This is a genomic window from Lysobacter sp. 2RAF19, from assembly GCF_052115395.1.
Taxonomy (GTDB): domain Bacteria; phylum Pseudomonadota; class Gammaproteobacteria; order Xanthomonadales; family Xanthomonadaceae; genus Noviluteimonas.
In genome coordinates this window covers 222,556-264,277 of sequence record NZ_JBFRGO010000004.1, presented here as the reverse complement: position 1 = coordinate 264,277, position 41,722 = coordinate 222,556, and the positions used below count along the sequence as shown (strand labels likewise).

Annotated in this window: 41 protein-coding genes and 1 riboswitch (1 of these 42 cut by a window edge); of the genes, 16 read left to right on the top strand and 25 right to left on the bottom strand. The window is 67.7% G+C overall.

The features are described 5' to 3' along the window. The first annotated feature begins 416 nt into the window (after positions 1-416). Both AB4059_RS15300 and AB4059_RS15295 read left to right on the top strand, forming a co-directional pair. A complete protein-coding gene (locus tag AB4059_RS15300) occupies positions 417-875 on the top strand; it encodes a DUF192 domain-containing protein (RefSeq protein ID WP_498980054.1) in 459 nt (152 codons plus the stop codon). Between the two features lie 46 nt (positions 876-921). Continuing rightward, positions 922-1,767, top strand: a complete 846-nt coding sequence (locus AB4059_RS15295) for a SirB1 family protein (protein ID WP_498980053.1) — start codon at positions 922-924, stop codon at positions 1,765-1,767. A gap of 28 nt (positions 1,768-1,795) precedes the next feature. On the opposite strand, the gene AB4059_RS15290 is transcribed toward AB4059_RS15295, so the two are convergent. Then, a complete protein-coding gene (locus tag AB4059_RS15290) occupies positions 1,796-1,984 on the bottom strand; it encodes a rubredoxin (RefSeq protein WP_498962516.1) in 189 nt (62 codons plus the stop codon). 84 nt (positions 1,985-2,068) lie between these two features. Here AB4059_RS15290 and thiE point away from each other — a divergent pair, with 84 nt between their 5' ends. From thiE to AB4059_RS15275, 3 genes are read left to right on the top strand one after another with little or no spacing between them, the layout of a single operon-like run. Next, entirely contained in the window at positions 2,069-2,686 is a 618-nt protein-coding gene (thiE, locus tag AB4059_RS15285) for a thiamine phosphate synthase (protein WP_498980052.1), read from the top strand. Beyond that, entirely contained in the window at positions 2,686-3,969 is a 1,284-nt protein-coding gene (gene hemL, locus AB4059_RS15280) for a glutamate-1-semialdehyde 2,1-aminomutase (protein WP_498980051.1), read from the top strand. The genes thiE and hemL overlap by 1 nt, the downstream gene beginning before the upstream one ends. After that, complete coding sequence (locus AB4059_RS15275) at positions 3,966-4,577, top strand: HAD-IA family hydrolase (protein ID WP_498980049.1); 612 nt, start codon at positions 3,966-3,968, stop codon at positions 4,575-4,577. Before hemL ends, AB4059_RS15275 begins: the two co-directional genes overlap by 4 nt. 1 nt (position 4,578) lies before the next feature. On the opposite strand, the gene AB4059_RS15270 is transcribed toward AB4059_RS15275, so the two are convergent. Both AB4059_RS15270 and AB4059_RS15265 read right to left on the bottom strand, forming a co-directional pair. Beyond that, positions 4,579-4,998: a VOC family protein gene (locus tag AB4059_RS15270; RefSeq protein WP_498980047.1), complete on the bottom strand. Its 420-nt coding sequence runs from the start codon at positions 4,996-4,998 to the stop codon at positions 4,579-4,581. Continuing rightward, positions 4,995-5,810 (bottom strand): SDR family oxidoreductase, encoded by an 816-nt coding sequence (locus AB4059_RS15265; RefSeq protein ID WP_498980071.1) that lies wholly within the window; start codon positions 5,808-5,810, stop codon positions 4,995-4,997. The genes AB4059_RS15270 and AB4059_RS15265 overlap by 4 nt, the downstream gene beginning before the upstream one ends. Positions 5,811-5,861: 51 nt before the next feature. On the opposite strand from AB4059_RS15265, the gene AB4059_RS15260 reads away from it, so the two are divergent. Beyond that, complete coding sequence (locus AB4059_RS15260; RefSeq protein ID WP_498980045.1) at positions 5,862-7,835, top strand: bifunctional DedA family/phosphatase PAP2 family protein; 1,974 nt, start codon at positions 5,862-5,864, stop codon at positions 7,833-7,835. Between the two features lie 8 nt (positions 7,836-7,843). Here the strand turns inward: AB4059_RS15260 and AB4059_RS15255 are convergent, their stop codons facing one another. From AB4059_RS15255 to AB4059_RS15245, 3 genes are read right to left on the bottom strand one after another with little or no spacing between them, the layout of a single operon-like run. Then, complete coding sequence (locus tag AB4059_RS15255) at positions 7,844-8,422, bottom strand: LON peptidase substrate-binding domain-containing protein (RefSeq protein ID WP_498962530.1); 579 nt, start codon at positions 8,420-8,422, stop codon at positions 7,844-7,846. A 10-nt stretch (positions 8,423-8,432) separates the two neighbouring features. Then, entirely contained in the window at positions 8,433-9,797 is a 1,365-nt protein-coding gene (mpl, locus tag AB4059_RS15250; protein WP_498980044.1) for a UDP-N-acetylmuramate:L-alanyl-gamma-D-glutamyl-meso-diaminopimelate ligase, read from the bottom strand. A gap of 19 nt (positions 9,798-9,816) precedes the next feature. After that, positions 9,817-10,395, bottom strand: coding sequence for an adenylate kinase (locus AB4059_RS15245; protein WP_498980042.1), 579 nt, complete (start codon positions 10,393-10,395; stop codon positions 9,817-9,819). Positions 10,396-10,535: 140 nt separating this feature from the next. Between AB4059_RS15245 and AB4059_RS15240 the strand changes: the two genes are divergently transcribed. Both AB4059_RS15240 and AB4059_RS15235 read left to right on the top strand, forming a co-directional pair. Continuing rightward, entirely contained in the window at positions 10,536-11,792 is a 1,257-nt protein-coding gene (locus AB4059_RS15240) for a 6-phosphofructokinase (RefSeq protein ID WP_498980041.1), read from the top strand. 123 nt (positions 11,793-11,915) lie between these two features. Continuing rightward, positions 11,916-12,398 (top strand): hypothetical protein, encoded by a 483-nt coding sequence (locus tag AB4059_RS15235; protein ID WP_498980072.1) that lies wholly within the window; start codon positions 11,916-11,918, stop codon positions 12,396-12,398. Between the two features lie 48 nt (positions 12,399-12,446). Here the strand turns inward: AB4059_RS15235 and AB4059_RS15230 are convergent, their stop codons facing one another. After that, a complete protein-coding gene (locus tag AB4059_RS15230; RefSeq protein WP_498980069.1) occupies positions 12,447-13,004 on the bottom strand; it encodes a hypothetical protein in 558 nt (185 codons plus the stop codon). Positions 13,005-13,149: 145 nt separating this feature from the next. Here AB4059_RS15230 and AB4059_RS15225 point away from each other — a divergent pair, with 145 nt between their 5' ends. After that, a complete protein-coding gene (locus AB4059_RS15225; RefSeq protein WP_498980040.1) occupies positions 13,150-15,213 on the top strand; it encodes a sodium-translocating pyrophosphatase in 2,064 nt (687 codons plus the stop codon). Positions 15,214-15,274: 61 nt separating this feature from the next. Here AB4059_RS15225 and AB4059_RS15220 read toward each other — a convergent pair whose 3' ends face one another. Genes AB4059_RS15220 through AB4059_RS15210 form a run of 3 tightly spaced genes read right to left on the bottom strand, consistent with a single transcriptional unit; the run spans position 15,275 to position 16,699 of the window. Next, entirely contained in the window at positions 15,275-15,571 is a 297-nt protein-coding gene (locus AB4059_RS15220; RefSeq protein ID WP_498962542.1) for a putative quinol monooxygenase, read from the bottom strand. A gap of 59 nt (positions 15,572-15,630) precedes the next feature. Beyond that, entirely contained in the window at positions 15,631-15,972 is a 342-nt protein-coding gene (locus AB4059_RS15215) for a hypothetical protein (protein WP_498980039.1), read from the bottom strand. Positions 15,973-15,997: 25 nt separating this feature from the next. Further along, a complete protein-coding gene (locus AB4059_RS15210) occupies positions 15,998-16,699 on the bottom strand; it encodes an RNA polymerase sigma factor (RefSeq protein ID WP_498980037.1) in 702 nt (233 codons plus the stop codon). 145 nt (positions 16,700-16,844) lie between these two features. Here AB4059_RS15210 and ppa point away from each other — a divergent pair, with 145 nt between their 5' ends. Continuing rightward, a complete protein-coding gene (gene ppa, locus AB4059_RS15205; RefSeq protein WP_498962548.1) occupies positions 16,845-17,393 on the top strand; it encodes an inorganic diphosphatase in 549 nt (182 codons plus the stop codon). Between the two features lie 42 nt (positions 17,394-17,435). Here the strand turns inward: ppa and AB4059_RS15200 are convergent, their stop codons facing one another. Both AB4059_RS15200 and thiC read right to left on the bottom strand, forming a co-directional pair. Then, positions 17,436-18,113 carry an ion channel gene (locus AB4059_RS15200; protein WP_498980036.1) on the bottom strand — a complete coding sequence of 226 codons (678 nt, stop codon included), beginning with the start codon at positions 18,111-18,113 and terminating at the stop codon, positions 17,436-17,438. 47 nt (positions 18,114-18,160) lie between these two features. Further along, on the bottom strand, positions 18,161-20,038 hold the full coding sequence (gene thiC, locus AB4059_RS15195) for a phosphomethylpyrimidine synthase ThiC (protein WP_498980035.1): 1,878 nt from the start codon (positions 20,036-20,038) through the stop codon (positions 18,161-18,163). 45 nt (positions 20,039-20,083) lie between these two features. Beyond that, a riboswitch (TPP riboswitch) is annotated at positions 20,084-20,176 on the bottom strand. Positions 20,177-20,250: 74 nt separating this feature from the next. Between thiC and AB4059_RS15190 the strand changes: the two genes are divergently transcribed. Then, positions 20,251-21,177: a homoserine kinase gene (locus AB4059_RS15190; RefSeq protein ID WP_498980034.1), complete on the top strand. Its 927-nt coding sequence runs from the start codon at positions 20,251-20,253 to the stop codon at positions 21,175-21,177. Here the strand turns inward: AB4059_RS15190 and AB4059_RS15185 are convergent. The 3 genes from AB4059_RS15185 to AB4059_RS15175 form a co-directional block, all read right to left on the bottom strand. After that, entirely contained in the window at positions 21,174-21,680 is a 507-nt protein-coding gene (locus tag AB4059_RS15185; RefSeq protein WP_498980033.1) for a JAB domain-containing protein, read from the bottom strand. The two genes, AB4059_RS15190 and AB4059_RS15185, sit on opposite strands and share 4 nt — an antisense overlap. Positions 21,681-21,828: 148 nt before the next feature. After that, on the bottom strand, positions 21,829-24,888 hold the full coding sequence (locus AB4059_RS15180; protein ID WP_498980032.1) for an efflux RND transporter permease subunit: 3,060 nt from the start codon (positions 24,886-24,888) through the stop codon (positions 21,829-21,831). Between the two features lies 1 nt (position 24,889). Then, the gene (locus AB4059_RS15175; protein ID WP_498980030.1) at positions 24,890-26,047 is read right to left on the bottom strand and encodes an efflux RND transporter periplasmic adaptor subunit; all 1,158 of its coding nucleotides are present in this window, start codon (positions 26,045-26,047) and stop codon (positions 24,890-24,892) included. An 88-nt stretch (positions 26,048-26,135) separates the two neighbouring features. Between AB4059_RS15175 and AB4059_RS15170 the strand changes: the two genes are divergently transcribed. From AB4059_RS15170 to AB4059_RS15160, 3 genes are all read left to right on the top strand, one after another. Continuing rightward, a complete protein-coding gene (locus tag AB4059_RS15170; protein ID WP_498980028.1) occupies positions 26,136-26,819 on the top strand; it encodes a TetR/AcrR family transcriptional regulator in 684 nt (227 codons plus the stop codon). Positions 26,820-26,944: 125 nt separating this feature from the next. Further along, positions 26,945-27,601, top strand: a complete 657-nt coding sequence (locus tag AB4059_RS15165; protein ID WP_498980027.1) for a protein-L-isoaspartate O-methyltransferase family protein — start codon at positions 26,945-26,947, stop codon at positions 27,599-27,601. Positions 27,602-27,639: 38 nt separating this feature from the next. Continuing rightward, on the top strand, positions 27,640-29,040 hold the full coding sequence (locus tag AB4059_RS15160; RefSeq protein ID WP_498980025.1) for a TolC family outer membrane protein: 1,401 nt from the start codon (positions 27,640-27,642) through the stop codon (positions 29,038-29,040). 54 nt (positions 29,041-29,094) lie between these two features. Here the strand turns inward: AB4059_RS15160 and waaA are convergent, their stop codons facing one another. Next, positions 29,095-30,405 carry a lipid IV(A) 3-deoxy-D-manno-octulosonic acid transferase gene (waaA, locus tag AB4059_RS15155; protein WP_498980023.1) on the bottom strand — a complete coding sequence of 437 codons (1,311 nt, stop codon included), beginning with the start codon at positions 30,403-30,405 and terminating at the stop codon, positions 29,095-29,097. 454 nt (positions 30,406-30,859) lie between these two features. Between waaA and lpxL the strand changes: the two genes are divergently transcribed. Continuing rightward, positions 30,860-31,768 (top strand): LpxL/LpxP family Kdo(2)-lipid IV(A) lauroyl/palmitoleoyl acyltransferase, encoded by a 909-nt coding sequence (gene lpxL / locus AB4059_RS15150; protein ID WP_498980022.1) that lies wholly within the window; start codon positions 30,860-30,862, stop codon positions 31,766-31,768. Here lpxL and AB4059_RS15145 read toward each other — a convergent pair. Genes AB4059_RS15145 through AB4059_RS15115 form a run of 7 tightly spaced genes read right to left on the bottom strand, consistent with a single transcriptional unit; the run spans position 31,759 to position 37,195 of the window. Beyond that, positions 31,759-32,514, bottom strand: coding sequence for a glycosyltransferase family 2 protein (locus tag AB4059_RS15145; protein ID WP_498980068.1), 756 nt, complete (start codon positions 32,512-32,514; stop codon positions 31,759-31,761). The two genes, lpxL and AB4059_RS15145, sit on opposite strands and share 10 nt — an antisense overlap. A gap of 2 nt (positions 32,515-32,516) precedes the next feature. Further along, a complete protein-coding gene (locus AB4059_RS15140; protein ID WP_498980021.1) occupies positions 32,517-33,857 on the bottom strand; it encodes an O-antigen ligase family protein in 1,341 nt (446 codons plus the stop codon). Continuing rightward, positions 33,835-34,953, bottom strand: coding sequence for a glycosyltransferase (locus tag AB4059_RS15135; protein ID WP_498980020.1), 1,119 nt, complete (start codon positions 34,951-34,953; stop codon positions 33,835-33,837). Before AB4059_RS15135 ends, AB4059_RS15140 begins: the two co-directional genes overlap by 23 nt. A 13-nt stretch (positions 34,954-34,966) precedes the next feature. Then, positions 34,967-35,182 (bottom strand): zinc-finger domain-containing protein, encoded by a 216-nt coding sequence (locus tag AB4059_RS15130; RefSeq protein WP_498980018.1) that lies wholly within the window; start codon positions 35,180-35,182, stop codon positions 34,967-34,969. A 59-nt stretch (positions 35,183-35,241) separates the two neighbouring features. After that, on the bottom strand, positions 35,242-35,952 hold the full coding sequence (locus AB4059_RS15125) for a pirin family protein (RefSeq protein ID WP_498980016.1): 711 nt from the start codon (positions 35,950-35,952) through the stop codon (positions 35,242-35,244). Then, positions 35,949-36,536, bottom strand: coding sequence for a YceI family protein (locus AB4059_RS15120; protein WP_498980014.1), 588 nt, complete (start codon positions 36,534-36,536; stop codon positions 35,949-35,951). Before AB4059_RS15120 ends, AB4059_RS15125 begins: the two co-directional genes overlap by 4 nt. 50 nt (positions 36,537-36,586) lie before the next feature. Beyond that, positions 36,587-37,195 (bottom strand): malonic semialdehyde reductase, encoded by a 609-nt coding sequence (locus AB4059_RS15115; protein ID WP_498980012.1) that lies wholly within the window; start codon positions 37,193-37,195, stop codon positions 36,587-36,589. A 121-nt stretch (positions 37,196-37,316) separates the two neighbouring features. Between AB4059_RS15115 and AB4059_RS15110 the strand changes: the two genes are divergently transcribed. Continuing rightward, positions 37,317-38,285 carry a mitochondrial fission ELM1 family protein gene (locus AB4059_RS15110; protein WP_498980010.1) on the top strand — a complete coding sequence of 323 codons (969 nt, stop codon included), beginning with the start codon at positions 37,317-37,319 and terminating at the stop codon, positions 38,283-38,285. Here the strand turns inward: AB4059_RS15110 and glnE are convergent. Next, complete coding sequence (gene glnE / locus AB4059_RS15105) at positions 38,280-41,042, bottom strand: bifunctional [glutamate--ammonia ligase]-adenylyl-L-tyrosine phosphorylase/[glutamate--ammonia-ligase] adenylyltransferase (protein ID WP_498980009.1); 2,763 nt, start codon at positions 41,040-41,042, stop codon at positions 38,280-38,282. The two genes, AB4059_RS15110 and glnE, sit on opposite strands and share 6 nt — an antisense overlap. Before the next feature lie 157 nt (positions 41,043-41,199). After that, on the bottom strand, positions 41,200-41,722 hold the end of the coding sequence (locus AB4059_RS15100; RefSeq protein ID WP_498980008.1) for a flavin monoamine oxidase family protein. The gene runs 1,034 nt beyond the window's last position; 523 of the gene's 1,557 nt are visible here — the last part of the coding sequence; the start codon falls outside the window, past its right edge; it ends in the stop codon at positions 41,200-41,202.

Genomic DNA, 41,722 nt, shown 5'->3' with positions numbered 1-41,722 from the left:
CTGGCTAAACAATTGCTTGTTTGCCATTTGAATTGACTTGTTGCTCTGTTACGAACGTCTGCAAGATGGACAACGTATCCACCCGCCAGACGCCCGCACAAGTCACCTGCGCACACTGTCAAAGATCGTCGGGAGCGGCCTCAGCGCCTCCTCCCTTCCCCCGCCGCACCGAAGTGCCCGAGGGAGCCGCACATCATACAGCCCTTCCGGATTCCGTCAACACCCTGTGACGGGGTTTTTTTCGGTCCGCCGGGGCCGGCGAACCGGCACCCGTCGAAGGGGCGCGCATTGTGCATAAGGCTGCCGCGCTTTGGAAGGGGGTGTGCGCGAATCCGTTCAATCCTTCCGCAAACCGCCGCCCCCTTGACGCGGGCGCCGGCCCTCATCGATGTTCAGCGCCCCTGACGGAGACCCCAATGATGCGCCCCCATCTGCGCCGAGCTGCCCTGCTGTCCGCTTCGCTCCTGCTGCTTGCCGGCTGCGCCAGTGCGTCGGGACCCTGGGTCGAACTCAACGGCAAGCGTTACAGCATCGAGATCGCCGACGACGACGCCGAGCGCGCACGCGGGCTGATGTTCCGCGATGCGATGGACGCCGACCACGGCATGCTCTTCATCCACGAAGCGCAGGGCCCGCTGGCCTACTGGATGAAGAACACGCGCATCCCGCTCGACATCCTCTACTTCGACGACGCGCATAAACTCGTGTCGATGCAGCGTGACGTACCGCCGTGCTCGCTCGGCGACCAATGCCCGCCCTATCCGAGCGCCGCGCCCGCGCGTTACGTGCTCGAGCTCAACGCGGGCGAAGCGCAGAAACTCAAGCTGGAAACAGGCGCCGAACTGAAATTCGGGCCGGGCGTCGCACAACCCTGACCGGCGCGGACTTGCAACGAAAGCAACGTGGTTGCAGGCTTGCCGCATGCACGACCGCTTTCCGCTGCCCGACTGGAACGAACTCGCCGGTGCCGACGATCGCACGCTCCCGCTGCTGGGCACCGCGCTGCTGATCGCCCGCGACGAATATCCGCACCTGGATGCGGACCATTGCGACGCGCAAGTGCAAGCCCACGTCGACCACCTGCGCACGCAGGTGGAATCGGTGGAACCCTGGCCGCAGAAGATGGCGGCGATCAACCGCCACCTGTTCGAGGAAGTGGGCTACGCAGGCGACAGCGAGCACTACTACGACCCGCGCAACAGCTATCTCAACGAAGTCTTCGAACGCCGCCTGGGCAATCCGATTTCGCTCGCGCTGGTGCAGATCGAAGTCGCGCGCCGCCTCGGCATCCCGCTCGATGGCGTGTCCTTTCCCGGCCATTTCCTCGTGCGCTTGCCGGTCGACGACGGCGTGCTGGTGATGGATCCGTTCAATCGCGGCCGCCCGCTCGACGAAGACGAACTCCGCCAGCGCGCACGCCCGCACCTCAACGGCGAAGCGCCGGATGATCGCGCGTTGTTCCAGATCCTCAACCCCGCCACGCACCGCGCGATCCTGATGCGCGTGCTGCGCAACCTGCACGGCGTGTACGCCGAACGCGACGATTGGGAACGCGCCGCCCGCAGCGCCGATCGCATCCTGCGCCTGTCGGCCGACAACGGCGACGCGCTGCGCGACCGCGGCCTGGCGTACATGAAGATGGGCTACCGGCAAGGCGCTCGCACGGATTTGGCGCGCTACCTGCAACTGAATCCGGAAGCCCAGGATGCGGGCCCCTTGCGCGAGCGGCTGGTCGAACTCAGCAGCGGCCCGATGCGGATGAACTGACGCGCGTGCGCGTCAGGCGACCCTGCCCTCAAACAACCATCATCTCGAAGTCGTCCTTCGTGACGCCGCAATCCGGGCACGTCCACGTATCGGGCACGTCTTCCCAACGCGTGCCCGGCGCGATGCCTTCTTCGGGCAGCCCCTTCGCTTCGTCGTAGATGAAGCCGCAGACGACGCACATCCAGGTGCGGTAGGCGGTGGCGACGGCGTCGGTCATCGGAGTCCGTAGAATGCTGTTCTGTCGAAGCCGCCATTGTCCCACCGACGGGCCGGCTTCGGAAGCGCACGCCAGGGAAACCGCATGCAAGCCGGCCTGTATCTGATCACGCCCGACGAGGCGGACACCGAACGCCTCGTGGCGCGCGTGAAGCCGCTGCTGGCATTCGCCGAGCTCCTCCAATATCGCAACAAGACGGCCGGTCCGGCATTGCGCGCCGCGCAGGCCGCCGCGCTTGCGCCCTTGTGCCGCGCCGCCGGCGTCCCGTTCATCGTGAACGACGATGCACGCCTGGCCGCCGACGTGAAGGCCAGCGGCGTGCATTTGGGCGAGCACGACGGCACTGTCGCTGCGGCACGCGCGATCGTCGGGCACAACGCAATCATCGGCGTCTCCTGCTACGACGACCTGCAACGCGCACGCGCGGCCGTCGACGCCGATGCCGACTACATCGCCTTCGGCGCCTTTTTCCCGTCATCGACCAAGCCCAACGCACGTCGCGCGACACCCGCGCTCCTCGCCTCCGCCGGTGCGCTCGGCCTGCCGATGGTGGCGATCGGCGGCATCACGCCCGACAATGCGCCTCCCCTGTTGGCCGCGGGCGCGGACCTGCTGGCGGTGGTCGGCGGCGTATTCGATGCGCCCGATCCACTCGCCGCCGCGCGCGAATTCCGGTCGCTCTTCACCGCTTCGAGGCCCTGATGGACACCCGTCGATCGCAAGACCTTTTCGCCCGCGCGCAGCAACGGATGCCCGGCGGCGTGAATTCCCCCGTGCGCGCGTTCAAGTCCGTCGGCGGCGAACCGTTCTTCGTGCAACGCGCCAATGGCGCGTATCTGGAAGACGTCGACGGCAATCGTTACATCGATTACGTCGGCTCCTGGGGCCCGATGATCGTCGGCCACAATCACCCTGACGTCCTCGCGGCGGTGATCGAAACCGCGCGGAACGGCCTGAGCTTCGGCACGCCCAATCCGCTCGAAGTCACGATGGCGGAAACCATCGCGCGCCTGGTGCCGAGCTGCGAAATGGTGCGCATGGTGAATTCGGGCACCGAAGCGACGCTGTCCGCGATCCGCCTCGCACGCGGCGCCACGGGCCGCGCGCGCATCGTGAAATTCGAAGGCTGCTACCACGGCCACGGCGACAGTTTCCTCGTGAAAGCCGGCAGCGGCGCACTCACCTTCGGCGTGCCGACCTCGCCGGGCGTGCCCAAGGCGCTCGCCGATCTCACGCTGACGCTGCCGTACAACGATTTCGACGCCGCGACCGCACTGTTCGACGAAACCGGCGACGACATCGCCGGCCTGATCATCGAACCGGTCGTCGGCAACGCCAATTGCCTTCCGCCGCGCGAAGGCTATCTGCAACATCTGCGCACCCTGTGCTCGCGCCATGGCGCGCTGCTGATCTTCGACGAAGTGATGACCGGTTTCCGCGTCGCGCTCGGCGGCGCGCAGCAGCGTTACGGCGTGACGCCCGACCTGAGCACCTTCGGCAAGATCATCGGCGGCGGCATGCCCGTCGGCGCCTACGGTGGCCGCGCTGAACTGATGCAGCAAATCGCACCCGCGGGTCCGATCTACCAGGCGGGCACGCTGAGCGGCAATCCGGTCGCAATGGCCGCGGGCCTGAAGATGCTGGAACTGATCCAGGCACCGGGTTTCCACGCCGCGCTGGAAGGCAAGACCAACGCCCTGTGCGACGGCTTGGAAGACGCGGCGCGCGACGCCGGCGTGCCCTTCACCACGCAACGCGTCGGCGCGATGTTCGGCCTGTTCTTCAGCGCGGAAAAGGTCGACACCTACGCGCAGGCCGTCGCATGCGACACCGCCGCGTTCAACCGTTTCTTCCACGCGATGCTCGAACGCGGCGTCTACCTGGCACCCTCTGCATTCGAAGCCGGCTTCCTGTCCAGCGCGCACGACGACGCCATCATCGCCGCGACGATCGACGCCGCGCGCGCGGCCTTCAAGACCTTGTGATCGCAACCCCGCCGTCGCTGGTGCTGTTCGACCTCGACGGCGTGCTCGTGTCCTACTCGCACAAGATCCGCGTCGAAACCCTCGGCGCCGCGATCGGCCGCGCGCCGGACGTGGTGTTCTCCGCGTTGTTCGACACGGGCATCGAACCGCAATACGACGCGGGTTTGATCGACGACGCCACGTACCTGGCCGCGTTGTCCGACGCCTTGGATTGCACGGTCGCGTTGCCCCAATGGATCGCGGCGCGCAGCGCGTCGATGCAATGCGAACGCGCGACCTGCGCGCGCATCGCCGCGCTCGCCGGCCGCGCGGAGGTCGCCGTTCTCACGAACAACGGCCCGCTCGTACTCGATTCGCTGCCGAGTCATTTGACCGACGTCATCCCGCGCGCACGCATCTTCTGCAGCAACGTCCTGGGCGTCGCGAAACCCGCGCCGATCGCCTTCCTGCGCGTGGTCGAAACACTCGGCCATGCACCGAATGCGACCTTGTTCCTCGACGACAACTTCGCGAACGTCCAGGGCGCACGCAGCGCGGGCCTGCAATCCGAGCAAGTCCACGCACCCGGCGAAATCGCCGGCATCCTGCGCGATTACGGTCTGGACTGACTTACCACGAACCGGTGTTGGGCATCGACGCCCGCGGTTCGGCCGGCGGCAGATGCCCGTCCTGCAGCAGCTCGATCGAAATCCGGTCCGGCGATTTCACGAACGCCATGTGTCCATCGCGCGGCGGACGATGGATGGTGTAGCCCATCGCCTGCAGGCGTTCGCAGGTCGCGTAGATGTCGGGCACGCGGAAAGCGAGGTGCCCGAAATTGCGTGCACTGCCGTAATCCTCGTCCGAGCCCCAGTTGTAGGTGAGCTCGATCTCGGCATTCGGGGTTTCATCGGCGGCCAGGAAGACGAGCGTGTATTTGCCCGCTTCGTTTTCCATGCGGCGCGTTTCGCGCAGGCCGAGGCCTTCGATGAAGAAGCGCAGCGTCGCGTCGAGGTCGTGGACGCGGATCATCGTGTGGAGGTATTTCACAGGAACAAATCCGGCAACGGGGTTTGCGAAGGATCGACGGCGTAACGCGAGAAATCGGTGACGCCGGCTTCGCGCAGCACGTCTTCGTCGAGCAGGAAGCGGCCGTGGAATCCGCGCGCATCGCGCACGAGCACGGCATGCGCGGCGTCGGCGACGATCTCCGGCGTGCGGCAACGCGCCACGTCGATGCCGGGAATCATGTTGAGCGCGTCGGTGCCGATGATCGTCCGCGGCCACAGCGCGTTGACGGCGACGCCTTGCGGGCCGAACTCGGCGGCCAGCCCGATCGTCACGAAGCTCATGCCCATCTTGGCCAGCGTGTAGCCGGTGTGCGGGCCCCACCATTTCGGGTCCAGGCTCGGCGGTGGCGCGAGGGTGAGGATGTGCGGGTTGTCGGACTTCGCAAGGTGCGGCAGGCAGGCCTGCGCGCACAGGAAGGTGCCGCGCGCGTTGACCTGCTGCATCAGGTCGAAGCGCTTCATCGGCGTGCCGAGCGTGCCGCGCAACCAGATCGCGCTCGCGTTGTTCACGAGGATGTCGATGCCGCCGAAGGCCTCGACCGTCGCGGCCACGGCCGCGTGCACCTGGTCTTCTTCGCGAATGTCGCAACGCAGGGCCAGGCCCTTGCCGCCGAGTGCGTCGATTTCCGCCGCGGCGGTGTGGATGGTGCCCGGCAGCTTCGGATTCGGGACGGTGGACTTCGCGGCGATCGCGACATTCGCCCCGTCGGCCGCCGCGCGGCGCGCGATGGCAAGCCCGATTCCGCGCGAAGCGCCGGTGATGAAGAGCGTCTTTCCTGCGAGCGTGGCCATGTCGTCGCCGTTGCGTTCTGGAACCGTCATTCTGCTCCCTATAATCGGCCCATGCCCACCCACTGGCTCGACGCCACCATCGCCTGGATCACCGCGCACCCGCGCGCGGCAGGTCTGTTGATTTTCGCGATCGCCTTCTGCGACGCGCTGGCGGTCATCGGTATCGTGGTGCCGGCTTCGCCCTTGCTGTTCGCGGTGGGCACGATGGTCGGGCTCGGGCATATCGACGGCACCTATGCGGTCGCGTGCGCGTCGGCCGGCGCATTCGCCGGCGATGCGCTGAGTTTCTGGATCGGCCATCGCTACGGCGCGCAGATGCGCGGGCTGTGGTTGTTCCGGCGCTATCCGCAATTGCTCGACCGCGGCGAACGCGTGTTCCGCCGCCACGGCAGCAAGGGCATCGTGATCGCGCGCTTCGTTGGCGCGGTGCGGCCTTTCGTTCCGGCGATTGCGGGCATGCTGCACATGCCCTTGCGCCGCTATGTGCCGATGAGCGTGCTCGCGGCGGTCCTGTGGGCGCTCGCGTATCTCGCACCGGGCTGGATCTTCGGCAAGTCCTACGAAGCCGTGGCCGCGGTCGCCGACCGGCTCGCGCTCGTGGTCCTGGCGCTCATCGCCGCATTGCTGCTGGTCTGGGCCGTCGTGTTGTACACGTGGCGCTGGTTCTCGCGCCATGCCGATCGCCTGCTCGCTCGCGCCTTGAAGTGGACGAGCGCGCATCCGCACCTGGGCCGTTATGCAGGCGCGTTGATCAATCCCAATCGCCCCGAGTCGGCGTCGCTGCTGATCCTCGCCGTTTGGTTGTTCGCGATCGCCTGGGCGTGGGGCGCGTTGCTCACGCTGTTGTGGGCGCGCGGCGGGCCGCTGCTGCTCGACCACAGCGTGCGCGAGGCGATGGCCGCACTGCGCAATCCGCTGGCCGATCGCATGATGGCCGCGCTCGACACGCTCGGCGATGCGATCGTGCTCGGCCCCGCCGCCATCGCCGCATTGCTCTGGTTGCTGTTCCGCAGGCGCTGGATCGCGGCGGCGCACTGGGTGGCGGCGCTCGCCTTCGGCTTCGCGCTCACCGCGGGCCTGGCGTGGCTGTTGCCGGCCGATGCGCAGGGCGCTGCGTTCGGCGTGCCCTCGGTCGAAGTCACGATGGCGACGATCACCTTCGGTTTCCTCGCCGTGTTGATCGCGCGCGAATTGCCGGGCCGCGATCGTCAATGGCCGTACATGATCGGCGGTGCGATCACCACGCTGCTCGGCTTCGCCGAGTTGTACCTGGGCGCGCATTGGCTGAGCGACGTCATCGGCGGGATGTTGTTCGGCATCGTCTGGGTGCTGGTGTTGGGCATCGCCTATCGGCGGCACGTCGCACGGTCGTTCTGGATGCGGCCGCTCGCGCTCGGCTTCTACGGCGTGTTCGCGATCGCGGCGCTGTGGCACGCGCCACGCAGCATCGAGGCGACGCTCGCCGAACACGCGCCCGCGCCGCCACCGCGCACGCTCGCGCTCGAAACGTGGTGGACGTCGGCCTGGTCGCAGTTGCCCGCGCAGCGCACCGAAACCGATCCGCTGCGCCGTTGGGCGCTGGATCTCCAATACGCAGGATCGGCGGGTGCGCTGCAGCGGCGCCTGGAAGCGCGCGGCTGGCGCGTGCAGCCGCAGGCGGGCTGGATCGCGACGCTGGGCCTGCTCGACGACGACAAATCGCCCGCGCATCAACCCGTGTTGCCCGCCACGCTCGACGGACGCCCCGAAACCTTGCTGATGCGTCGCGCGCTCGGGCCGAACGATGCGCTCGTGCTGCGCCTGTGGCTGGCGCCGGAACAATTGCAGGGCGCGACGCCGTTGTGGATCGGCGCGACGCAGCAGTTGCATTACTCGCGGCCGCTCAAGTTCTTCGGCCTGTGGCGCCCGGTCGCCGATGGCGGCCAGTCGCATGCGGCGCTGGTGCAGGATCTTGCGGGCTTTCCGCAACAAGCCTCGCTTCACCCGGGAAGCGAGCTTCCCGTGTTGCGCGTGCGCGAACGCTGATCAGCTGATCAACTGATCCAGCGCAACATCCAGTCCAGGCGCGCGTGCGGGTCGTCCATCTGCAGCAGCGCCTGGCGCTGCGATTCCTGCAACGGCAGCAATTCGGCCAGGCGCCAGCCGACCCACGAGGCTTCATCCATGCGCGCCGGCGGTGGGTTGGCATATTCGCCGCCGACCTGTTCGAGGATGCGTTCGAGGATCAGGCCCATCGTCGCGTGCTCGGGGTGCAGCTCGTCGTCGGGATCGAACTCGCACCACTCCACGTCGGCGAGCAACAACCCGTTGTCGCGCACGTGCGTGGTGCCGACGCGGAACCGCCGCCCGCCGCGGATGCGCAAATGCAGCAGTCCGTCGTCGCCCGTGCTGAAATCTTCGATGCGCGCCTGCGTGCCGAACTTCGCGGGCGTCGCCGGTGCGCCGACTTCATCGCCGATCAGGATCAGGCAGACGCCGAAGCCGCGCGACTCGCGCGTGCATTCGCGCACCAGGTCGAGGTAACGACGTTCGAAGACGCGCAGCGAGAGCGACGCGCCCGGCAACAGGACGCTATGCAGCGGGAACAATCCGAGCGTCGGCGAATTGCGCACGACGCGCGTCTCAACTGCCCGCGAGCGCGGCGAGGAAACGCCGCGGCGCGCCGTCGAATCCCCCGTTCGACATGAACACCACGTGGTCGCCCGCGCGCACATGCGTGCGCAAGGTCGCGATGAGCGTGTCGACATCGGGCGCGGTGACGCCTTCGCCCTTCAGGCCGGCGACCACCTTGCCGGCGTCCCATTGCAGTTCCGGGCGATGCAGGAAGACGACGACATCCGCGCCGTCGAGCGAGGGAGCGAGTGCATCGGCATGCGCGCCCAGGCGCATCGAATTGCTGCGCGGTTCCATCGCCACCACGATGCGTGCATCGCCGACGCGTGCGCGCAGGCCCGCGAGCGTGGTCGCGATCGCGGTGGGATGGTGCGCGAAATCGTCGTACACCATGATGTCGCGCGCCTGCCCGATCACTTCCATCCGGCGCTTCACGCTGCGGAAGCGCGCGAGCGATGCGAGCACGGTCGACACATCCACGCCGACCGCGTTCACCGCCGCGAGCGCGGCGAGCGCGTTCATCACGTTGTGGCGGCCGAGCAAGGGCCATTGCACGTCGCCGATCTCGCGGCCGCGATGCACGACCGTGAAGTGGCTGCCGTCGTCGGCCCGCAGCTTCGCGCTCCAGTCGAATGCATCGCCGTCCAGGCCGAAGGTTTCCACCGGCGTCCAGCAGCCCATTTCCAGCACTTCGGTGAGGTGCTTGTCTTCGCCGTTGACGATCAAACGACCGCGCCGCGGCACCGTGCGCACCAGATGGTGGAACTGGCGCTGGATGGCCGCGACATCGGGAAAGATGTCCGCGTGGTCGAATTCGAGATTGTTGAGGATCGCGACCGTCGGCTTGTAGTGCACGAACTTCGAACGCTTGTCGAAGAAGGCCGTGTCGTATTCGTCGGCTTCGACCACGAACTCGCGGCCCGTGCCCACGCGCGCGGACACGCCGAAATCCTCCGCCACCCCGCCGATCAGGAAGCCCGGCGCACGGCCCGCGTTTTCGAGCAGCCAGGTGAGGATCGTCGTCGTGGTCGTCTTGCCGTGCGTGCCGGCCACCGCGAGCGTTTCGCGGCCGGGCAGCACGCGTTCGCTCAACCACTGCGCACCGGAGATGTAGCGGCGGCCTTCGTCGAGCACCTGCTCGACCGCGGGATTCCCGCGCGAGAGTGCGTTGCCGACGATGATTTCGTCGCAATCGCCGGAGATGTGTTCGGGCGCATAGCCCTGGCGCAGCGCGATGCCGAGTTGTTCGAGCTGCGTGGACATCGGCGGATACACCGCCTGGTCGCTGCCTTCGACTTCGTGCCCGAGCTCGCGCGCGAGCGCGGCCACGCCGCCCATGAACGTACCGGCGATGCCGAGGATGTGGATTTTCAAAACGACTCCCGTGCGGGGCTCAGCCCACTTCCTTGACCGGCGCGATCGCCTCGAGGATGCGGGTGAACACCGCGTCCAGCGAACCCACGCCGTCGACGACGGTGAGCTGGCCGTGCTGGCGGTAGTAGTCGATCACCGGTGCGGTGGAGGCGGTGTAGACCTCCAGGCGCTTGCGCACCGCCTCGGGGCTGTCGTCGGCGCGACCTTCGGCCTTCGCGCGGCCGGCGATGCGCTCGACCAGCATTTCGGTCGGGCATTCCAGCTGCACCGCGAAATCGAAGGGTGCCTTCAAGCGGCCGAGCAAGGCATCGAGCGCGTCGGCCTGCGCCAGGTTGCGCGGATAGCCGTCGAGGATGAAACCGTTGCGCGTGTCGGGCCGCGAAAAGCGGTCCTCGAGCATGCCGAGCAGGATCGCGTCGGAGACCAGCTCGCCGCGCGCCATCACTTCCTTCGCTTCCAGGCCGAGCGGACTGCCGGCCGCCACTTCGGCGCGCAACAGGTCGCCGGTCGAAATATGCGGCACCTGCAGGTGCTCTTTCAGGCGGGTCGCCTGCGTGCCCTTGCCCGAACCGGGCGCGCCCAACAAGACCAATCGCATCCAGGACTCCCGAGAAAGCCATTCCATGTCGGCCGCGACGCGTTGACAGGGGGCGGCGCTACACTCGCCCGCCCACTCCCACGCATGTGGCCGTTTCGTCGGGCACTTTACCCCAACCCGACCCCGGCCCACGACCTCACATGGCCAACGGAACCCTGCTGTACGCCCAATCGGGCGGCGTCACCGCCGTCATCAATGCCACCGCGTCGGCCGTCATCACGGCCGCCCGCGCCCGCAAGGTGAAGGTGCTGGCCGCGCGCAACGGCATCCTCGGCGCGCTGCGCGAGGACCTGATCGACACCTCGAAGGAGCCGCTGTCGGCCATTCGCGCCCTGGCGCATACCCCGGGCGGCGCGTTCGGCTCCTGTCGCGTGAAGCTCAAGTCGCTGGAAGCCGACCGTGCGCGCTATGCGCGCTTGCTGGAGGTGTTCAAGGCGCACGACGTGCGCTGGTTCCTCTACAACGGCGGCAACGATTCGGCCGACACCGCGCTGAAGGTCTCGCGCCTGGCTGAAGAATTCGGCTACCCGCTGACCTGCATCGGCGTGCCCAAGACGATCGACAACGACCTGGCGGTCACCGATTGCTGCCCGGGCTTCGGTTCGGCCGCCAAGTACACGGCCGTTTCGATCCGCGAATGCGCGCTGGATGTCGCCGCCATGGCCGACACCTCCACCAAGGTCTTCGTGTACGAAGCGATGGGCCGCCACGCCGGCTGGCTTGCGGCCGCCGCGGGCCTGGCCGGCCAGGGGCCCGACGAAGCGCCGCACATCATCCTGTTCCCCGAGCGCCCGTTCGAGGAAGCCGCCTTCTTCGCGCAAGTGAAGAAGACCGTCGAGCGCGTCGGTTACTGCGTCGTCGTCGCGAGCGAAGGCATCCGCACCGCCGACGGCACCTTCGTCGCCGATGCGGGCGGCGGCAAGGATGCGTTCGGCCATACGCAACTGGGTGGCGTGGCCTCGCATTTGGCCGCGCGCGTGAAAGACACGCTCGGCTACAAGGTCCATTGGACGTTGCCGGATTACCTGCAGCGCTCCGCGCGCCACGTCGCGTCGAAGACCGACCTGGACCAGGCGCAGGCGGTCGGCAAGGCCGCCGTCGAATACGCGCTCAAAGGCATGAACGCGATGATGCCGGTGATCCAGCGCATGGCGCAGACCCCGTATCGCTGGAAGGTGGTGCCGGCGAAGCTGGAAGACATCGCCAATCACGAAAAGACGATGCCCGCCGATTTCCTGCGCAAGGATGGCTACGGCATCACGCCTGCCGCGCGCCGCTACCTGGAACCGCTGATCCGCGGCGAAGCACCGCCGCCGTATGGGCGCGATGGTTTGCCGAAGTACGTCGTGCTCAAGAACGTTGCGGTGAAGAAGCAGCTGCCGGCGTTCGAAGGCTGACTGGTGGCATAACACGGTGGCCCAGTGGGGACACGTTCGGCGAGGTCCCCGACGGCGTTCACACGGCTCGATGAATGCGCGGGGTTAGGCTCGCCACTTCCCCCGTCGAGCAGGAGTCGCCCCATGTCCCATCGCATCACCCAATGCGTCATCGCCCTCGTCTTCGCGATGGTCGCGCTGCCGGCATTCGCGCAGAAGGTCAAGATCGAAAACCAAGGCCAGGCCGCGGTGGACGTCGCCGCGCACGAGCTCAACGAGCAGGCCGTCGAGCAGGATGTCGGCAAGGCCCCGGCCGGCAAGGCGCAGGTGATCTTCTTCCGTTCGTCCAGTTCGCCCGGCGATCCGATCGGCGTGCGCGACGCCGCCGGCGGCGTGTCGCTCATCGACCTGGAACCGGGCATGTACTTCGTTTCCACCGCGGCGCCGGGCACGCGTGCTTACGCGACTGCGGATACGGGCCCGTTCTCGATGGACCTGGATGCCGGCCGCACGTATTACGTGCAGGTCATCCGCAAGCGCGGCGGTGCGGCGCAGTTGATTCGCTCCAGCGCGGAGAAGTTCATGCGCGCGGGGAATGCGAACAAGTCGACCGACGTCGCGCACTGAGGCAAACCCTCCCCGGCCCTCCCCTGCCGTCGCAGGGGAGGGAGCAAGTCACTTACTGCACGCCTTTCCTTCGACGGCCATCGCCACGGCGAACATCGGCACCGACGGCGTCTTCGCGCGTGCCTTGTCCGTTGCTTCCTTCAGGTAAATCCGCGAGCGCCCCTGCGCATCGAGGTCCGGCGGCGCGGCCTCCGCGGGTTTGCGCCACACGCGCACGACCGCTTCCTGCGCCGGGCACGACGCGCTGGGCACGCGGATCACGTCGTTGAAGATCCATCCGTCCTTCGTCGAAGGCTTCACCTTCGCCGCATCCACCAGGCGCGCGCGCGGCTGGCAGTTCGCGCTGGTGCGCGCGAGCGTGAACTTGTACGGGTCCGCCGCCTGGCCGGTGAACAGGCCCTCGATGCGCGCGCAGGCTTCGGGAATCGTGCGCAGCGTGTGCGCTTTTCCATCCGCTTGTGGCGTGGAGGCCTCGCGTTTGATCTCGGGTTTGGGGTCGTCCCCCGCGGACGCCAGACACGGCGCGAGGGCAAGCAACAACAGGCAGGCGGGGGCGAGGCGCATCGTGGCTCCGGGAGCGTGATTCCGAGGGCGGCAGGCTGGCATGCGCGGTCTGAACACCGGCTCACGGCAACTGTCCGCGAAGCTGTGCGATAGTCGGGCCGTTGCCGCCAGTTTTCCCGGTTTTTGCCGCGGCGCAACAATTCCAACGCGTTCATCCGTCATCCCATTGTCGCCCCGGGGAGGGTTCATGCTGGAGCAGTACGGTTTGATCCTGGCGCTGTCTTGCGCCGTCGTCGCCATCCTGTACGGACTGTGGTCCGCTTCATGGATCAACTCTCGCCCCGCCGGCAATGAGCGCATGCAGGAGATCGCCGGCGCGATCCAGGAAGGCGCACGCGCTTACCTCAATCGGCAATACATGACGATCGCGATGGCGGGCGTCGTGCTTTTCGTCCTTATCGGTTTCTTCCTCGGCTGGCATACCGCGATCGGCTTCCTGATCGGCGCGGTGCTGTCGGGTGCGGCGGGCTACATCGGCATGAACGTGTCGGTGCGCGCCAACGTCCGCACCGCCGAAGCCGCGCGCAGCGGCATCGGCCCGGCGATGGACGTCGCGTTCCGCGGCGGTGCGATCACCGGCATGCTCGTCGTCGGCCTCGGCCTGCTCGGCGTCGCCGGTTACTACATGATCCTGTTGCAGATGGGCCTGCCCGAAGAACGCGCGCTGCATGCGCTCGTCGGCCTGGCCTTCGGCGCTTCGCTGATCTCGATCTTCGCGCGCCTCGGCGGCGGCATCTTCACCAAGGGTGCCGACGTCGGCGCCGACCTGGTGGGCAAGGTCGAAGCGGGCATTCCGGAAGACGACCCGCGCAACCCGGCGGTCATCGCGGACAACGTCGGCGACAACGTCGGCGACTGCGCGGGCATGGCGGCCGACCTGTTCGAAACCTACGCGGTCACCATCATCGCGACGATGCTGCTCGGTGGCCTGATGGCCGCCGGCGCAGGCAAGCACGCGGTGCTGTATCCGCTGGTGCTCGGTGGCGTGTCGATCCTCGCCTCGATCATCGGCGCGTTCTTCGTCAAGGTGAAGGCGGGCGGTTCGATCATGGGCGCGCTGTACCGCGGCGTGATCGTCTCGGCGGTGCTCGCGGCCATCGCGTTCTACCCGATCACGCAACAGTTGATGGGCGATTTCCCGCAGGGTTCGCTGAACCTGTACTTCTGCGCGCTCATCGGCCTGGTGCTCACCGGCGCGATCGTGTGGATCACCGAGTACTACACCGGCACGCAGTACAAGCCGGTGCGCCACGTCGCGCAAGCTTCGACCACCGGGCACGGCACCAACATCATCGCGGGCCTGGGCGTGTCGATGAAGTCGACCGCGATGCCGGTCATCGCGGTGTGCGCGGCGATCTGGCTGGCGTTCCACTTCGGTGGCCTGTACGGCATCGCGATCGCCGCCACGTCGATGTTGTCGATGGCGGGCATGATCGTCGCGCTCGACGCCTACGGCCCGATCACCGACAACGCCGGCGGCATCGCCGAGATGGCCGAGCTTCCGCCGGAAGTGCGCGCGGTGACCGATCCGCTCGACGCGGTGGGCAACACGACCAAGGCGGTGACGAAGGGGTACGCGATCGGTTCGGCCGCGCTCGCCGCGCTCGTGCTGTTCGCCGACTACACGCACAACCTCAACATCGTCGGTGCCGCGAAGGCCGCGGCGGCGGGCGTGACGACGCCGTTCGAGGGCATCCGCTTCGACCTGTCCGACCACGAGGTGGTCATCGGCCTGCTGATCGGCGGCCTGATCCCCTACCTGTTCGGCGCGATGGCGATGGAAGCGGTCGGCCGCGCGGCCGGTGCGGTGGTGGAGGAAGTGCGCCGCCAGTTCCGCGACATCCCCGGCATCATGCAGGGCACCGGCAAGCCGCAATACGACAAGGCCGTGGACATGCTGACGAAGTCGGCGATCAAGGAAATGATCGTGCCTTCGCTGCTGCCCGTCGCCGTGCCCGTCGTCGTAGGCCTGCTGCTCGGCCCGAAGGCGCTGGGCGGCGTGTTGATCGGCACCATCGTCACCGGTCTGTTCGTCGCGATCTCGATGACGACCGGCGGCGGCGCGTGGGACAACGCGAAGAAGTACATCGAAGACGGCCACTTCGGTGGCAAGGGCTCCGAGGCGCACAAGGCCGCGGTGACCGGCGACACCGTCGGCGATCCCTACAAGGACACCGCCGGCCCGGCCGTCAATCCGCTGATCAAGATCATCAACATCGTCGCGCTGCTGCTGGTGCCCTTGCTCCACTGACGGCGAAGCCATCCTGCGACACGGAACGGCGGCCCCAGGGCCGCCGTTTTGTTTGGCGCGATCAGTTCTTCGCGGCCATCAGGTCGATCTTGTCGATCGTCGGCGGCTTGGCGAGCAGGCGATCGGCGTTGTCCATCAGCGCCTTCGCGATCTGGCCCTGCAGGTGCGCTTCGCGCCCGTGTTCGTCTTCGAAGGTATCGAAGATGCCGAACGAGGTCGGGCCCGAGCGAAATGCATACCACGTGCGCGTTTCATGTTCGCCCTGCGCGATCGGCAGCGCCCCGGCGAGCAAGGTCGCCACCTCGCGTTCCATGCCGGGCTTGGCCTCGAGCTTGGCGAGCAAACCGTACTTCAGCATGGTCGGAACTCCGGCGTTGGGAGTTCCGACGCTAGCAGGCGATGCGTTCGTTCCGCGTGTCAGATCACCGCACTCAGCAGCACGAGGAAACCGACGAGCGCCAGGCCCGCGTGCATCAGGACGACGCCCTTGGGCGGGATCGCCTTCTTCAGGTGCAGCGAGGCGAGGTAGAAGCCGCCAAGCGCGGCGACGACGAGCAACCCCAGCGCGCCGACGATGCGCCCGCCCGCCGAGCCCTGCACGACCTGCACGATCAACAGCAGCAGGCCGGTGGCGCCGAGTAACGCATGCAGGAGCGACAGCGACCAGGGCGCGAAATGCCCGCGGAGGACGTTGGACGCAAGAATGAGACCACCGAGCGCGCCGATGGCGAAGACGATGAGAGCGTAGGTCGTCAGCATGGGTTTTCCCCTTGGTTGAAAAAAGTCAGTCGCGCAGGCGCGCGCCGATCCGTTCGAGCACGCCGCGGGTCATGCGGTCACAACGCGCGCCGAGGAACGGGAAGGCATCGGTCATCGTCGTGGCGAGGCGATCGTGCAGCGCGGTCCGCAACATCCTGCGCGCCCGGTGCAGGCGTGTCTTCACCGTTTCGGGCTTGAGGCCCAGGCTGGTCGCGGTGTCCTCGACGCTGCACTCCTCGATCTGCCGCATCACGAACACCAAACGGAACGGCTCAGGCAACTCGTCCACCGCGTGTTCGAGCAGGCGCCGGATTTCGCTGCGCGCCGCGCTCGCCTCGGGGTCCTCGCTGCCGAAACGCGAGGGAAATGCGATCACGCGCCCTCCTTGCTGCAGTGCTTCGACGGTATCGAACTCGACCGTGGGCTTGCGCGCGCGCAAGCGGCCGTTGGCTTCGTTGAGCACGATGCGGGTGAGCCAGGTGGCCAGCGACGACTCCCCGCGAAAGTCGCCCAGGTGTTCGAAGGCGGCGACGTAGGCGGCCTGGACCACGTCCTCGGCTTCGGCGTCCTCGTGCACCACGCCGCGCGCGATCCGGAACAGGCGCCGGTTGCAGCGCTGCATGATCTCGCCGAACGCCTCGCGCCGGCCTGCGCGCGCCAGCGCCACCAGGGTGGCGTCGTCGAGCTTTCCGAAGTCGACCAGGGGGCCGTGATCCTGCGGAACCATGTGGTTTCTCCCGTCCTTTTCCATCCGATGCGCCGGAAGGCGGGAGGTTCCCGCCTATAATCCGCGCGGTTTTCCTCCCCCTTCCCCTCCCTTCCCCCCAGCCGGCCCCGCACGGGCCGCGCCAGCACGTCGGAGCAACACAGCAATGGGCCTGGACCTCGTCCCCACCGGCAAGAACCCGCCGGACGAAATCAACGTCATCATCGAGATCCCGAAGGACGCCGAACCGGTGAAGTACGAGGTCGACAAGGCCTCCGGCGCCATCTTCGTCGATCGCGTGCTGTCCACGCCGATGCGCTATCCCTGCAATTACGGCTACGTCCCCCACACCCTGTGCGGCGACGGCGACCCGGCCGACGTGCTGGTGTTGATGCCCCTGCAGCTGATCCCCGGTTCGGTCATCCGAGTGCGCCCCGTCGGCGTGCTGCGCATGCAGGACGAAGCCGGCAACGACGAGAAGATCCTCGCCGTCCCGGTCACCAAGGTGTATCCCGGTTACGCCCACATCGAAGGCCTGGACGACGTGCCGCAACACTGGCGCGACCGCATCGCGTACTTCTTCGAGCACTACAAGGACCTGGAACAGGGCAAGTGGGTGAAGCTCGAGGGCTGGGGCGACACGGCCGAAGCCAAGCAGATCATCGTCGAGGCGATCGCGCGCTACAACGAAAGCGAAGAGAAGCCGAATTTCTAAGCGACGAACGACGAACGACGAAGGGCGCCACGGCGCCCTTCTTCATTTCTGCTGCTGGATGATCGTCAAACCGATCAGGCGCGAGACCACCGTCGCGATGTAACCCACGCCCGCGATCTGTTCGAGCATCGTCAACACGCGCGCCGGTGCCGTCACCGGCAGCACGTCGCCCAGGCCGGTCGCCGACAGATTGCTGATGCTGAAGAACAGCAACTCCAGCCACGTGCGTTCGCGATCGGGATCGATGCCGGTGAAGCTGCCCGGATACCACGCCTGGCAGACGAAGTACGCATAGGCGAATCCCCACGCGATCAAGGTGAAGGTCGCGCCCGCCGCGAACAGTTCGTCCGAGGACACGCGCGTGTCGCGCATCATGTAGAGGATCAGGCCCGCCGCCGCGTAGAAATACAGCAGCGCTTCGAGCGACGCGGCCAGTGGCAGCAGGCGCATGTCGTCGAACCAGCAGATCCACAAGGTCAGCAGCAACGAGGGCACCGCCAACAACCACGCCAGGATGTTGAGCGCGGGACCGCGGCTCACGGTCCACACCGCGAGCGGGACGATGACCACCGCCACGCCCCCGAACAACATGCGCCCCTCGTTGCTGTCATCCATCAAGGGATACAGCAACAGGCTCAGCAACTGCGCCGCCAGCAGGAAGGCGGACGGATGGCGCCGCGCGAGCATGCGCCAGAGCGAGAAGCGGAGGACCTCGTGCATCCGGCGATCTTAGCGGCTCGCGTGAACGCCGCGTATTGCCCGAAGGGTCATTCGGGCCGGTAGACCTCGGCGCCTTGTGCGCGGAATTCTCCCGCCTTCTCCGCCATGCCCGCCTCGATGGCCTGCGCTTCGTCCACGCCGTGTTCGGCGGCGTAGTCGCGCACGTCCTGCGTGATCTTCATCGAACAGAAGTGCGGGCCGCACATCGAGCAGAAATGCGCGAGCTTGTGCGCGTCCTTCGGCAGGGTTTCGTCGTGGAAGGCCTTCGCCTTTTCCGGATCCAGACCGAGATGGAACTGGTCTTCCCAACGAAACTCGAAACGCGCCTTCGACAACGCGTTGTCGCGCACCTGCGCACCCGGATGCCCTTTGGCGAGATCGGCCGCATGCGCGGCGATCTTGTACGCCATGATGCCGTCGCGCACGTCTTCGCGATCAGGCAGGCCCAGGTGTTCCTTCGGCGTGACGTAGCACAGCATCGCCGTGCCGAACCAACCGATCATCGCCGCACCGATCGCACTGGTGATGTGGTCGTAACCCGGCGCGATGTCGGTCGTCAGCGGGCCGAGTGTGTAGAACGGCGCTTCGCCGCATTCGGCGAGCTGCTTGTCCATGTTCTCCTTGATCAACTGCATCGGCACGTGGCCGGGGCCTTCGATCATGGTCTGCACGTCGTGCTTCCACGCGATCTTGGTCAGCTCGCCGAGCGCCTCGAGTTCGCCGAATTGCGCGGCGTCGTTCGCATCGGCGATGCAACCCGGGCGCAAGCCATCGCCGAGCGAGAAGGCGACGTCGTAGGCCTTCATGATTTCGCAGATGTCTTCGAAGTGCGTGTAGAGGAAGTTCTCGCGATGGTGCGCAAGGCACCACTTGGCCATGATCGAACCACCGCGCGAGACGATGCCCGTCACGCGCTTGGCCGTCAGCGGCACGTGGCGCAGCAGCACGCCGGCGTGGATGGTGAAGTAATCCACGCCCTGCTCGGCCTGCTCGATGAGCGTGTCGCGGAACATCTCCCACGTGAGTTCTTCGGCGCGGCCGTCGACTTTTTCGAGTGCCTGGTAGATCGGCACCGTGCCGATCGGCACCGGCGAGTTGCGCACGATCCATTCGCGCGTCTCGTGGATGTGCTTGCCGGTGGACAGGTCCATCACCGTGTCGCCGCCCCAGCGGATCGCCCACACGAGCTTTTCGACTTCCTCGGCGATGCCCGAGGACACCGCGCTGTTGCCGATGTTGGCGTTGATCTTGGTGAGGAAGTTGCGGCCGATGATCATCGGCTCGCTCTCGGGGTGGTTGATGTTGTTGGGCAGGATCGCGCGGCCGCGTGCGATTTCGTCGCGCACGAATTCCGGCGTGATGCGCGCCTGGATCGACGCGCCGAAGGCCTGGCCCTTGTGCTGCGCGAGCAGGCCGGCGTCGCGCATCGCCTCCAGGCGCTGGTTCTCGCGGATGGCGACGAATTCCATCTCCGGCGTGACGATGCCGCGGCGCGCGTAATGCATCTGCGTAACGTTGGCGCCGGCGCGCGCGCGGCGCGGCAGGATGCGGCCCGGAAAGCGCACCGCGGACAGGCGCGGATCGTGTTCGCGCGTGCGGCCGAATTCCGACGACAGCCCCGCGAGCGTTTCGGTGTCGTTGCGTTCTTCGATCCAGCGCGCGCGCAACGCGGGCAGGCCCGCGGACAGATCGATGGCGGCCGCCGGGTCGGTGTACGGACCGGAGGTGTCGTACACGGTGATCGGCGGGTTGTCTTCGCCGCCGAACAGGGTCGGCGTGCGCTGCTGCGCGATCTCGCGCATCGGCACGCGCAGGTCGGCGCGCGAGCCCTCGACGAAGATCTTGCGTGAACCGGGGATCGGGCGAACGACTTCTTCGGACAACGCCTGGGCGTCGCGGATCAGATCGGAAGGCACAGCGTTCATGGGCATCGTCCAAGGGGGATTCACGGGACGAAGCGGGCGACGGACCTGGGTCCGGCGAAGGCTCCCTACGGCGGTTTCAACCGCGTCAGGTTCGAAGGGTCTGTCTCAACCGGCATGCCGGTACCCCCGCTTCGGGGCGTATTGCACCACGCCGCGCCCCGCGGGGCCACCTTCGCGTCGATAATGGCCGCTTCCCGTCTTCACACGCCGACATGCGCGCCACTGTCACAGCTTCCGCTCCCGCCGGCGTCGGCAACATCGGCGTCGGGTTCGACCTGCTGGGCCACGCGATCGCGGGCCTGTCCGATCGCGCGACCGTGCGGCGCATCGAAGCGCGCGAGGTCCGCGTGGTAGCCGTGCGCGGCGCGGGCGATGTGTCGGCCATCCCCCTGGATACCGAGCGCAATACCGCCGGTCGCGGCGTACGAGCGCTGCACGAAGGCCTGGCGCTGCCGTTCGGCTTCGAAATCGAACTCGACAAGGGCATTCCGATCGGCGCGGGCCTCGGGGGCTCTGCAGCCTCGTGCGTGGCCGCACTCATCGCCGCGAATGCCTTGCTCGATGCACCGCTGACGCGCGAGGGCCTGTATCGCTTCGCGATGGAAGGCGAGTACGCCTCCAGCCGCAGCCACCAGGGCGACAACGTCGGACCGATGTTGATCGGCGGCATCGCACTGGCGACCGCGACGCGCCTGCTGCCCTTGCATGCGCCCGATTGGTTGCATGCCGTGGTCGTGCATCCCGACCAGGTGTTGGAGACCAAACGTTCGCGCGAAGTGCTGGTCGATCCCTTCCCGCTGTCGACCGTCGTGGCGCACGGCGCGCGCCTCGCGCAATTCCTACTGGGGCTGGAACGCGGCGATGTCGATCTGATTCGCGATGGCTTGCAGGACGTGCTCGTCGAGCCGCGTCGCGCGCCGCTCGTGCCCGGGTTTGCGCAGGTGAAGGGCGCCGCGATGGATCACGGCGCGCTGGGTTCGAGCCTGTCGGGCGCGGGGCCGAGCGTCTTTGCGTGGTTCGCGTCCGAAGGCGAAGCACGCGGCGCGGCCCCGGCGATGCAGGCGGCATTCGCCGACGCCGGATTCGCATCGCGCGCTTATGTCTCGCCTGTCGCGGGACCGCGGGCCGAAGTCCTCTAACGCAATCGTTCGCCTTCGAACCCGGTGCCTCGCCGCGACGCATCGAGCATCTCGCGCGTCATGCGATAGGTTTCGTTGCGCCAATTCGTCATGTAGAACTCGCCGCGCTCGAGCTGCAGCATCTGACCCACGTCCTGTTTCGAGAAATGCGGCGAACCGAAGGGGTGCGTGTGCGCCAACGCATGCAAGCTGAATCCCGTTTCGAGATAGGCCGCCATCAAGGAGGCGATGTCGACCGTGGCCACGTTCCGCCCGCCTTTGCCGGGGGTGAGATAGCCCCAACTGCCGTCTTCGTCGCGAACGATCACGGTGACATGTTCCGCGTGCCGATGCCGGTGGTAGCGCTCGCCGAAACAACGGGCCGCATCGGCCGGCGTGGCGAAGCCCGACAGCTCGACGCCGATGGCCTTCGGAACGCGCGTGCGCTTGGGATGGGAGGAATCCGGTGTCGCCTGCGAGGGATGGAAGCGCGGCGCGGCCAGATCGCAAGCCACGGAAGGCATCGAAGTCGCCAGGCACGCCACGGCCACCACCGCGGCGATGGCGGCACACCGGTGAATCCTTCGCATCGCTGCGCCCCTCCCTGATCAAAGGGAGGGGATTCAACGGGCCTGCCGCCTGCGTCGGCAGGTGCAATGTTCCCGCGTCGCGCTAGGAAACGGCCTCTTCGCGCTTCACCTTGAACCACGCCGCGTACAAGGCCGGCAGGAACAACAGCGTCAGCACCGTCGCCACGATCAAGCCGCCCATGATCGCCACCGCCATCGGCCCGAAGAAGGCCGAACGCGTGAGCGGGATCATCGCGAGCACCGCGGCGAGCGCCGTGAGCACGATGGGACGGAAGCGGCGCACCGTCGCTTCGATGATGGCGTGCCAGCGGTCGTTGCCGTGCGCGATGTCCTGTTCGATCTGGTCGACGAGGATCACCGAGTTGCGCATGATCATGCCGGCCAGCGCGATCGTGCCGAGCATCGCCACGAAGCCGAAGGGCACGCGGAAGACCAGCAGGAACAAGGTCACGCCGATCAGGCCCAGGGGCGCGGTGAGCATCACCATCGCCGTGCGCGAGAAGCTGCGCAACTGCACCATCAACAAGGTCACCACGACGAAGAGGAACAGCGGCAGGCCGGCGTTGATCGAGTTCTGCCCGCGCGCCGAATCCTCGACGGTGCCGCCGGTTTCGAGCAGATAGCCTTCCGGCAGGTCGGCGCGGATGCCCTCGAGCGTCGGCAGGATCTGCGCGACCACCGTCGGCGGCGTGAGCGTGTTGCGGATGTCCGCGCGTACGGTGACCGTCGGCAGGCGATTGCGATGCCAGATGATGCCGTCCTCGAAGACGTATTTCAGCGTCGCGATCTGCGCGAGCGGCACGACGGTGCCGTTCTGCGTCGGCACCGCGAGGCTGCCGAGCAGATCCAGGCGCGTGCGCTCATCGTCGGCGCCGCGCAGCAACATCTCGATCAGCTCGTTGCCTTCGCGATACGTGCTGACGTGCAGGCCGGACAAGGAACCGGAGAGGAACTTCGACAAGCCCGCCGTGCTCACGCCGAGCGCGCGCGCCCGCTCCTGGTCGATCTCCAGGCGCACGACCTTGCTGGGTTCGTCCCAATCCAGGTTGACGTTGGCGACATTCGGATTGGCGCGCACCTTCGCTTCGACCTGCGTTGCATAAGCGCGCACGCGATCGGTGTGCTCGCCCGACACGCGGAATTGCAGCGGGTATCCGACCGGCGGGCCGTTCTCCAGCCGCGTCACGCGCAACTGCAAGGCGGGGAATTGCGGCGCGACGTCCTCGATCAACCATTTGCGGACGTCTTCGCGCGCCTTGGAATCATGCGTGCGCACGACGAACTGCGAGAAATTCGCTGCAGGCAGCTGCTGGTCGAGCGGAAGATAGAAGCGCGGTGATCCGGTGCCGACGTACGCGACGTAATTGTCGACGCCCTCGCGCTTGCGCAGCAGCGCTTCCAGGCGCTTGGCCTGCGATTCGGTCGCCTTCAGCGACGAGCCTTCCGCCAGCTCCATGTCGACCATCAACTCCGGCCGCGTGGAATCGGGGAAGAATTGTTGCGGCACGAAACGGAACAGCAGGATCGACGCGACGAACGCCGCCGCCGTCATCGCGATGACGGTCTTGCGATGCTCCAGGCACCAGCCGAGCAGCCCGCGAAAGCGCTGGTAGAAGCGCGTGGCGTGCGGATCGTGCGCCTCCTGGTGCTTCCTGTGCAGGTCCGGCAACAGGCGGTCGCCGAGATAGGGAATGAACAACACCGCTGCGATCCACGACACGACCAACGCGATGGTCACGACCTGGAACAGCGAGCGCGTGTACTCGCCCGTGCTCGAGGCCGCGGTCGCGATCGGCAGGAAGCCCGCCGCCGTCACCAGCGTGCCGGTGAGCATCGGAAAGGCCGTGGTGTCCCAGGCGTAACTCGCCGCCTTCAGGCGCGAGAAGCCCTGCTCCATCTTGATGGCCATCATCTCCACCGCGATGATCGCGTCGTCCACGAGCAGGCCGAGTGCGAGTACCAACGCGCCGAGCGAAATCTTGTGCAGGCCGATGCCGAAGTAGTGCATCACCGCGAAGGTCATCGCGAGGACCAGCGGGATCGACACCGCGACGACCAGGCCCGTGCGGAAGCCCAGCGAAAAGAAGCTCACGACGAGCACGATCGCGACGGCCTCGGCGAGCACCTTCACGAATTCACCGACCGACTCGCTCACCGCGTGCGGCTGGTCGGACACCTTGCGCAGTTCCATGCCCGCGGGCAGCGAGCTTTGCAGGCGCGCGGTTTCGCGGTCCAGCGTCTTGCCCAGACGCAGGATGTCGCCGCCATCCTTCATCGCGACCGCGATGCCGATGGCGTCCTGGCCCATGAAGCGCATGCGCGGCGACGCCGGATCGGCGAACCCGCGTTCGATCGTCGCGATGTCGCCGACGCGGAACGTGCGATCGCCCACGTGCACCGGGAAATCGCGGATCTCGTCGACCGAACGCAGTGCGCCGGTCACGCGGATCTGGATGCGGTCGCTGCCGGTTTCGAAGAAGCCCGCGGGCACGACCGCATTCTGTTCGGACAGCGCTGTCTGCACGGCGCTGAGCGGAATGCCGAGCGTGGCGAGCTTCGTATTCGACAACTCGATCCAGATCTTCTCGTCCTGCAGGCCGACCAGTTCGACCTTGCCGACATCGGGGATGCGTTGCAGTTCGAGTTCGACGCGTTCGGCGTAATCCTTCATCACCGCGTAGTCGAAGCCTTCGCCGGTGAGTGCGTAGATGTTGCCGAAGGTATCGCCGAATTCGTCGTTGAAGAACGGGCCGACCGTGCCTTCGGGCAGGGTCAGCGCGATGTCGCCGACCTTCTTGCGCACCTGGTACCAAAGCTCCGGCACGTCCTTGGACGGCAGCGAGTCGCGCGCCATCATGATCACCTGCGACTCGCCGGGCCGCGAGTAAGCACGGATGAATTCGTACTTGCCCGTGGTCATCAGCGCTTTCTCGATGCGGTCGGTGACCTGCTGCGAGACTTCGTCGGCGGTCGCGCCCGGCCACACCGTGCGCACGACCATCGCTTTGAAGGTGAACGGCGGATCTTCCGATTGCCCCAGGCTGCGATAACTCATGAAGCCGAGCACCGCGAGCACGAGCATCGCGTAGACGATCAGCGTGCGGTTGCGCAGCGCCCATTCGGAGGCGTTGAAGGACGGCATGTCAGCGCGCCTTCGTTAGCGGGCGGTTCTGGCGGTCCACCGGCGCGACGACCTGGCCTTCGCGCAACAGGTGTCCGCCGGCGGCGACAACGCGGTCGCCCGCGTGCACGCCCGAGAGCACCGGCACCGATTCCGCGCCGAAGGGACCCACGCGCACGGGCACGCGCTTCAATGCATTCGTGCGCGGATCGACGACCCACACCGACATCTCGCCCTTGTCGCCACGCTGGAGCGCGGAAAGCGGCAAGCGCAGTGCGATCGTCGTGGCGGTGGGATTCGCGGCGGCGATGTAGACGCGCGCGCTCTGGCCGAGTTCGACGGCCTTCGAAGCGTTCGGATCCAGCGCGATGCGCGTGGCGTAAGTGCGCGCCTGTCGATCGGCGGCCGCGCTGATTTCGCGGATGCGGCCGGGCAGGCGTTCGCCGGGTTGGCTCCACAATTCCACGAGCACCGGTTGGCCCACGGCGAATTCGCGGATGCGCGATTCGGGCAGCGAGATGGCGACTTCGCGGCCGGTCTCGCCGGCGAGCGTGTAGATCGCCTGGCCCGACGTGACGGTCTGGCCCGCTTCGGCTTCGCGCGTGGCGATCACGCCGTCGCGCGGCGCGCGCAGTTGTGTGTAAGCCGATTGGTTGCGCGCGACATCGCGTTGCGCGCGCGCCGCACGCGCGTTGCCCGCGGCGGCGGCATAGGCGGCGTTCTGTGCATCGAGCGTGGAGCGGCTCACGAGTTGTTCGTCGGCCAGTCGCTGGTAACGTTGCTTGTCCGATGCGGCGCGCGCCAATTCGCCTTCGGCGGCGGTCACCTGCGCCTGCGCTGCTTCGGCCTGTGCACGCAGGTCGTTCGGATCCAGTTCGGCGAGCACGTCGCCGCGACGCACGCGATCGCCCGCATCCACCAAGCGGCGCACGATCTGCCCACCCACGCGGAAGGACAGCGGGCTTTCTTCGCGCGCACGCACTTCGCCTGCGAAGGCGAGCGGTTCGGCATCCGGGCCCTGGCCCGGCGTCACCACGAGCACGGGGCGCGGGGTTTCGACCGCAGCCTCATCCTTGCCGCAGGCCGCCACTGCGACGGCGATGCATGCGGCCGTCACGAAGGAACGAAAAAATGGGCGATCGGTGGAGGGATGCCGGTGCATCCTGTGCTGCATGGCCATGCGGATCTCGTCGGGGGCGCTTATTGAACTGGCCGGTAGACTATAAATAGCGAACCCAACAGTCCAGTATTTCGTTATAGTAACGAGCATGTCGCAGCGATCGAAAGCCAAATCCGCGGATGCCGCAGGCCCCCTTCCGCCCGAGAAGCGGCAGGCCGGTCCCGGTCGCCCCAAGGACCTCGGCAAGCGGGCCGCGATCCTCGAAGCCGCCAAGCGGCTGTTCGTCGCGCAAGGCTTCGCCGGCGTGAGCATGGACCAGATCGCGGCCGACGCAGGCGTCTCCAAGCTCACGGTCTACAGCCACTTCGGCGACAAGGACGCGTTGTTCGCGGCCGCGGTGCAGGCGCATTTCGAACAGCAACTGCCGGAATCGCTGTTCGCCGCGGCCGATGCCGCGCCGCTGCACGAGGGCCTGATGCAGATCGCGCGCGCCTTCTTCGCGATGATCATGGATCCCGACGCATTGGCCGGGCATCGGATCATGTGCACGCCGCAGGTGGTCGAGACCGGGATGACGCAGCAAGCGTGGGCCGTGGGCCCGCAGCGCGCGATCGACCGCGTGGCCGATGTCCTGCAGCACCACGTGGAGAGCGGGGAGCTGGAGATCGCCGACATTCCCGGCGCGGCCTCCCGATTCCTCTGCCTGGCCAAGGGCGACCTGCACCAGAAAGTGATCTTCGGATGCGGCCCCATGCCGGAGGCGCGGGAGGTCAAAGCCCAGCTGGAAGGCGCCGTGGACATGTTCCTGCGGGCCTACGCCACCCGGAAATGACGGCCGGGTGGGCCCCGCATGACCAAGGACCCGCTGACTTCCGGCACTGAGTTGGAGTGTGCTACCACAGCGATGCTGTGCCTGCCGGGCGTAAAATGCCCGGCTTTCTTTGCGAGACGAACGAGATGACGATGGACTACGCCAAGGCCCGCGAACTGATGGTCGAACAACAGGTTCGCCCGTGGGACGTGCTCGACGCGCGCGTGCTGGATGCGCTCGTGTCGATTCCGCGCGATGCGTTCGTTTCCCAGGACAATCGCGGGCTGTCCTACGCCGACGTGGCGCTCCCGCTGGGCCACGGCGAATTCATGATGAAGCCCGTCGTCGAGGGCCGCGTGCTGCAGTCCATCGCCGTGCAGGAAGGCGAGGACGTGCTCGAGATCGGCACCGGCAGCGGGTTCCTCACCGCGTGCCTGGCCCGCCTGGCGCGCGAGGTGCACAGCATCGAGGTGCACGCCGACCTCGCCGACGCCGCGCGCGGCCGCCTGGATGCCCTGGGCCTGGGCGCGAACGTGCGCATCGACGCCGCCGACGCCTTCGCCTTCGACACCGAACGCCGCTTCGACGCCATCGTCGTGACCGGCGCCGTCGACACCCTGCCCGCCCGCTTTCTTCAGTGGCTGCGCCCGGAGGGCCGCCTGTTCGCGGTCCGCGGCGCTTCGCCGGCGATGGAAGCGGTGGTGGCGCGCAACGGCGTCAACGGTCCGCGTATCGAATCGTTGTTCGAAACCGACCTGCCTTATCTCGTCGGCGCCGCACCCGCGCCGCGCTTCGATTTTTGACCTCCCCCCATTTGTCATTTGATCCGGAAGGAACCCGCATGAGCCGTCGTCCCCTCGTCATGGCCCTCGCCTTTGCCTTGTTGCCCTGCGCCGTGCATGCCGAAGACCTGCTGCAGACCTACGAGCTGGCACGCGCCGGCGATCCGCAGTTCTCGGCCGCCGAGTCCAACCGCCTCGTCGTCAAGGAAGGCCGCGTGCAGGCGCGCGCGTTGCTGCTGCCGCAACTCAATGGCCAGGCCAGCTACTCCAAGGCGAACGAAGACGCCAGCGGCCAGCAGGTCTTCGCCGGCACGCCCCTGGGCAACAACGATTCCACCAGCGACTCCACCACCCGCCGCTACGGCGTCACCCTGGACCAGATGGTGTTCGACGGCGCCCGCATCTCGCGCCTGCGCAGCGCCAATGCGTTGAGCGAAGCGAGCGACTTCAACCTGGAATCGGCGAGCGACCAGCTGATCACGCGCACGTCGGCCGCCTACTTCAACGTGCTGGTGCAGCTGGAAAACCTGGCCGCCGCCGAGTCGTCGGAAACCGCGCTGAAGAAGCAGTTCGACTTCGCGAGCAAGCGCCTGGAAGTCGGCCTGGCGCCGATCACCGACGTGCACGAAGCGCGCGCGCAGTACGACACCGCGCGCGCCAACACCATCACCGCACAGAACCAGGTCGCCGATGCCTACCAGGCGCTGGCCGAAATCACCGGTCGCCCCGTGGCCAACCTCAAGGGCCTGCCGGAAGACTTCCAGCCGCAACTGCCCGAACACGCCGACGAAGACGCGTGGGTGAAGACCGCCTTCGAAAACAACCCGGCCCTGCGCGCGAAGGAACTGCAGGTCAAGTCGGCCGAGCAGGATGTGTCCACCGCGCGCGCCGGCCACCTGCCGACGCTGTACTTCGGCGGCGACTACGGCAACACGCACACCGACGGCGACACGACCAACAACCTCAACGGCGCGGAAACCGCGTTCGACAACGAGAGCCGCGCGCGCTCCTTCGGCCTGACGCTCAACGTGCCGATCTTCGCCGGCGGCGCCACGCAGTCGGGCGTGCGCGAAGCACTCGCCACGCGCGACATCCGCCAGGACGAACTCGAACAGGACAAGCGCTCGCTGGAGCGCGCCACGCGCAACGCCTACCAGGTGGTCGTCGCGGGCGTGAGCGAAGTCGAAGCACGCCGCCTCGCGGTCGTCTCGGCGAAGGCCGCGTACGAAGCCTCGCAGGTCGGCCTGGAAGTCGGCACGCGCACCGTGCTCGACGTGCTGGTCAACCAGCGCAACCTGTTCCAGGCGCAGCAGGCCTTCGCGCTGGCGCGTTACAACTTCCTGCAGAGCGTGCTGAACCTCGAACAGGCCGCGGGCACGCTGGATGTCGAGGACGTGCAGCGCGTCAACCGCTTCCTGACGGTGAATGTCTCGGCCGCGGTGCAGCAGCCGACGCAGTAAGCGATTCGCGCGTTGCGATCCAACGAAGCCCGCCGCAAGGCGGGCTTCGTCGTTTCAGCGCGCGCCGCCCGGCAACACCGGCGCGATCATCGCAAGGCTGCGCGCGAGCGCGCCGCGCCCTTCGTGCACCAGCTGCAGGCCGGCGTCGATCATCTGTTTGCGCGCCGCGTCGTCGGAAAGCAGCGCATCCAGATCGGCGAACACGCCGTCGACGTCCTGCGCGATGCGCACCGCGTGCGCTTGCGCCAGGCGCCGCGCGATGTCGGCGAAGTTGTGCAGGTGCGGCCCGGTCACGATCGCCGTGCCGACCGCCGCCGGCTCCAGCAGGTTGTGTCCGCCGATCGGTTGCAGGCTGCCGCCCACGAACGCGACCTGCGCGCACGCATAGAACGCCATCAATTCGCCGAGTGTATCGACGACGAAGACATCGTCCCCGGCCCCCGGCCACCGCGTGAGGCGGCGCGTGGCCACGTTCCATCCGGCCGCGTGCGCGTGGTCGACCGCGGCGCGGAACCGTTCGGGATGCCGTGGCGCCCACAGCAGCAACAGGCCCGGGTGCTTTTCGCGCAGGCGACCGTGCAGGGCGATGACATCGTCTTCCTCACCCTCATGCGTGCTGGCGGCGATCCACGCCAGGCGATGGCCCGCATGCGCGTGGAATTGCGCGAGGAATTCGTCGAGCCCTTCGGGCGCCTGCGTATCGAATTTCAGATTGCCCAGATCGACGACCTGCTCGGGCTTCGCACCCAACTCGACGAAGCGCCGCGCATCGTCCGCCGATTGCGCACCGACGCGACGCACCGTGCGCAGCGCGCGGCCGACGATCGGCGCAAGCACCCGATAGCCCTTCAGCGAACGCGCCGACAGCCGCGCGTTGAGGATGTAAGTCGGCACGCCATGGTCGCGTGCACCGAACAACAGGTTCGGCCACAGTTCGGTTTCGAGGATCAGGCCGGCGCGCGGCCGGAAGTGTTCGAAGAATCGCCGCACCGCGCCCGGGATGTCGTAAGGCAGATAGACGTGCTGCACCGATTCCCCCCACAGCGCGCGCACGCGCGCAGATCCGGTCGGGGTGATCGTCGTGACCAGCAGCGGCAGGTGCGGATGCAGTTTGCGCAGGGCGTTGACGACCGGCGCGGCGGCGTTCACTTCGCCAACGGAAACGGCGTGGACCCAGAGCGTATCGCGCGGCGCGTCGTCGTCCTGCAGCCCGCGGTAGGCGGCGTAGCGTTCGTTCCAGCGACGGAAATAGGCGCGTTGGCGGAAGCCGCGCCAGATCAGGTGGTAGGCGGTGACCGGCAACAGCACGTACAGCGCGACCGAATACAGGCCGCGCAGCACGCGCTCGATGGGGTCCTTCCGCATCGTTGCAGCATACGGGGGAGGTCGTGTCGGCGGAAGGTGCGGCGCGCGACTTCGGGCTGACGCCTCGACTGAGGTGGCTGCTCCTTCGGTGCGAAAGTGCAAAGGCTTTACTTTCAGGTCGCCGCGAAGGCGCCTTGCCCGAGAGAGGACATCGCGCTGGCGAGGACATGCACCCACGTATGCCGCGATGTCCTCGACGGGCAAGGCGCCGCCCGTCGGGTGTGCTGGCTGTAGGCGCGCGCCAACCAACCAGCAACGGGCCCACTCAAACAAAGGTGTCGCGCCACCCGAAGCATGGTGCGCAGTGGCACGTCGCGTTGAAGGCCACATTGCGGAGCGTGCGCTCTTGCGGAGCAATGTGGCCTTCAATGCGGCGCGCCGCGGCGCCCCTCTGGTGGCCCCGCCCCCAACCACCACGACACTGTTCCCGCGCACCCACCCTTAGAATCCCCGAATGACGCAAGCCACCGACCGCCCCCCCCTCGGCCCCAGACACTGGCCAACCTGGATCGGCATTGGCGCAATGGCCGCATTCGCACGCCTGCCATGGCCGCTGCAACGCGCCCTCGGACGCGCAATCGGCGCCTTGTTGCGCATGGCGATGCCCGCGCGACGCCGCATCGCCGAACGCAACCTCGAACTGTGTTTCCCCGAACACAGCGCCGAAGCACGCGAAGCACTCCTGCGCGAACACTTCACCTCCCTCGGCATCGGCCTGTTCGAATTCGCGCGCGCCTGGTGGGGATCGGTCGACCCGATGCGCAAGGGCCTGGTCGTCGAAGGCCTCGAACACGTGCAGGCCGCGCGCGCCGGCGGACGCGGCGTCATCGTCGTCTCCGGCCACTTCACCACGCTGGAAATCTGCGGACGCCTGATGTGCGACCACGTTCCACTCGCGGGCATGTATCGCCCGCACGCCGAGCCGGCGATGGAATGGGCGGTCAAGCACGGCCGCCTGCGCTACGCGGCCGCGATGTTCACCAAACTCGAACTGCGGCCCGCGGTGAAACACCTCAAGCAGGGCGGCTTCCTCTGGTACGCACCCGACCAGGACCCGAGCCGCGGCGACACCGTCTTCGTCCCGTTCTTCGACCAGCCTGCGAACAGCCTGTCGTCGACGCACCAACTCGCGCGCCTGTCCGGCGCGGCCGTCGTCGCGTTCCAGCACATGCGCCGCGCCGATGGTGGCTACACACTGCGCATCGTGCCGGGGCTGGAGGGCATTCCGTCGAAAGACGCGACTGCCGATACCGCGCAAGTCATGGCCGCGATCGAAGCGATGGCGCGCGCAGCGCCCGACCAGTATCTGTGGATCCATCGCCGCTTCAAGCGGCAACCCGACGGCACTTCGCCCTACGCGTGATCCTTGCGGCGCTGCGTTTCCAGCACCTTGGCGTATTTCAGGAAGGTGTAGAACCCCTGCGTACGCGCGGCGAAATAACCGGCCCAGCCATCGAGGAAATAGCGCTTGCCGATGTAGAGCTTGAGGAAAGCGAGCGTGGGCTGGAACAGGATCCGCGCGCCGAGCCCGCGGATCCCGCGGCGATGTTTGTGCACGACCATGCCGCTGGAATAACGGTTTACCTTGTCGACGCGATCGGCCAGGCGCGGTTCGCCGTAATGCCGGAACGGTGCGCGCAGGTCGCGTCGCACGCCGTCGACGACGGGCGCGGCATGCACGGGCACGTCGTTCATGCGCCCGCGCGATTTGCGGAACAGGCGCAGCTGCCAGTTCGCGCGCGTCCCCAGATGCGCCCACTTCCAGAACAACCACTCCTGCCGCGGCAGGCGGTAACCGTCGGCGCGCGGCGCATGCAATTCGCGTTCGATCTGATCCTGCCCGGCCTGCGTGAGGTGTTCGTCGGCGTCGAGCAGCAGGATCCAGTCGTGCCGCGCCATGTCGATCGCGCGCTGCTTCTGCGGGCCGTAGCCTGCGAAGGGATGTTCGGCGATGCGCGCGCCGTGGCGCTTCGCGATTTCGATCGTCGCATCCGTCGAACCCGAATCCAGCACGATGCGCTCGTCGCAGAAGGCGAGGCTGTCCAGGCACGCATCGAGCGTGGCGGCGTTGTTGAACGTGGTGACCACGCCGGAGATCGGCGCGCGCATGCTCACGCGCGGTCTTCCACGCTGCTCTCGACCGCTTCCGCGTCGCGCGCCAGCAGGCTGCCTGCGTAGAGCGCGGCGAGCATCAGCACCAGCCCGCCCCAGAAGGTCGAATACGAGGCCAGGTGCGTGTTGAACGGGAACAGCGTGACCACCAGCGCGAGCATCGCCGGCCGCGCGTGTTCCCGCGCGATCGGATCGGCGTAACGCCACGCACGCCAACCCAGCGCGAGGCCCGCAAGCCACATCACCAAGCCGAAGGTGCCGGTTTCGCTCGCCACTTCGAGGATCCATTGGTGCGCGTGCAAGGCCGGGCCTTCGCCCCAGGCCGCGAGGCTGCCCTTGCCCGGATCGCATTCGGCGAACGCATCGCGGAACCCGCGCGCACCCACGCCGTTGAACCAATGCGCGCGATACATGCACGTGGCCGCCGACCAGATGCGCGTGCGGCCGGACAGCGCGGTGTCGACGTTGGCTTCGTTCGTCGAGGCCAGTTGCGTGGTGCGTTCGATGCGTTGCGCGACCTGCGGCACGAACGTGCCGAGCACGACGAGCGTGATCGCACCGACGGCGAACACGACCAGCAGGCGCTTGAACCCCAGCACGCGCCAGCCCGACCACAGCAGCACCAGCGCGTAGACGATCCACGCCGCGCGCGCGCCGGCGAGCAGCACCACCGTGCCGATCGCGAGCGCCGCCACGCACCAGCCGACGACGCCGAAACGCTTGGCCGCGTAATACAGGCCGAACGGCGAAAGGCTCGCGAGCATCGGCCCGAACTTCAGGTTGCAAGGCCCGAGGATGCCGCTGAGGCGGTCGAGCGTCTGCTCGGCCTCGCTGCTGCACATGCCATGTCCGCTGATCGCGTGCTTGATCGAATCGATCGCGAAGAACAAGGGGCTGGTGCCGAAGACGGCCTGCAGCAGTGCATCCAGCGTCCAGATGCCGACGATGATCGCCAGCCCGCCGAAGGTGATGCGCCGGCCGCGCGCGTCGGCCACCGCGGCCGCGACGAGCCACAGGAACGGCAGGTACCGCAGGTCGACGGCCGCCTCGCGGAACGCGCGCGCCGGATCCACCGCATCGATGGCCGACACCGCTTCGGGCAGCCAGTAGGCGAAGAACAACACGCTGGTGAGCGCCCACGCGGGCGCGCTCAGCAGCTGCGCGCCGCCACGGAAACGGACGAGGAGCAGCTTGAAGATCGCCGCGAGCGCGCCGAGGACGAGCACGCCTTCGGCATAGCCGGGCGCGGGCCACAACGCGACGAAGGCCAGCACCCAGGCCGGAGCCCAGCGCCAGCCCACGGGCGTTTGCGCAATGTCAGTGCCGTTCGAGTTCCGCATAGACCGCGAGCGTCGCCTCCTGCATCGCACGCAAGGTATGGGGCATCGTAACCGGACGCGGCGGCGATGCGTCGAGCAGCGCGTTCGCCGTGCGCTCGAGCAGGGTCCCGTCGAAGGGCGGCACGGCCCCGCGGGGATCGAAGCGATGCAGCAACTCGCCGACGCCGCCGTGGTCCCAGCCGACCACGCTGCGCCCGGTCACGATGGCTTCCAGCACGGTGCGGCCGAAGGCCTCGGGCCTGCGCGAGAGTTGCAGGACCAGGTCGCTCGCCGCGTAGGCATCGGCGATGGCGTTGGTCGGCGGGGTGAAGGCGACGAAGTCGGTGATGCCCAGTTGCGCGGCCAGCGCGTGCAATTCGCCGAGATAACGGGCGCGGTCGTCCTCGCGGCTGCCGGGCGACCACAGGCGTGCGTCGCGCCCGCCCGCACGCAGCGCCGCCAGCAAGGTCAACGCATCCGAATGGCCCTTCAGGCGCGTGCCGCGGCCAGGCAACAACAGCAACGGACCGTCGCCACCGAGGGCGGGATGCAAGGTGGCCGCGCGACGGCGCGCATCGCGATCGGGCCAGGGACGATGCGGGAAAGCGGCGACGTCGACGCCGCGCAGGATCACGCGCAACTTGTCCGGATTGGTGCGCGGGTAATGCAGCATCACGAAATCGCGCACCGTCTGCGACACGCAGATCACGCGTTCGCCGCTGGTCATGATCGCGCTGTAACGCGAGGGCGAATTCAATCCGTGCACGCTGGTCACCCAACGCGGTGCGTCGGCGCCCATGCCGCGGATCGCGCGCCAGCCGATCCACGCCGGCAAACGCGAGCGTGCATGCACCAGATCGACGCGTTCGCGTTCGAACAAGCGCCGCAAGGTCGGCACGTGGCGCAAGGTGAGCGGCGACTTGCGCCCGATGTCGAGGGTGACGTGTTCGGCGCCGATCGCGGTCAGCCGCGGCACCAGGCGTCCGCCGGCGGAAACGACGATCGCGCGATGGCCTGCGCGCACGAGCGCGTCGGCGATTTCCAGGGTGGAACGTTCGACGCCGCCCGCATCCAGTGCAGGAAGCAATTGGACGATCGTCCGGCGTGTGCCAGGCATCGCCCAGCGATCTTCAGTCGACCAGCACGAAATGCGCGCCGCAATACGGGCACTGGCTTTCCCCGCCGTCTGCCTCGATCGGCAGGTAGACGCGCGGGTGCGAATTCCACAGCGCCATCTCGGGCAGCGGGCAGCTCAGCGGCAGGTCGGCGCGACGCACGTCGTAGCGCATCTTCGCGTTGGCCGGGGCACCGGCGACGGACGGATGGGAGTGCGGATGTTCGGCCATGGCGCGCGGACTTCGGTGGGAATGGTGCGGGCCGGGAGTCTAGCAGCCGGCCCGTTAGCTTATGCGGGCAGGTCGAAGAACAGCACGTCGGCCGGGTCGCTGCCGCGGCCTTCCAGCCGATGCGTGCCGCTTTCCTGCGCGAACCCCAGCGCATCGCCGGCCGTCAGGTTGCGGCCGTTGAAGGCGATATCGCCGGTGGCGACGTGCAGCCAGTATTTGCGCGCCGGATCGAGCACGACCTCGACCGATTGCCCCGCCGTCAGGCGCACCGCGCGCAGCCACGCTTGCTGGCGCAACGGCAATCCGCCGTCGGCGCCTTCGGGTGCGGCGAGCGTCTGCCAGCGCCCTTCGCGCGCGGCCGGATCGAATGCACGCTGCTCGTAGGCCGGTTGCGCATTGAGCCGATCGGGCTGGATCCAGATCTGCAGGAAATGCACCGGCGCATCCTTCGCGCCGTTGAACTCGCTGTGCTCCACGCCGTGCCCGGCACTCATCCATTGCACTTCGCCGGGGCGCAGCACGCCTTCGCCGCCGGTGTTGTCTTTGTGCGCGAGCGCACCGGACAACACGACGCTCAGGATTTCCATGTTCGCGTGCCGGTGCGGCGGAAACCCGCCGCCCGGCGCCACGATGTCTTCGTTGATCACGCGCAGCGGCCCGAACCCCATCCACTGCGGGTCGTGATAGTGGCCGAAGGAGAAGGTATGGCGGCTGTGCAACCAACCGGCCGACACTTCGCCGCGCGCCGCCGCGGGCCGCTCGATGATCATTTCTTCGCGTCCTCGGGCTGCGGCACGGTGGCCTCGGTGGTGATGCGCAACTGGATCTCGTCGCTGACGTTCGGAATGAACTTGGCCACGCCGAATTCGCTGCGCTTGATCGTGGCGGTCGCGCCGAACCCGACCTTCGCCTCGCCGTTGCGGCCCTGGCCGGCCTTGTTGAGCGTGACGTCGAGCACGACCGGCCTGGTGACGTCGCGGATGGTCAGATCGCCGGTGACCTTGAGCTTGTCGCCCGCGCCCTTCTCCACCTTCGTGCTCTTGAACGTGGCGGTGGGCCACTTCGCGGCGTCGAAGAAGTCGGCGCTCTGGATGTGCTTGGTCAGGTCGGGCACCAGCGCATCCAGGCCCGACAGCGGCAGCGTGACATTCACGCTGGAGGCTTCCACCTTGTCCGCGTCGTACACGAGCGTGCCGTCGACGTTGCCGAAATTCGCGATCGGGTTGGAGTAACCGAAGTGGTTCCAGCTCGCGATGACCTGCGTGTGGTTCGGGTCGAGCTTGTAGGTGGCCGGCGCGGCCTGCGCCAGGCCGGTGGCCAACAACAGGGACGCGAAAAGCAACTTGGAGCGCATCGTGCGATTCCTTTGCATGGGGGTGGAATGACAGGTACGGATCGGGCGGCTCAATCGATGCGGCAGGCCTCGTCGAAATTCAGGCGCGGCGAGCGCGGGAAGATCGACGCCGGGTCGCCCTTGCCGAGGTTGACGAGGAAATTCGAGCGCCACGTGGTGCCCGGGAAGAACGCCGCATCGACCTTCGCGTTGTCGAAGCCCGACATCGGCCCGCAATCCAGGCCGATCGCGCGCGCGGCCAGCAACAGATACGCACCCTGCAGGCTGCCGTTGCGCAAGGCGATCGTGCGCAGGTCGGCCTCGGGTTTGGTGTCGAACCAGCCGCGTGCATCGGTATGCGGGAACAACACCGGGACCTTTTCGTAGAACGCCATGTCGTAGGCGACGATCGCCGTGCACGGGGCGGCCATCGTCTTCTTGTAATTGCCTTCGTCGAGCGCAGGGCCGAGCTTGGCCTTCGCCTCGGGCGAACGCACGAACACGTAGCGGGCCGGACAGCTGTTGGAGGTGGTCGGGCCCCACTTCAGCAGGTCGTAGAGCCTGTGCAGCGTCGCATCGTCGATCTGCCCAGTGAACCGGTTGTAGGTACGGGCCTGGCGGAACAACTGGTCGAGCGATGCGTCGGGCAGCGTCGGCTTGAAGGCGTTCTGATCTTGCATCGCGGGAGCGGTCCGTGCCATGGCGCGCAGTTCGCGCCGAGACACGCAGTGTAGAGTGTCGCGCGTCAAGCGGCCCAGACATGGCCGCAACGCACCCATCCGACCGATGGAACACGCCTGGATGCCGCAACCCCCTGTCGCTTGCTGGACGCTCACCGACGGCCGCGCGGGCAACGTGCGGCAGGCGCGCGCGCTGGCGGCCGCGATGGGCTTCGCCGATGCGCGGGACGTCGCACTGCGGCCGCGCGCACCGTGGCGCTGGGGTGCGCCGCGGGCCCTGCCCGGCAGCGACCACGCCTTCACGGGCTTCGCCCCGCTGCTCGATGCGCCGCCGTCGATCGCGATCGGCTGCGGCCGCCAGGCGGCACTCGCCACGCGCCGCTTGCGCGAACGCGGTGCGCGCACGGTGCAGATCCTCGACCCGCGCCTGCCGCCGGCCTTGTGGGACCTGGTCGTCGCGCCCGAACACGATGCGCTGACGGGCGACAACGTCGTCACGCTCGTCGGCAGCCTGCACCCCGTCGATGATCTGTGGCTGGCGCAGGCACGCAGCGACTATTCGATCCTCTCGCCGCTCGCTTCGCCGCGCACGGCCCTGTTGCTCGGTGGGCCGAGCGACCACGCGACCTACGACACCGCCGCGCTGTCGCGCGACCTGCAACGCCTGGCCGCGCGCTTGCGTGCGGAAGGCGGCAGCCTGCTGGCCACCACCTCGCGACGCACGCCGCCGGACTGGGCTGCGGCGCTGCGTGCGCAATGCGGCGACATTCCCGGCCTGCGCTGGTTCGCGCCTTCCACCACCGGCGGCGACGACAGCGACAACCCTTACCCCGGTTTGCTCGCGTGGGCCGACCGCATCGTATGCACGGGCGATTCGGTGAACATGCTCAGCGAGGCCTGCGCGACGCGTGCACCGGTGTTCGTCCTCGGCGGCGAGACGGTGCGCGGGCGCCTCCAGGCGTTCCATTCGGCGCTCGATCGCCTGGGACGCGTGCGGCCCTTCGACGACACGCTCGCGCCCTACGACGTCGAACCCTTGCGCGAAACCGCGCGCGTGGCCGCGGAAGTGCGCACGCGCCTGGGCCTATAACGGCAGTCCGCAACGCGCAGTCGCCTCGCCGATCACCACGCGCGCCTGCGCGATCGCATCGGTTTCCGCCATGATCCGCGGCCGCCGATCCAGCGTGCAGCGCAAGCCCGCTTCCAGCAACGCCGCGTGCGCCGCAATCAACGCATCGCAACGCGCGCCGTCCATCCATGCGTCTTCGCAGGCAACGCGCAACAGGCCGGGTGTATCGCGTGGCACCAGCCACCGCGCATCGTCGTCCGCGCGATCCAGCACGCGCCATTGCAACAGGAATTCCAGGTCGACCAAACCGCCCTGCCCTTGCTTGAGGTCGAACCGCGCCGCGTCGCTGCGATCGAGTTCGGCGCGCATGCGTTGGCGCATTTGCACGACTTCGTCGCGCAGGGTCGTCGCATCGCGCGGACGCGCCAGGGTCTGCGCGCGCACCTGCTCGAAATCGGACAGCAGCGAGGCATCGCCTGCGACGCCGCGCGCACGCACGAGCGCCTGGTGTTCCCACGTCCATGCGCGCTCGCGCTGGTAGTCGGCATAACTGGCCAAGCTCGAAACCAGCAATCCCTTCGCACCATCGGGGCGCAAACGCACATCCACTTCGTAGAGCCGACCCGCGCCGGTGACCGTGCCGAGCAGCGCGACGACCTTCTGCGCGAGCCGCGCGAACCAGCGCGATGCATCCAGCGCACGCGCGCCATCGGAGTGCGCATCCGACGGCGCGTCGTACAGGAACACCAGGTCGAGGTCGGAACCGAAGCCCAGTTCCTCGCCGCCGAGGCTGCCGTAACCGAGCACGGCGAAACGCGCGCCGGGCACGCGCCCATGCGCCTGTTCGACTTCGCGCCTGGCCAGCTCCAACACGACAACGACCACGGCATCGGCGAGCCACGCGAGTTGGCGTGCGCTGTCCTGCGCGGACTGGCGCGCATCGAGCGTCGCCATCGCGATGCGGAAACTCAGCGCCTGGCGCACTTCGTTCAGCGCCATCAGCGCCGCTTCGGTGTCTTCCTCGCGCAAAGCCTGGTTGCAGGCCTCGGCGAGTGCGTCGCGATCGGGCAAGGTCTCCGCGCTGCGGCGATCCAGGAGCTCGTCGAGCAGCAGCGGATGCGCGGCGATGCGTTCGGCCAGCAATGCGCTGCCGGAAACGACATCGACCAACCGCGCGAGCGCCGCCGGTTGTTCGTCGAGCAAGGCCAGGTAACTCGCGCGGCGCAGCAAGGTGTGCAGCAGCGGCAGCACGCGGCGCAAGGCCGCATCGGGTTGCGAGGACCGTGCGGTGGATGCGAGCAGCGCGGGCAGCACGCGATCCAGCCGCGCGCGCGTGGCGTCGGACAGCGTGCGCACGCCCGGGGCGCGCGCGAAATCGCGCAGGCTGCCATCGAGGGTTTCGGTATCGCGGAAGCCGGCGTCGATCAGCGCCTGTGCGTCGCCGGCATCGGGCAACGCGCGCCAGTAGGTCGCCAGTTCGCTCGGGGCCACCGCGCGTCCACGCGGCGCAAGCAAGGCTTCGAATTCGTTGGCCACGCGCGCGCGATGCACGTCGAGTGCAGTACGCAACGCCGTCCAATCCTCGAACCCCAAGCCGCGCGCGATGCGCTGCCGGTCGAGTTCGTTCGATGGCAGCGCATGCGTCTGCGCATCGCGCAGCATCTGCAACCGGTTTTCCAGCCGGCGGTGGAAACGATACGCGGCGGCGAGCGCATCGCCGGTTTCGGGGGCGACCTGTCCGGCCTGCACGAGTGCTTCGAGCGCCGGCAACAAGCGCCGCTCGCGCAACACCGGCTCGCGCCCGCCGCGGATCAACTGCAGCGCCTGCACCAGGAATTCGATTTCGCGAATGCCGCCGGGGCCGCGCTTGATGTCGTCGGCCAATTCCTTGCGCGCGACTTCCGCGGCGATCGCCGCCTTCATTTCGCGCAGGCCGTCGAGCGCGCCGTAATCCAGGTAACGCCGATAGACGAAGGGCCGCAGCGTTTCCAGGAAGCGCAGGCCCGCGCCGATGTCGCCCGCCACCGGCCGCGCCTTCTGCCAGGCATAGCGTTCCCAGTCGCGGCCTTCGCGCTGGAAGTACTGCTCCATCGCCGCGAAGGGCAAGGCCACGCGCCCGGCATTACCGAAGGGACGCAGGCGCAGGTCGACGCGATGCGAAAACCCGTCGGCGGTGGTTTCGTCGAGCAGCTTGGCGAGCTGTTGTCCCAGGCGCGCGAAGTGGTCTTCGGCCGCGAGCGCGCGCGCGCCGTCGCTCTGCCCATCCTTCTCGTAGGCGTAGACCAGGTCGACGTCGGAGGAGAAGTTCAGTTCGCCGCCGCCGAGTTTCCCCAAGCCGAAGACGACCAGCCTTTGCACGCTGCCATCGGCCGCGCGCACGTGCCCGAAGCGTTCGGCGAATTCGCCTTCCAACGCCTCGAGCGCGGATTGCAGGCAGGTTTCGGCCAGGCGCGTGGTGCCGGCGAGCGTCGCATCGACGTCATCCAGCCCCGCGACATCCCGCCAGATCAACCGCGTGGACTCGGCCGTGCGGTGGCGGCGCAGCATCGCGGGCCATTGACTGCGCACCTCACGCGCGAGCACGAGCGGTGGCGTGGGCGCGTTCGATGCGAGTGCGTCGACGAGCGCGGGCTGCTTCAGCAAGGTTTCGATCGCGAAATCGCTCGCGCGCGCGAGTGCGAACAGGTTCGCTTCGATCTCGGGCGCCCAGGGCGTGGGCACGGTGGCGCGCAGGCGTTCGAGTTGGCGCGCGGCGTATGCGTCGGCGGGGTCCGTCATCGCTCCATGATCGCATCGCAAAAGAAAAAGCCCGCCCCGGACGAACCGGTTGCGGGCCTGCTCCCTCCCCCACGTCGGGATGCGTGGCGAGAGTGAAGGAATCGTTAGGTGGTTTGCACGCTGCACTGCAAAAAAGGACTCGCGAGTACAGAAAGTCCTAGGCCGCGACCAGCGCCAGGACCGCTTCGGCGGCGATTTGCCCGGACTCGCAGCCGCCTTCCATGAAGCCCTGGGTCTCCAGCGCACAGTGCTCGCCGGCGAAGAACAGGGGGCCGATGGGCTCGCCCATCACGCCGCGCAGGGCCGACCAGTCGTTGGGGCGGAAGCAGGCGTAACTGCCGAGCGTCCAGGGATGGGTGGGCCAATGGAAGCGCGCCTCGCGCGGATTCGTGCGCGCGGCGGCCAGCCCGGGCCACACCCGATCCAACGCCGCCGTCGCCGCATCGGCCTGCACGCGCGGCGTGCCCTGGCCCAATTCCACCCCATGCCGGCCACCGGTGAAGTTGGTCAGTACACCCGCCGGGCCGATCTGCTTGCGCGTGGTGTCCCACGTGGTCTGGTAGGGCAGGTCCGACATCGACGCGCCGTTCGCACCGTGCGTGCGCCAGGGCCGGCGGTCGTAGCCGATCATCAACTTGGCGTTCGTGCCGTAGGCCAGGTGGTCGATGGCGTTGCGCTTG

Coding starts and splice junctions, on each gene's coding strand:
- AB4059_RS15300 (WP_498980054.1), top strand. CDS start 417: ATGATGCGCCCCCATCTGCGCCGAGCTGCCCTGCTGTCCGCTTCGCTC.
- AB4059_RS15295 (WP_498980053.1), top strand. CDS start 922: ATGCACGACCGCTTTCCGCTGCCCGACTGGAACGAACTCGCCGGTGCC.
- AB4059_RS15290 (WP_498962516.1), bottom strand. CDS start 1,984: ATGACCGACGCCGTCGCCACCGCCTACCGCACCTGGATGTGCGTCGTC.
- thiE (WP_498980052.1), top strand. CDS start 2,069: ATGCAAGCCGGCCTGTATCTGATCACGCCCGACGAGGCGGACACCGAA.
- hemL (WP_498980051.1), top strand. CDS start 2,686: ATGGACACCCGTCGATCGCAAGACCTTTTCGCCCGCGCGCAGCAACGG.
- AB4059_RS15265 (WP_498980071.1), bottom strand. CDS start 5,810: ATGGCCACGCTCGCAGGAAAGACGCTCTTCATCACCGGCGCTTCGCGC.
- AB4059_RS15260 (WP_498980045.1), top strand. CDS start 5,862: ATGCCCACCCACTGGCTCGACGCCACCATCGCCTGGATCACCGCGCAC.
- AB4059_RS15245 (WP_498980042.1), bottom strand. CDS start 10,395: ATGCGATTGGTCTTGTTGGGCGCGCCCGGTTCGGGCAAGGGCACGCAG.
- AB4059_RS15240 (WP_498980041.1), top strand. CDS start 10,536: ATGGCCAACGGAACCCTGCTGTACGCCCAATCGGGCGGCGTCACCGCC.
- AB4059_RS15235 (WP_498980072.1), top strand. CDS start 11,916: ATGTCCCATCGCATCACCCAATGCGTCATCGCCCTCGTCTTCGCGATG.
- AB4059_RS15230 (WP_498980069.1), bottom strand. CDS start 13,004: ATGCCAGCCTGCCGCCCTCGGAATCACGCTCCCGGAGCCACGATGCGC.
- AB4059_RS15225 (WP_498980040.1), top strand. CDS start 13,150: ATGCTGGAGCAGTACGGTTTGATCCTGGCGCTGTCTTGCGCCGTCGTC.
- AB4059_RS15220 (WP_498962542.1), bottom strand. CDS start 15,571: ATGCTGAAGTACGGTTTGCTCGCCAAGCTCGAGGCCAAGCCCGGCATG.
- AB4059_RS15215 (WP_498980039.1), bottom strand. CDS start 15,972: ATGCTGACGACCTACGCTCTCATCGTCTTCGCCATCGGCGCGCTCGGT.
- AB4059_RS15210 (WP_498980037.1), bottom strand. CDS start 16,699: ATGGTTCCGCAGGATCACGGCCCCCTGGTCGACTTCGGAAAGCTCGAC.
- ppa (WP_498962548.1), top strand. CDS start 16,845: ATGGGCCTGGACCTCGTCCCCACCGGCAAGAACCCGCCGGACGAAATC.
- AB4059_RS15200 (WP_498980036.1), bottom strand. CDS start 18,113: ATGCACGAGGTCCTCCGCTTCTCGCTCTGGCGCATGCTCGCGCGGCGC.
- thiC (WP_498980035.1), bottom strand. CDS start 20,038: ATGAACGCTGTGCCTTCCGATCTGATCCGCGACGCCCAGGCGTTGTCC.
- AB4059_RS15190 (WP_498980034.1), top strand. CDS start 20,251: ATGCGCGCCACTGTCACAGCTTCCGCTCCCGCCGGCGTCGGCAACATC.
- AB4059_RS15185 (WP_498980033.1), bottom strand. CDS start 21,680: ATGCCTTCCGTGGCTTGCGATCTGGCCGCGCCGCGCTTCCATCCCTCG.
- AB4059_RS15180 (WP_498980032.1), bottom strand. CDS start 24,888: ATGCCGTCCTTCAACGCCTCCGAATGGGCGCTGCGCAACCGCACGCTG.
- AB4059_RS15175 (WP_498980030.1), bottom strand. CDS start 26,047: ATGGCCATGCAGCACAGGATGCACCGGCATCCCTCCACCGATCGCCCA.
- AB4059_RS15170 (WP_498980028.1), top strand. CDS start 26,136: ATGTCGCAGCGATCGAAAGCCAAATCCGCGGATGCCGCAGGCCCCCTT.
- AB4059_RS15165 (WP_498980027.1), top strand. CDS start 26,945: ATGACGATGGACTACGCCAAGGCCCGCGAACTGATGGTCGAACAACAG.
- AB4059_RS15160 (WP_498980025.1), top strand. CDS start 27,640: ATGAGCCGTCGTCCCCTCGTCATGGCCCTCGCCTTTGCCTTGTTGCCC.
- waaA (WP_498980023.1), bottom strand. CDS start 30,405: ATGCGGAAGGACCCCATCGAGCGCGTGCTGCGCGGCCTGTATTCGGTC.
- lpxL (WP_498980022.1), top strand. CDS start 30,860: ATGACGCAAGCCACCGACCGCCCCCCCCTCGGCCCCAGACACTGGCCA.
- AB4059_RS15145 (WP_498980068.1), bottom strand. CDS start 32,514: ATGCGCGCGCCGATCTCCGGCGTGGTCACCACGTTCAACAACGCCGCC.
- AB4059_RS15140 (WP_498980021.1), bottom strand. CDS start 33,857: ATGCGGAACTCGAACGGCACTGACATTGCGCAAACGCCCGTGGGCTGG.
- AB4059_RS15135 (WP_498980020.1), bottom strand. CDS start 34,953: ATGCCTGGCACACGCCGGACGATCGTCCAATTGCTTCCTGCACTGGAT.
- AB4059_RS15130 (WP_498980018.1), bottom strand. CDS start 35,182: ATGGCCGAACATCCGCACTCCCATCCGTCCGTCGCCGGTGCCCCGGCC.
- AB4059_RS15125 (WP_498980016.1), bottom strand. CDS start 35,952: ATGATCATCGAGCGGCCCGCGGCGGCGCGCGGCGAAGTGTCGGCCGGT.
- AB4059_RS15120 (WP_498980014.1), bottom strand. CDS start 36,536: ATGCGCTCCAAGTTGCTTTTCGCGTCCCTGTTGTTGGCCACCGGCCTG.
- AB4059_RS15115 (WP_498980012.1), bottom strand. CDS start 37,195: ATGCAAGATCAGAACGCCTTCAAGCCGACGCTGCCCGACGCATCGCTC.
- AB4059_RS15110 (WP_498980010.1), top strand. CDS start 37,317: ATGCCGCAACCCCCTGTCGCTTGCTGGACGCTCACCGACGGCCGCGCG.
- glnE (WP_498980009.1), bottom strand. CDS start 41,042: ATGACGGACCCCGCCGACGCATACGCCGCGCGCCAACTCGAACGCCTG.